This window comes from Labrys sp. E2SS-1L, assembly GCF_057073705.1.
This window is the reverse complement of sequence record NZ_CP172712.1, coordinates 2713575-2770471: the sequence shown is the minus strand read 5'-3', so window position 1 is coordinate 2770471 and position 56897 is coordinate 2713575. Positions and strand designations below refer to the sequence as shown.

General features: G+C 63.8%; 52 protein-coding genes and 1 tRNA gene (1 of these 53 only partly in view). 14 read left to right on the top strand and 39 right to left on the bottom strand.

What is annotated here, in order from left to right; genetic code table 11:
- Nucleotides 1–118: the 3' end of a LysR substrate-binding domain-containing protein gene (locus ACIGJE_RS12760; RefSeq protein WP_483677597.1), read on the top strand. 842 nt of this gene lie to the left of the window's left edge; 118 of the gene's 960 nt are visible here — the last part of the coding sequence; its start codon lies off the left edge, out of view; the stop codon is at nt 116–118.
- On the opposite strand, the gene ACIGJE_RS12755 is transcribed toward ACIGJE_RS12760, so the two are convergent.
- The 20 genes from ACIGJE_RS12755 to ACIGJE_RS12660 form a co-directional block, all read right to left on the bottom strand.
- Nucleotides 73–1809: an NAD+ synthase gene (locus tag ACIGJE_RS12755; RefSeq protein ID WP_415083779.1), complete on the bottom strand. Its 1737-nt coding sequence runs from the start codon at nt 1807–1809 to the stop codon at nt 73–75. The two genes, ACIGJE_RS12760 and ACIGJE_RS12755, sit on opposite strands and share 46 nt — an antisense overlap.
- 37 nt (nt 1810–1846) lie before the next feature.
- Entirely contained in the window at nt 1847–2194 is a 348-nt protein-coding gene (locus tag ACIGJE_RS12750; protein WP_394309913.1) for a diacylglycerol kinase, read from the bottom strand.
- A 134-nt stretch (nt 2195–2328) separates the two neighbouring features.
- A complete protein-coding gene (gene mmsB, locus ACIGJE_RS12745) occupies nt 2329–3531 on the bottom strand; it encodes a multiple monosaccharide ABC transporter permease (protein WP_311933206.1) in 1203 nt (400 codons plus the stop codon).
- Nucleotides 3532–3533: 2 nt separating this feature from the next.
- Nucleotides 3534–5063, bottom strand: a complete 1530-nt coding sequence (mmsA, locus tag ACIGJE_RS12740) for a multiple monosaccharide ABC transporter ATP-binding protein (protein ID WP_311933207.1) — start codon at nt 5061–5063, stop codon at nt 3534–3536.
- 80 nt (nt 5064–5143) lie between these two features.
- Nucleotides 5144–6208, bottom strand: a complete 1065-nt coding sequence (gene chvE, locus ACIGJE_RS12735; RefSeq protein WP_367623936.1) for a multiple monosaccharide ABC transporter substrate-binding protein — start codon at nt 6206–6208, stop codon at nt 5144–5146.
- 344 nt (nt 6209–6552) lie between these two features.
- The gene (gene chvE, locus ACIGJE_RS12730) at nt 6553–7617 is read right to left on the bottom strand and encodes a multiple monosaccharide ABC transporter substrate-binding protein (RefSeq protein ID WP_394309914.1); all 1065 of its coding nucleotides are present in this window, start codon (nt 7615–7617) and stop codon (nt 6553–6555) included.
- A gap of 172 nt (nt 7618–7789) precedes the next feature.
- Entirely contained in the window at nt 7790–8821 is a 1032-nt protein-coding gene (gene tdh, locus ACIGJE_RS12725) for an L-threonine 3-dehydrogenase (RefSeq protein ID WP_311933210.1), read from the bottom strand.
- Nucleotides 8822–8846: 25 nt separating this feature from the next.
- Nucleotides 8847–9260 (bottom strand): PIN domain-containing protein, encoded by a 414-nt coding sequence (locus ACIGJE_RS12720; RefSeq protein WP_483680185.1) that lies wholly within the window; start codon nt 9258–9260, stop codon nt 8847–8849.
- Nucleotides 9260–9514, bottom strand: coding sequence for a type II toxin-antitoxin system Phd/YefM family antitoxin (locus ACIGJE_RS12715; RefSeq protein ID WP_068287089.1), 255 nt, complete (start codon nt 9512–9514; stop codon nt 9260–9262). The genes ACIGJE_RS12720 and ACIGJE_RS12715 overlap by 1 nt, the downstream gene beginning before the upstream one ends.
- Nucleotides 9515–9578: 64 nt before the next feature.
- Complete coding sequence (locus tag ACIGJE_RS12710; RefSeq protein ID WP_367623939.1) at nt 9579–10775, bottom strand: glycine C-acetyltransferase; 1197 nt, start codon at nt 10773–10775, stop codon at nt 9579–9581.
- Between the two features lie 183 nt (nt 10776–10958).
- The gene (gene ppk2, locus ACIGJE_RS12705; RefSeq protein ID WP_311933213.1) at nt 10959–11879 is read right to left on the bottom strand and encodes a polyphosphate kinase 2; all 921 of its coding nucleotides are present in this window, start codon (nt 11877–11879) and stop codon (nt 10959–10961) included.
- 135 nt (nt 11880–12014) lie between these two features.
- Nucleotides 12015–13619 (bottom strand): GMC family oxidoreductase, encoded by a 1605-nt coding sequence (locus tag ACIGJE_RS12700; protein ID WP_483680183.1) that lies wholly within the window; start codon nt 13617–13619, stop codon nt 12015–12017.
- A gap of 66 nt (nt 13620–13685) precedes the next feature.
- The gene (locus tag ACIGJE_RS12695; RefSeq protein ID WP_311933215.1) at nt 13686–14546 is read right to left on the bottom strand and encodes a metallophosphoesterase; all 861 of its coding nucleotides are present in this window, start codon (nt 14544–14546) and stop codon (nt 13686–13688) included.
- A 131-nt stretch (nt 14547–14677) separates the two neighbouring features.
- Complete coding sequence (locus ACIGJE_RS12690) at nt 14678–15574, bottom strand: metallophosphoesterase (protein ID WP_367623941.1); 897 nt, start codon at nt 15572–15574, stop codon at nt 14678–14680.
- Nucleotides 15575–15792: 218 nt separating this feature from the next.
- A complete protein-coding gene (locus ACIGJE_RS12685) occupies nt 15793–17178 on the bottom strand; it encodes a class II 3-deoxy-7-phosphoheptulonate synthase (protein WP_311933218.1) in 1386 nt (461 codons plus the stop codon).
- A gap of 257 nt (nt 17179–17435) precedes the next feature.
- Nucleotides 17436–18638: a tetratricopeptide repeat protein gene (locus tag ACIGJE_RS12680; RefSeq protein WP_311933219.1), complete on the bottom strand. Its 1203-nt coding sequence runs from the start codon at nt 18636–18638 to the stop codon at nt 17436–17438.
- Nucleotides 18639–18755: 117 nt separating this feature from the next.
- The gene (gor, locus tag ACIGJE_RS12675) at nt 18756–20117 is read right to left on the bottom strand and encodes a glutathione-disulfide reductase (RefSeq protein WP_415082825.1); all 1362 of its coding nucleotides are present in this window, start codon (nt 20115–20117) and stop codon (nt 18756–18758) included.
- 273 nt (nt 20118–20390) lie between these two features.
- Nucleotides 20391–21023: a DUF2059 domain-containing protein gene (locus ACIGJE_RS12670; RefSeq protein ID WP_440724373.1), complete on the bottom strand. Its 633-nt coding sequence runs from the start codon at nt 21021–21023 to the stop codon at nt 20391–20393.
- Between the two features lie 17 nt (nt 21024–21040).
- Nucleotides 21041–21739 carry a ribose-5-phosphate isomerase RpiA gene (gene rpiA / locus ACIGJE_RS12665; RefSeq protein ID WP_483680180.1) on the bottom strand — a complete coding sequence of 233 codons (699 nt, stop codon included), beginning with the start codon at nt 21737–21739 and terminating at the stop codon, nt 21041–21043.
- A 245-nt stretch (nt 21740–21984) separates the two neighbouring features.
- A complete protein-coding gene (locus tag ACIGJE_RS12660; RefSeq protein WP_311933223.1) occupies nt 21985–22338 on the bottom strand; it encodes a hypothetical protein in 354 nt (117 codons plus the stop codon).
- A gap of 192 nt (nt 22339–22530) precedes the next feature.
- Between ACIGJE_RS12660 and gph the strand changes: the two genes are divergently transcribed.
- From gph to ACIGJE_RS12645, 3 genes are all read left to right on the top strand, one after another.
- The gene (gene gph, locus ACIGJE_RS12655) at nt 22531–23229 is read left to right on the top strand and encodes a phosphoglycolate phosphatase (protein WP_483680177.1); all 699 of its coding nucleotides are present in this window, start codon (nt 22531–22533) and stop codon (nt 23227–23229) included.
- A 14-nt stretch (nt 23230–23243) separates the two neighbouring features.
- A tRNA-Val gene (locus ACIGJE_RS12650) sits at nt 23244–23318 on the top strand.
- 193 nt (nt 23319–23511) lie between these two features.
- Entirely contained in the window at nt 23512–23787 is a 276-nt protein-coding gene (locus tag ACIGJE_RS12645; RefSeq protein WP_311933225.1) for a hypothetical protein, read from the top strand.
- A 112-nt stretch (nt 23788–23899) separates the two neighbouring features.
- Here the strand turns inward: ACIGJE_RS12645 and ACIGJE_RS12640 are convergent, their stop codons facing one another.
- The gene (locus ACIGJE_RS12640; RefSeq protein ID WP_415082818.1) at nt 23900–24832 is read right to left on the bottom strand and encodes a DMT family transporter; all 933 of its coding nucleotides are present in this window, start codon (nt 24830–24832) and stop codon (nt 23900–23902) included.
- Between the two features lie 96 nt (nt 24833–24928).
- Between ACIGJE_RS12640 and ACIGJE_RS12635 the strand changes: the two genes are divergently transcribed.
- The 3 genes from ACIGJE_RS12635 (at nt 24929) to ACIGJE_RS12625 (ending at nt 29044) form a co-directional block, all read left to right on the top strand.
- The gene (locus ACIGJE_RS12635) at nt 24929–25552 is read left to right on the top strand and encodes a CGNR zinc finger domain-containing protein (protein WP_367623946.1); all 624 of its coding nucleotides are present in this window, start codon (nt 24929–24931) and stop codon (nt 25550–25552) included.
- 186 nt (nt 25553–25738) lie between these two features.
- Nucleotides 25739–27028 carry a glycerate kinase type-2 family protein gene (locus tag ACIGJE_RS12630; protein ID WP_415082815.1) on the top strand — a complete coding sequence of 430 codons (1290 nt, stop codon included), beginning with the start codon at nt 25739–25741 and terminating at the stop codon, nt 27026–27028.
- Nucleotides 27029–27184: 156 nt separating this feature from the next.
- The gene (locus tag ACIGJE_RS12625) at nt 27185–29044 is read left to right on the top strand and encodes an ABC transporter ATP-binding protein (protein WP_311933230.1); all 1860 of its coding nucleotides are present in this window, start codon (nt 27185–27187) and stop codon (nt 29042–29044) included.
- A 234-nt stretch (nt 29045–29278) separates the two neighbouring features.
- On the opposite strand, the gene ACIGJE_RS12620 is transcribed toward ACIGJE_RS12625, so the two are convergent.
- The 14 genes from ACIGJE_RS12620 to ACIGJE_RS12555 form a co-directional block, all read right to left on the bottom strand.
- Nucleotides 29279–31528 (bottom strand): MGH1-like glycoside hydrolase domain-containing protein, encoded by a 2250-nt coding sequence (locus ACIGJE_RS12620; protein WP_415082811.1) that lies wholly within the window; start codon nt 31526–31528, stop codon nt 29279–29281.
- 2 nt (nt 31529–31530) lie between these two features.
- The gene (locus ACIGJE_RS12615) at nt 31531–32586 is read right to left on the bottom strand and encodes an ABC transporter ATP-binding protein (RefSeq protein WP_415082809.1); all 1056 of its coding nucleotides are present in this window, start codon (nt 32584–32586) and stop codon (nt 31531–31533) included.
- On the bottom strand, nt 32573–33352 hold the full coding sequence (locus ACIGJE_RS12610; RefSeq protein WP_415082807.1) for an ABC transporter permease: 780 nt from the start codon (nt 33350–33352) through the stop codon (nt 32573–32575). Before ACIGJE_RS12610 ends, ACIGJE_RS12615 begins: the two co-directional genes overlap by 14 nt.
- 9 nt (nt 33353–33361) lie before the next feature.
- The gene (locus ACIGJE_RS12605; protein ID WP_415082848.1) at nt 33362–34129 is read right to left on the bottom strand and encodes an ABC transporter permease; all 768 of its coding nucleotides are present in this window, start codon (nt 34127–34129) and stop codon (nt 33362–33364) included.
- Between the two features lie 349 nt (nt 34130–34478).
- On the bottom strand, nt 34479–35543 hold the full coding sequence (locus ACIGJE_RS12600) for an ABC transporter substrate-binding protein (RefSeq protein WP_311933233.1): 1065 nt from the start codon (nt 35541–35543) through the stop codon (nt 34479–34481).
- 87 nt (nt 35544–35630) lie between these two features.
- The gene (locus tag ACIGJE_RS12595) at nt 35631–36602 is read right to left on the bottom strand and encodes a PfkB family carbohydrate kinase (RefSeq protein WP_415082805.1); all 972 of its coding nucleotides are present in this window, start codon (nt 36600–36602) and stop codon (nt 35631–35633) included.
- Nucleotides 36599–37645: an ADP-ribosylglycohydrolase family protein gene (locus ACIGJE_RS12590; RefSeq protein WP_367623952.1), complete on the bottom strand. Its 1047-nt coding sequence runs from the start codon at nt 37643–37645 to the stop codon at nt 36599–36601. Before ACIGJE_RS12590 ends, ACIGJE_RS12595 begins: the two co-directional genes overlap by 4 nt.
- Nucleotides 37646–38048: 403 nt before the next feature.
- The gene (locus ACIGJE_RS12585) at nt 38049–39152 is read right to left on the bottom strand and encodes an autoinducer 2 ABC transporter substrate-binding protein (protein ID WP_311933236.1); all 1104 of its coding nucleotides are present in this window, start codon (nt 39150–39152) and stop codon (nt 38049–38051) included.
- A 160-nt stretch (nt 39153–39312) separates the two neighbouring features.
- Entirely contained in the window at nt 39313–40284 is a 972-nt protein-coding gene (locus tag ACIGJE_RS12580; protein WP_415082802.1) for an ABC transporter permease, read from the bottom strand.
- A gap of 9 nt (nt 40285–40293) precedes the next feature.
- Complete coding sequence (locus ACIGJE_RS12575; RefSeq protein ID WP_415082800.1) at nt 40294–41289, bottom strand: ABC transporter permease; 996 nt, start codon at nt 41287–41289, stop codon at nt 40294–40296.
- Nucleotides 41289–42797, bottom strand: a complete 1509-nt coding sequence (locus ACIGJE_RS12570; protein ID WP_415082798.1) for a sugar ABC transporter ATP-binding protein — start codon at nt 42795–42797, stop codon at nt 41289–41291. The genes ACIGJE_RS12575 and ACIGJE_RS12570 overlap by 1 nt, the downstream gene beginning before the upstream one ends.
- 388 nt (nt 42798–43185) lie before the next feature.
- Nucleotides 43186–43968, bottom strand: a complete 783-nt coding sequence (locus tag ACIGJE_RS12565; protein ID WP_311933240.1) for a DeoR/GlpR family DNA-binding transcription regulator — start codon at nt 43966–43968, stop codon at nt 43186–43188.
- A 54-nt stretch (nt 43969–44022) separates the two neighbouring features.
- On the bottom strand, nt 44023–44595 hold the full coding sequence (locus ACIGJE_RS12560) for a class GN sortase (RefSeq protein ID WP_415082846.1): 573 nt from the start codon (nt 44593–44595) through the stop codon (nt 44023–44025).
- A 65-nt stretch (nt 44596–44660) separates the two neighbouring features.
- Complete coding sequence (locus ACIGJE_RS12555) at nt 44661–46916, bottom strand: marine proteobacterial sortase target protein (RefSeq protein WP_415082796.1); 2256 nt, start codon at nt 46914–46916, stop codon at nt 44661–44663.
- Nucleotides 46917–47231: 315 nt separating this feature from the next.
- Here ACIGJE_RS12555 and ACIGJE_RS12550 point away from each other — a divergent pair, with 315 nt between their 5' ends.
- Nucleotides 47232–48005 (top strand): helix-turn-helix domain-containing protein, encoded by a 774-nt coding sequence (locus tag ACIGJE_RS12550; RefSeq protein ID WP_415082844.1) that lies wholly within the window; start codon nt 47232–47234, stop codon nt 48003–48005.
- Between the two features lie 150 nt (nt 48006–48155).
- Here the strand turns inward: ACIGJE_RS12550 and ACIGJE_RS12545 are convergent, their stop codons facing one another.
- Both ACIGJE_RS12545 and ACIGJE_RS12540 read right to left on the bottom strand, forming a co-directional pair.
- A complete protein-coding gene (locus ACIGJE_RS12545) occupies nt 48156–48557 on the bottom strand; it encodes a rhodanese-like domain-containing protein (protein ID WP_415082794.1) in 402 nt (133 codons plus the stop codon).
- A 101-nt stretch (nt 48558–48658) separates the two neighbouring features.
- A complete protein-coding gene (locus ACIGJE_RS12540; RefSeq protein WP_149254476.1) occupies nt 48659–48991 on the bottom strand; it encodes an ArsR/SmtB family transcription factor in 333 nt (110 codons plus the stop codon).
- Nucleotides 48992–49072: 81 nt separating this feature from the next.
- On the opposite strand from ACIGJE_RS12540, the gene ACIGJE_RS12535 reads away from it, so the two are divergent.
- Nucleotides 49073–49816 carry an SDR family oxidoreductase gene (locus ACIGJE_RS12535; protein WP_415082792.1) on the top strand — a complete coding sequence of 248 codons (744 nt, stop codon included), beginning with the start codon at nt 49073–49075 and terminating at the stop codon, nt 49814–49816.
- 182 nt (nt 49817–49998) lie between these two features.
- Nucleotides 49999–50583 (top strand): L,D-transpeptidase, encoded by a 585-nt coding sequence (locus ACIGJE_RS12530; RefSeq protein ID WP_415082790.1) that lies wholly within the window; start codon nt 49999–50001, stop codon nt 50581–50583.
- Nucleotides 50584–50729: 146 nt separating this feature from the next.
- Here the strand turns inward: ACIGJE_RS12530 and ACIGJE_RS12525 are convergent, their stop codons facing one another.
- A complete protein-coding gene (locus ACIGJE_RS12525; RefSeq protein ID WP_415082788.1) occupies nt 50730–51518 on the bottom strand; it encodes a 3-hydroxybutyrate dehydrogenase in 789 nt (262 codons plus the stop codon).
- A 279-nt stretch (nt 51519–51797) separates the two neighbouring features.
- Here ACIGJE_RS12525 and ACIGJE_RS12520 point away from each other — a divergent pair, with 279 nt between their 5' ends.
- A complete protein-coding gene (locus tag ACIGJE_RS12520; RefSeq protein WP_415082786.1) occupies nt 51798–52541 on the top strand; it encodes an acetoacetate decarboxylase in 744 nt (247 codons plus the stop codon).
- A 129-nt stretch (nt 52542–52670) separates the two neighbouring features.
- Complete coding sequence (locus ACIGJE_RS12515; protein ID WP_311933248.1) at nt 52671–53834, top strand: patatin-like phospholipase family protein; 1164 nt, start codon at nt 52671–52673, stop codon at nt 53832–53834.
- 15 nt (nt 53835–53849) lie between these two features.
- Here the strand turns inward: ACIGJE_RS12515 and ACIGJE_RS12510 are convergent, their stop codons facing one another.
- Entirely contained in the window at nt 53850–54233 is a 384-nt protein-coding gene (locus ACIGJE_RS12510; RefSeq protein ID WP_415082784.1) for a gamma-butyrobetaine hydroxylase family protein, read from the bottom strand.
- 316 nt (nt 54234–54549) lie between these two features.
- On the opposite strand from ACIGJE_RS12510, the gene moaA reads away from it, so the two are divergent.
- Both moaA and solA read left to right on the top strand, forming a co-directional pair.
- Nucleotides 54550–55557 (top strand): GTP 3',8-cyclase MoaA, encoded by a 1008-nt coding sequence (gene moaA, locus ACIGJE_RS12505; protein ID WP_415082842.1) that lies wholly within the window; start codon nt 54550–54552, stop codon nt 55555–55557.
- Between the two features lie 148 nt (nt 55558–55705).
- Nucleotides 55706–56836: an N-methyl-L-tryptophan oxidase gene (gene solA, locus ACIGJE_RS12500; RefSeq protein ID WP_415082782.1), complete on the top strand. Its 1131-nt coding sequence runs from the start codon at nt 55706–55708 to the stop codon at nt 56834–56836.
- Nucleotides 56837–56897: the final 61 nt, after the last annotated feature.

Genomic DNA, 56897 nt, shown 5'->3' with positions numbered 1-56897 from the left:
ACCCACGGACGCGGTCCGGCGCTGGCTCATCGAGACGGCCCAGGCGGAGGCGCGAGTAGACAACCCGGCGGCTCAGAAATCGACGGCGTCCGCGCTCGCAGTGGTGGAGACGCGATAGAGCGCAGCATCCGGCACGAAGGCAGCCTTGTTGCCGTCCCGGAACCGGTTGGTGATCGGATAACGGCGATCACGGCCGAAATTCTTCTCCGTCACCTTCACGCCGGGGGCGGCCTGGCGGCGCTTGTATTCGGCCAGATAGAGCAGGCGCTCGACCTTGCGCACGGTCTCCTCGTCATGGCCGCGCGCCACGATCTCGCTGACCCGCATCTCGCTTTCGACCAGGCAGCGCAGGATGTCGTCGAGCACGTCATAGGGTGGCAGCGAATCCTGGTCCTTCTGGTTCTCGCGCAATTCGGCAGATGGAGCCTTGGTCAGGATGTTTCGCGGAATCACCACACCCGCCGGCCCCTTGGCATCCACCGGTTTCCAGCGATTGCGCAGCTCGCACAGGCGATAGACCTCGGTCTTGTAGAGATCCTTGATCGGGTTGAAGCCGCCATTCATGTCGCCATAGAGCGTGCAATAGCCGACCGACATCTCCGACTTGTTGCCGGTGGTCACCACCATGGCGCCGAACTTGTTGGAGATCGACATCAGGATGGTGCCACGGGTGCGGCTTTGCATGTTCTCCTCGGCGATGCCGCGGGGTTGGCCGGCGAACAGCGGCTCGAGCACGCTCTCCAGCCCGCTCACCGGGGCCTCGATCGGTACGACGTCATAGCGCACACCCAGCGCCGTAGCGCATTCCAAGGCATCCTTCAGGGATTCCTTGGAGGTGTAGCGATAGGGCAGCATCACGCAATGCACCCGCTCCGGTCCGAGCGCATCCACCGCCATGGCCGCCACCAGGGCCGAATCGACACCGCCGGACAGGCCGAGCACCACGCCGGGAAAGCCATTCTTGTCGACATAGTCGCGCAGGCCCAGGACGCAGGCCTGGTAATCGGCTTCCTCGCCCTCCTCCACCGGCTCGACCACGCCCGGTTCGCAGGCCCAGCCCTGCGCCCCGCGCCGCCAGGTCGTTGTGACGATCGCCTCCCGGAAGGCCGGCAGTTGCACCGCCAGGCGATGATCGGCATTGAGGGCGAAGGAGGCGCCGTCAAAGATCACCTCGTCCTGGCCGCCAACCTCATTGGCGTAGAGCATGGGCAGGCCGGATTCGGTAACGCGTGCCACCGCGACATTGAGCCGGATGTCGGACTTGTCGCGATGATAGGGCGAACCATTGGGCACAAGCAGGATTTCGGCGCCCGTTTCGGCCAGGCACTCGACCACGTCATGGCCCCAGATATCCTCGCAGATCGGCACGCCCAGGCGCACACCGCGAAAGGCGATCGGCCCCGGCAAGGGCCCCGGCTGGAACACGCGCTTTTCGTCGAACACGCCGTAATTGGGCAGATCGTTCTTGAAGCGGACGGCAGCGACGATTCCCTTGTCCACCAGCGCTACCGCGTTGTGCAGCTTGTCCTTCTCGCGCCAGGGCAGGCCGACCAGCGCCGCCGGTCCGCCATCGGCCGTATCGCGGGCGAAGTCCTCCAGCGCGGCGCGGCAGGCATCCTGGAAAGCGGGCTTGAGTACCAGATCCTCGGGCAGATAGCCGCAGAGGAAAAGTTCGGTGAACAGCACGAGATCGGCGCCCTGCTCCCGCGCGCTGGCCCGCGCCGCGCGCGCCTTGGCGAGATTGCCGGCGATGTCGCCGAGCGTTGGTTTGAGCTGGGCAACGGCAATGCGCAGAATATCGGTGCTCATGGTCTCTTCAAAGGCGGACAAGAATGATCCGCCATCCTTACACCAGCCTTTCGGCCAGCGCGAGAAGCCAGGTCAGCCCCGCCAAGGTGAGCGCCGTGAACACCGCTGCCGAACCGAGATCCTTGACGATGCGGATATGGGGATGACGGTCGGGCGTGACATGGTCCGACAGCGCTTCGATGGCCGTGTTGAGCAGTTCCACCATCAGTACCAGCAGGATGACGCCGATCAGGGCAAGGCGCTTCCACCAGCTCTCGGTAACCAAGAAGCTCGCCGGCACCGCGACGAGCAGGACGATGACCTCCTGGCGCACCGCCAATTCATAGCGGACGGCATGGGCAAGACCCGCTGCCGAATTGAAGAATGCCTTGACGATTCGCTCCATGACCGCTCCCGAGAGTGGCAGGCGTTTTAAGGCCAGGCAGCGGCAATCGCCAAGTATAATCGGGGCATGCAATCGAGACGCCACAACGCAAATGCCGGCCCGAAGGCCGGCATGCGTGATCGACGTCCCGTCTGTCAGCGCTTCTTCTTGTAGTAGACGTCGAGGCAGACGGCGAAGAGCAGCACCAGGCCCTTGATCCATTTCTGGTCGTCGATGCCGAGACCGAGGATCGACATGCCGACATTCATCACGCCCATCAGCAGGGCGCCGATCACCGCGCCAGTGATCTTGCCGACGCCCCCCGAAGCCGAAGCGCCGCCGATGAAGCAGGCTGCGATGACGTCGAGCTCATAGCCGTCGCCGGCCTTGGGTGTCGCCATGCCGCCGAAGCGCGAGGTGACGATGAGCCCGGCCAGCGCCGCCAGCGCGCCCATATTGACGAAGGTCAACAGGATGAGGCGATCGGTGTTGATGCCCGAGAGCTTGGCTGCCTTCTCGTTGCCGCCGAGGGCATAGATGCGCCGGCCGACCACGGTGCGGGTGGTGACGAAGACATAGAGCAGCGTCAGCGCCAGCAGGATGATCAGCACCATCGGCAGGCCACGATACATGGCGAGGAGATAGCCGACATAGACGGTAGCGACCGCCATCAGGATGTTGCGGCCGATGAAGATCGCCATCGGCTCTTCCTCCACGCCGTGCTTGAGCCGCGTCATCCGGCCCTTGATGTTCACCAGGATGAACAGCGCAGCGGCGATCAGGCCAAGGGCGAAGGTGGTGGTAAAGAAGCCCGGGGATGCGAACGGATCGGGAATCCAGCCGGCACTGAGCTGGTTGAACTCGGCCGGTAGCGGACCGACATTGGTATTGCCAAGCAGGCGATAGGTCAGCCCTCGAAACACCAGCATGCCCGCCAGGGTGACGATGAAGGAGGGAATGCGCAGATAGGCGATGAAATAGCCCTGGATGCCGCCGATGAGCGCCCCGACCACCAGGGTGGCGACCGCCGCCGGTGCCCAATGCCAGCCCAGCTTCACCATCAGGGTCGCGGCGACGGCGCCGGTGAAGGCGCAGACCGAGCCGACCGACAGGTCGATATGGCCGGCCACGATCACCAGCAGCATGCCGAGCGCCATGACGATGACATAGCCGTTCTGGTTGGGAATGTTGTTGATGTTGGAGGGCGCCAGCATCCGCCCTTCCGTCATATATTGGAAGAAGCCGACGATGACGATCAGCGAGATCAGCAGGCCATAGTCGCGGATGTTGCCGCTGATATATTCAAGGATGGATTTCTTGGGCGATGAGCCTTGAGCTTCCACAGTGTTTGTCGTCATCGTCAATGCCCTTCCGCACGCATGATGGCGCGCATGATCTTTTCTTGGGTGGCCTCGGCCCCGGGGAATTCGCCTACGAAGCGACCTGCATTCATCACATAGATGCGATCGCACATGCCGAGCAGTTCCGGCATCTCGGAGGAAATCATCAGCACGGCTTTACCTTCATTCACCATCTCGTTGATGATGCTGTAGATTTCGTATTTCGCACCGACATCGATCCCGCGCGTCGGCTCGTCGAGCATCAGCAGTTCAGGATTGGAGAACAGCCATTTGGAGAGCACCACCTTCTGCTGATTGCCGCCCGACAGGTTCACCGTCTTCTGGAAGACGTTGGGAGAGCGGATGTTCAGCTTGCGCCGGTAGTCGTTGGCCACCCGCAATTCCTTGATGTCGTCGATGATGGAATTCTTCGACACCCCCTCGAGGTTGCTGAGCGTGATGTTCTTGATGATGTCCTCTTCGAGGACGAGGCCGAGCTGCTTACGGTCCTCCGTGACATAGGCCAGGCCGTTGGCCAGCGCCTTGTGGATGGTGGACAGATCCACCGGCTTGCCGTGCATCAGGGCCTGGCCGCTGATGCGCTGGCCGTAGGACTGGCCGAAGATGCTCATGGCGAGCTCCGTCCGCCCGGCGCCCATCAGGCCGGAGATGCCGACGACCTCGCCCTTGCGCACGGTGAAGTTCACGCCCTTGACCACCTGGCGATCGGAATGCTCGTGGTGGTGCACCACCCAGTCCTTGATCTCCAGCACCGGCTCGCCGATCTTGGGCTCGCGGCTGGGATAGCGGTCCGCCATTTCGCGCCCGACCATGCCCTTGATGATGCGGTCTTCGCTGATCGCCTCGTTGCGGCAGTCGAGGGTCTCGATCGAGGCACCGTCGCGGATCACCGTGATCTCGTCGCAGACCTTGGAGATCTCGTTGAGCTTGTGCGAGATCAGGATCGAGGAAATGCCCTGGCGCTTGAACTCCAGCAGGAGGTCAAGCAGGGCATCGCTGTCGCTTTCGTTAAGACTGGCCGTCGGCTCGTCGAGGATCAGCAGCTTGACGTCCTTCGACAAGGCCTTGGCGATCTCGACGAGCTGCTGCTTGCCCACGCCGATATTGGTGATGAGCGTGTCCGGCGATTCCCTCAGCCCGACCTTATCCAGCACCTTGCGGGTCTTGCCATAGGTCAGGGGCCAATCGATCAGTCCACCGGTGGCCTGCTCGTTGCCGAGGAAGATGTTCTCGGCGATGGAGAGCAGCGGCACCAGGGCAAGTTCCTGATGGATGATGATGATGCCGAGCTCTTCAGACTGGCGGATATCCTTGAAGTGGCATTCCTTGCCGCGGAAGCGAATCTCCCCTTCGTAGGAGCCGTGGGGATAGACCCCACTCAGCACCTTCATCAGGGTTGATTTGCCGGCGCCATTCTCGCCGACCACGCCGTGAATTTCGCCCTCGTTGACCGTGAGGTTGACGTTGCTGAGCGCCTTGACCCCCGGAAAGGTCTTGGTGATGCCCCGCATTTCCAGGATGGCTGTCATAGTGGATGACCTGTGAAAAGGGCGGCCGGCACCGTGGTGCCAGCCGCCCGATACCCTAACATGGTTTTAAGGACGACCACTTATTTCAGCTGGTCTTCCTTGTAGTAGCCACCATCGACCAGCACCTGCTTCCAGTTGTCCTTGGTGACCAGGACGGGCTTGAGCAGATAGGTCGGCACCACCTTCTTGCCGTTGTCGTAGCTCTTGGTGTCGTTGATCTCGGGCTTGCCGCCGGAGAGCACGGCATCGACCATGTCGACCGAGACCTTGGCGAGCTGGCGCGTATCCTTGTAGATCGTCGAGTACTGGTCGCCGGCGATGATCGCCTTGACGGATGCGACTTCGGCATCCTGGCCCGAGATGAAGGGCATGGGCTTGTCGCCCGAGCCGTAGCCGGCGGCCTTCAGCGAAGCGATGATGCCGCGCGACAGGCCATCATAGGGAGACAATACCGCGTCGACCTTCTTGTCGGTGTAGAAAGCGGAGAGAAGGTTATCCATGCGCGACTGGGCGAGCGAACCGTCCCAGCGCAGCGTACCGACCTTGTCCATGCCTGCCTGCTTGGACTGCACGACCAGCTTGCCGCTGTCGATGTAAGGCTGCAGCACCGACATCGCGCCGTTGTAGAAGAAGAAGGCGTTGTTGTCGTCGGGCGAGCCGCCGAACAGCTCGATGTTGAAGGGGCCCTTGCCGTCCTTGAGGCCGAGGCCGCTCTCCAGCGACTGGGCCTGCAGCACGCCGACCTGGAAATTGTCGAAGGTGGCGTAGTAGTCGACATTCTCCGAATTGCGGATCAGGCGGTCATAGGCGATGACCTTGACGCCCTTGGCCGCAGCCTCCTTGAGCACGTCGGCGAGCGTGGTGCCGTCGATCGAGGCGATCACCAGGACCTTGTCGCCCTTGGTCAGCATGTTCTCGATCTGGGCGAGCTGGTTGGGGATATCGTCGTCGGCATATTGCAGGTCGGTGGCATAGCCCTTGGCCTGGAGCTGCTTGACGACATTGTTGCCGTCGTCGATCCAGCGCTCCGAAGTCTTGGTCGGCATGGCGATGCCAACAGGCCCCTTATCCTGGGCAAGGGCCGGCGATGCGAGGGTGATCGCACCGAAGGCAGCAGCCAAAAGCAAGGATTTGAATAGTTTCACGTCTCTCTCCCAAGTTGACGTTTTCCCGGTCCGGGACGAACCGGGTCTAGAAATAGCCCCTCAGCCGACGACAGGAATCGAAGCGGCTCCAATGGAGCCTCTTCTCACCCCCGGGGCACAGCCGAATGCGTCCAGAACCGTGCCGCCAAGGGGTGTTTCTTCCCGCGAGGCTCAGAATTCATAAGAGCTTTCCGATGCTTGTCAATTGGTAATACAATTAGCAAACAGATGATGCGCCACCGGCCCATAAGAGCGACGGTGACGCCTCTCGTCATCGCATGTCAATCCGGTCAGGGGAACGGCCGGCGTTGCGGTCGCGGGTTACCGCTCGACGTCCCGAGCCCCTACTTCAACTGATCTTCCTTATAGTAGCCGCTGTCGACCAGCACCTGCTTCCAGTTGTCCTTGGTGACCAGGACGGGCTTGAGCAGATAGGTCGGCACCACCTTCTTGCCGTTGTCGTAGCTCTTGGTATCGTTGATCTCGGGCTTGCCGCCGGAGAGCACGGCATCGACCATACCGACCGACACCTTAGCCAGGTCGCGGGTATCCTTGAAGACGGTGGAATATTGGTCACCGGCGATGATCGCCTTGACGGATGCGACTTCCGCATCCTGGCCGGAGATGAAGGGGATGGGCTTGTCGCCCGAGCCATAGCCGGCCGCCTTCAGCGAGGCGACGATGCCGTGGGCCAGGGTGTCGTTCGGCGAGAGCACCGCGTCGACCTTCTTGTCGGTGTAGAAGGCGGAGAGAAGGTTATCCATGCGCGACTGGGCGAGCGAGCCGTCCCAGTTCAGCGTACCGACCTTGTCCATGCCCATCTGCTTGGACTGCACCACCAGCTTGCCGCTGTCGAGATAAGGCTGAAGAACGGACAGGGCGCCGTTGTAGAAGAAGAAGGCGTTGTTGTCGTCCGGCGAGCCGCCGAACAGCTCGATGTTGAAGGGTCCCTTGCCGTCCTTGAGGCCGAGGGCGGTCTCGAGCGACTGGGCCTGTAGCACGCCGACCTGGAAATTGTCGAAGGTGGCGTAATAGTCGACATTCTCCGAATTGCGGATCAGGCGGTCATAGGCGATGACCTTGACGCCCTTGGCGGCGGCGGCCTTGAGAGCATCGGCCAGCGTGGTGCCGTCGATCGCCGCGATCACCAGCACCTTGTCGCCCTTGGTGAGCATGTTCTCGATCTGGGCGAGCTGGCCGGGAATATCGCCATTGGCATATTGCAAGTCGGCGCCATACCCCTTGGCTTCCAACTGCTTGACGACATTCTTGCCGTCGTCGATCCAGCGCTCGACCGTCTTGTCCGGCATGGCGATGCCGACGGTGCCCTTGTCCTGTGCCAAGGCCGGTGTCACCAGAACGCCCGCGACCAAGGCGCTCGCCAGACACAGTTTTTGAAACAATCCCATAGTGCCTCCCGATTTAATGAGTTACGTACCTCAATTTTCGTCACTGCAGCGGCCGATCTTTCGCTGCAATGGTACGACGAATGATAGATTAGTGCCTCAACCTGTCAACGACCCATGATGCACGGACCTCATGGATCGTCCTCGCCGAGACGCAATCGGCCACCCCTGCCCTTCAGGCATTCCAGTCAAGCACGATCTTGCCGCACTCGCCGCGCGCCATCGTCTCGAAGCCCTCGAGATAGTCGGCGACGGCCAGGCGGTGGGTGATCACCGGGCGGATATTGAGCCCGCTCTGCAGCATGGCCAGCATCTTGTGCCAGGTTTCGAACATCTCGCGGCCATAGATGCCCTTGATGGTCAGCATCTTGAAGACGATCTTGTTCCAGTCGACGGCGAAGGGCGTGGCGGGAATGCCAAGCATGGCGATCTTGGAGCCCATCAGCATGACGTCGAGCATCTGCTGGAAAGCCGCCGGTGCGCCGCTCATCTCCAGGCCGACATCGAAGCCTTCCTTCATCCTCAGGCGGGTCATCACGTCGCGCAGATCTTCCTTGGCGACGTTGACCGGCACGACATCGGCCACCTTGGCAGCAAGGTCGAGGCGGACAGGATTGATGTCGGTGATCACGACATGGCGCGCGCCGGCATGGCGGGCGACGGCCCCGGCCATGATACCGATTGGGCCGGCGCCGGTGATCAGCACGTCCTCGCCGACGAGGTCGAAGGACAGCGCCGTATGCACCGCGTTGCCGAGCGGATCGAGGATGGCGCCGAGTTCGTCGTCGACCTCATCGGGCAGCGGCACGATGTTGAAGGCCGGTACCTTCACATATTCGGCGAAGGCGCCGGGCATGTTGACGCCGATGCCGCGGGTGTCGGGATCGAGGTGGAAGCGCCCTGCCCGCGTCGCCCGGCTCTTCATGCCGATGACATGGCCTTCGCCGGACACCCGCTCGCCGATCTTGAGGCTGTGCACGGCCGAGCCGATCTCGACGATCTCGCCGGCATATTCATGACCGACGATCATCGGTACCGGCACCGTCTTCTGGGCCCAGGCGTCCCATTTGTAGATGTGGATGTCGGTGCCGCAGATGCCGGTTTTCCGCACCTTCACTAGGACATCGTTGGGACCGAGTTCAGGCATCGGCTCATTGTCCGAAAACCAAAGGCCGGGTTCGGGCTTGGATTTGACGAGGGCTTTCATCTGTCAGGGCTTTCTTGGGAGGCCTTCAGGCTTGCCAGGGGTTGAAGACAGGAACGCCGAGGGGGCTAAAATCGGCGACATTTCGGGTGACCATGGTCAGGCCATGCTCCAAGGCCGTAGCCGCAATCATCGCATCCCGTTCGGGACGCCGGTCCGGGACATGCAGGCGCGCACATATCTGCGCGGTCCGAGATCCAAACTGTAAAATCCGGCCATCATAACTGGGCTCGACTTTGCCAACCAACCAGTTACGAAGAATTCCGCCTTGCGCGGGATCACGCCGCTCGATCGACAACACGCCAATTTCGAGTTCCATCAAAGTGACTGCAGAGATGAATTGTCTCGATCTGGCGGTGGCGTAAGCCCATTCGAGAAGCTTTGGCGCGGCAAGACGAGGACGACGCAACTCGGAGAGGACATGGGTATCCAGCAGGAACATCAGTCGAATACCGTCTCCCTGCGCACGATCTCACGCAAGCGCGGCGGCTCGAAATCGAAATCCGCTTCCGGTTCGTCCTGGCGGAGCAAATCCACGATGCTTGGCTCTTCCCCGACAAGGCGCTGATATTCCTCATGCTTAAGCAACACGAAGGCCGGCTTGCCGCGATCGGTGATCACGAGCGGGCCTTCCTCCGCGGCGCGCTTGGCTTTGCCGATGTCGTGATTGAACTCCCGGCTGCTCATGTGCTTCATCGGAGACCTCCGCAGGATATGTAGTTACAATACTACATCCTGCAAAGCCAATCACGCAAAAAGATCAGATCACGCCCAAAGCCTTGCCGGCATCGGTGAAGGCGTCGATGGCAAAATCAATGTCAGCTTCCGTCAGCCCGGCCGACATCTGGGTGCGGATGCGCGCCCTGCCCTTCGGCACCACCGGGAAGAAGAACCCGGCGACATAGACGCCGCGCTCGTCGAGCGCCCGAGCCATCTCCTGGGCGCGCCGCGCATCATGCAGCATCACCGGAATGATCGGCGTCTCACCCTGCAGAAGTTCGAAGCCTGCTTTTTCCAATCCGGCCCGGAAACGCCTGGTGTTGGCGAACAGTTTTTCGCGCAAGTCATCGCCCGCCTGAGCCAACTCGATCGCCTTCATCGAGCCGGCCGCGACCGGCGGGGCCAAAGAATTGGAGAAAAGATAGGGACGTGCACGCTGACGCAGGAGATCGATGATCGGCTGGCTGGCGGCGACATAGCCACCCATCGCGCCACCCAAGGCCTTGCCCAGCGTGCCGGTGAGGATATCGACCTTGTCCTCCACCCCGGCGCGAGCGGGCGTGCCGCGTCCCTCGGGACCGATGAAGCCGGTGGCGTGGCAATCATCCACCATCACATTCGCCCCGTAGCGCCCGGCAAGATCCGTGAGCGTCTTCAGGTCGGCGAGATAGCCGTCCATGGAAAACACGCCGTCGGTGGCGATGATGATGTGGCGGGCATTGTCCACCTTGGCCGCCTGCAACTGCACCTCGAGATCGTTCATGTCGCCATTGGCGAAGCGATAGCGCTTGGCCTTGCACAGGCGCACGCCGTCGATGATCGAGGCATGGTTCAGGCTGTCGGAGATGATGGCGTCCTCGGCGCCGAGCAGGGGCTCGAACACCCCGCCATTGGCGTCGAAACAGGCGGCGAAGAGTATAGCATCATCCTTGTTGAGATAGCGGGCGATGGTGCGCTCGAGTTCGCGGTGCAGGGTCTGCGTTCCGCAGATGAATCGCACCGAGGCCATGCCGAAACCATGGCCGTCCATGGCCTGTTTGGCGGTGGCGATGATCTCGGGATTGTCGGCCAGGCCCAGATAATTGTTGGCGCACAGATTGAGCATCGGCCGCCGGCCGGCCTCGGCGGCCACTTCGATGCGGGCGCGTTGCGGGCCCGCAATCTCGCGCTCGCTCTTCCACAAACCGTCCTTGGCGATTTCCGTCAGGGTGGATTTGACATGATCGACGAGCGACATCGGGCGGCTCCCTTGTACCTGTTTGGGTTCACAGGCCTAAGCCAAAACCAGCCGCGCTTCAAATGATGAGATCATGCCGAAAAGAGATGAGAACAGACGAGCGCGCCGATCTTCGAACCGGTCGGGCAAGCAGGCATCCTCGGCCGCAGGAAAAGGCGGGTCCGAAGACCCGCCCCCAACCTCTCAGTACGTCTTCGGCACGTACATTTCCGACGGCACGGGATGGCGCACATAGTCTTCATGGCGCTCGCGGTCGGGCAGGATCACCGGCGGATGCTCGACTTGGCCATAGGGGATCTGATTGAGCAGATGGCTGATGCAGTTGAGGCGTGCGCGCTTCTTGTCGACCGCCTCGACCACCCACCAGGGCGCTTCGGGAATATGGGTACGCTCCAGCATCACTTCCTTGGCCCGGGTATAGTCTTCCCAGCGCCGACGGGATTCCACGTCCATCGGGCTCAGCTTCCACTGCTTGAGCGGATCCTGGATGCGCATGTTGAAGCGGAATTCCTGTTCCTCGTCAGTGATCGAGAACCAGTATTTCAACAGGATGATACCCGAGCGCACCAGCATGCGCTCGAATTCCGGCGCGGAGCGGAAGAACTCCTCATATTCGGCATCGGTGCAGAAGCCCATGACATGTTCGACACCCGCCCGGTTGTACCAGCTGCGGTCGAACAGCACCATTTCGCCGCCGGCCGGCAGATGAGCGACATAGCGCTGGAAGTACCATTGCGTGCGCTCGCGCTCGCTGGGTGCCGGCAGGGCTGCCACGCGGCAGATGCGCGGATTGAGGCGCTGGGTAATGCGCTTGATCACGCCGCCCTTGCCGGCGGAATCGCGCCCCTCGAACAGCACGACCACCCGCAGCTTGTTGTGCTGGATCCAGTCCTGCAGTTCGACCAGTTCGTGCTGCAGGCGGAAGAGCTCGCGGAAATAGATCTTGCGGTCGAGCGTATCGCGCTCTTCCAGCTCGGGCGCATCCCCCAGGATACGGTCGAGGCGGGCCTCCTCCAGCTCCAGTTCCAGCTCCTCGTCATAGCCGTCGGCAATCTCCTGCCGGATGCGGTCGAGATTGGGTCTGCTATCCGCTGGCGTGGTCATGCGAATACTCCTTGCGAGAAGGCCGCTTCGATCGGCCGGGCATGTCTCGGGCGCCATAGGCCCATGCTTTGATGAAGCCCGTAGTGCAGGAATATTTCAGTTATGTGACAGAACCGGCAAGCACCCCTCCAAGGCTCAGCTCGTCTTCAGCCATTCCACGGCGCGGTGTGCGATGGCCATGACTGGGGCATTGGTATTGGCGCTGACGATCTCGGGCATCACCGAGCAATCGAACACACGCAGTCCCTCGACGCCGCGGACGCGCAGTTGGGAATCGAGCACCGCCATCGGATCATCGTCCCGGCCCATGCGCGCCGTCCCGACCGGATGGTAATTGGTCTTGACCATGCGCTTGCAATGGGCGTGCAGATCGGCATCGGAAACCTTGTCGGCACCGGGCAGCATCTCATGGGAAATCTTCTCCTTGATGGGCGAGGCGGTCAGAAAGGAGCGGGCAAAACGCAGGCCCGCGATCATCAGGCGGATATCCTCGGCATGCTTGAGGAAGCCGCCATCGACGACCGGCGGCTCGAGTGGATCCGACGAGCGCAACTTCACCGTCCCCCGCGATTTCGGCCTGAGCAGGCAGGTGGTGAAAGTGACGCCGTCGCAGGCAGTGACGTCGGTGATGTCGCGGTCGAGATAGACGGTCGGCACGCAATAGATCTTCAGCGAGGCATCGGCCTGCGCGTCGTCGGGATTGGTGAAGACGCAGGCTTCCACGCCCGTGGTGGTCACCGGCCCCTGCTTGCGCAACAGGTAGTCGAGGCCGTTGCGGATCATGTTCCAGCCTTTGTCCTGGCCGAAATAGCCGTAACGGCCGTTGGAGGCGGCGATCAGCGGCACCTCGCAATGATCCTGCAGGTTCTCGCCCACGCCCGGCAGATCCACCTTGGGCTTGATGCCGTGGCGCAGGAGGTGGTCGGCCGGGCCGATGCCGGACAGCATCAGGAGCTTGGGCGTGACATAAGTCCCGGCGGCCAGGATCACCGTTGCGGCGGAGGCCCTGTGAGTCCGCCCGCCTTCCACATATTCGACCCCCGTGCAGCTGATACCTTCGATGACGAGGCGCGTCACGATTGCTTCGGTGGTGATGGTCAAGCGTTCGTCGTCGCGCACCAGCGGCAGAAAGGCATCCACGGCCGAGCAGCGACGCTTCGTCACCGGATCCATGGTACCCTGCATCAGACCGACGCCGCGCTGGCGTCCGGAATTGAAGTCGGGATTGAGCGGCTCACCCAGGGACGGCAGCGCCTGAAGGAAGGCCCTCGTCATCTCGCAGGTATGGAGCGGCCTCGTGACCTTGAGCGGGCCGGCGGTGCCATGCACCGGCGTGTTCAGGTCGGCATTGCCTTCCATCGCAATGAAATGGGGGAGGATATCGGCATAGCGCCAGCCCTCCGCCCCGTAATTCTCGGCCCAATTGTCATAGTCGTCAGGCTGGCCGCGCATATAGACCATGGCGTTGACCGAGGAACCGCCGCCGAGCACCCGGCCCTGAGGCACGATGGTGGCGCGCCCGTCGAGCTGGGGCTGGCGCTCCATCTTGTGCATGGTGAGATAGGTGTCCTTGGCCAGATATTTCATGTAGCCGGCCGGCATGTGCATGATCGGGTTCATGCGGGCGGGGCCGGCTTCCAGCATCAGGACGCGCTGGCCAAGATCGCGCACGAGCCGCATGGCGGTGACGCAGCCCGACGAGCCGCCGCCGACGATGATGGTGTCGTAAGTCATGGCCATTCGAACCCGCCCCATTTGTCTGACGAGTTCGTTGTGTTTCACAACTTTAGCTGAGTTGCAAACGGATTAGACCGTCGGAGGCGCCCCTGCCCCCAGGGTGATCAGCACGATCTCGGGCGGCACGCCGAAGCGCACCGGCAGACCCGTCATGCCAAGGCCACCCGAGACGACGAGGTGGCGATCCCCCTCGACGATATGGCCATAGGCAAAGCGGTTGCCATAGCGCGAGGGCACATGAATGACCCCGACGCCAGGCAGGACCACCTGCCCGCCATGCGTATGGCCGCAGACCGTCAGGGCGACATGATCGGGCACGTCGACGAAGATGTCCGGTTCATGGGCCAGCAGGATCGCCGGGGCGGTGTCGCCCACCTTGGCAAGCGTACCCGGCAGATCGTCCAGGCCGTAATTGCCATCGCCGAGGCCGAGCAGCCAGAAGGGCCGTCCGTCCTTCTCGAGCCGCAGCGCCGCATTCTCCATGACATGGATGCCATGAGCCTTGAAGGCACGGCGGACATTGTCGCCATCATGCCAGCCGATATCGTGATTGCCGAGCACGGCATGCACGCCGAGCGGCGCGCGCAGGATGGAAAGCGCCCTGGCGCATTCGGACATCGGCACGAAGGAACCGACGCCGAAGCGCCCCATGCCGGCCTCGTAGTCACCCGCCAGCAGCACGATGTCGGGTTTGAGGGCATTGGTGGTGTGGGCGATCTGCTCGATGTGGGCCGGGGTCATCCAGGGATTGATGGCATGGATGTCGGCAAGCACGGCAATGCGCAGCGTCGGTCCGCTTCTCCATTGGCGCGGTGCGACTTGGTACTGCGTCGCCAGCAACCGTCGTGGCTCGACCCCGAAGGCGTAGCCGCCGAACAGAAGAGGCGTGGCAAGGCCGGCCTTGAGGAGGAAATTGCGTCTGGAGAGCATGCGGAACCGTGGGGTATTGCAACGAAGGAAACGATCTTCGCGCATCTTTGTGGCGCTGCAGCAGCAACGATATGCAGGAGCGATGGAAAGAAAGCGCATTCGTCGTGCGCGAACCGGGCATCGGTGACGTGTTAGGTCGCCAGTGAGCTGCCGCCCCCGAGCGTGACCATCACGATCTCGGGCGGCACGCCGAAGCGCACAGGCAGGCCGGTCATGCCCAAGCCGCCGGAAACCACCAGATGACGATCGTCCTCGACGATATGGCCATAGGCAAAACGCCTGCCGAAGCGGGAGGGCACGCCTCTCGGACCATAGAAGGGGAAACTGACTTGTCCGCCATGGGTGTGTCCGCAGACCGTCAGGGCAATGCGGCGTTCGTGATCGAGTTGCGGCAGCTCGGCAAAGATGTCGGGTTCATGGGCCAGCAGGATTGCCGGCGAGCCATCGCTCATCTGGGCCAGGGTGCCCGGCAGGTCGTCGAGCCTTCTGCGATGGATACCTCCCCACTGGTCTCCCAGGCCGAGCAGCCAGAATCCCCTCCCTTTCTTCTCCAGCCGGACCGCCTTGTTCTCCATGACGGGAATACCGAAAGCGGCGAAAGCGCGCCGGACATTGTCGCCGCCCCTGCCACGGCGTCCCAGATCGTGATTGCCGAGCACGGCATGCACGCCCAAAGGCGCCCGAAGCAGCGATAGCGCCTCGGCGCAATCCTCCATCGAGACATAGGAGCCGACACCATAGAGCGGCATGCTGGCCTCGTAGTCGCCGGCCAGCAGCACGATGTCGGGGTCGAGGGCGTTGGTGGCGCGCGCAATCCGCTCGATGTGGGCAGGGCTCATCCAGGGATTGATGGCGTGGATGTCGGCGAGCACGGCGATCCTGAGGACCAGTGCGGCAGGCCAATTGCCGGGCGAGATTCGGTAGCGTGTCGTCACGAGACGCTGCGGCTCGACGCCGAAGGCGTAGCCGCCGGACAGGAAAGGCGTGGCGAGGCCGGCTTTGAGCAGGAAACGGCGTCTGGACAGCATCGGGATCCACGGGGTTGCGTTGCTTGGCAAGGCAACCCTGCCCCATGGCTATGATGGGACAATCGCCGACAGATGCAGGATTGAAGGAAAGTCGGCGCAATCCCCGCTTGGGCCGGGAATGTCCTCTCGGTCAAAGCCTGAAAAGCCAAGAGGCGGGCCAACGGACCCGCCTCTCGACATATCGATTGTCCGATCGAGGGGAATGACGGCGCGCGCCGTCACTCTGCCGCGATGATGCTCGGCTTCACCTGGCCGGAACGCTCCTTCTTGACCAGGTCCGCCACCATGAAGGCGACCTCGATGGCCTGCTCGGCATTGAGGCGCGGATCGCAATGGGTGTGGTAGCGATCGGCGAGATCGGCTTCGCTCACGGCACGGGCGCCGCCGGTGCATTCGGTGACGTTCTTGCCGGTCATCTCCAGATGCAGGCCGCCGGCATAGGTGCCTTCGGCCTGGTGCACGGCAAAGAAGCTCTTGATCTCGCCGGTGATCTGGTCGAACGGCCGGGTCTTGTAGCCGTTCATCGCCTTCACCGTGTTGCCATGCATCGGATCGCAGGACCACACCACCGAACGGCCCTCGCGCTTCACGGCGCGGATGAGTTCGGGCAGATGCTGCTCGACCTTGTCATGGCCAAAGCGGGCGATCAGGGTCAGGCGACCCGGCTCGTTTTCCGGGTTGAGGATGTCGATCAGCTTGATCAGTTCGTCGGGCTTGAGCGAGGGGCCGCATTTCAGGCCGATCGGGTTCTTGACGCCCCGGAAGAACTCGACATGGGCGTGGTCGAGCTGGCGCGTGCGGTCGCCGATCCAGACGAAATGGCCCGAGGTCGCATAGGGATCGCCCGAGGTGGAATCGATGCGGGTCATCGCCTGCTCATAGCCGAGCAGCAGGGCCTCGTGGCTGGTGTAGAAATCGGTGATGCGCATCTCCGGATGCAACTCCGGATCGATGCCGCAGGCGCGCATGAAGTCGAGCGTCTCGGTGATGCGCTCGGCCAGAGCCTGATATTTCGAGCTCTGCGGCGAGTCCTTGACGAAGCCGAGCATCCACTGATGCACATGGGCGAGATTGGCATAGCCGCCGCTGGCGAAGGCGCGCAGCAGGTTGAGCGTCGCCGCCGACTGGCGATAGGCTTCGAGCTGGCGCCGCGGATCGGGAATGCGGGCCTCGGCGGTGAATTCGGTGCCGTTGACGATGTCGCCGCGATAGACGGGCAGCTCGATCTCGCCGACTTTCTCGGTGGGCGCCGAGCGTGGCTTGGCGAACTGGCCGGCGATGCGGCCGACCTTCACCACCGGCGAGGAGCCGGCGAAGGTGAGCACCACGGCCATCTGCAGGAAGACGCGGAAGAAGTCGCGGATATTGTCGGCGCCATGCTCGGCGAAGCTCTCGGCGCAATCGCCCCCTTGCAGCAGGAAGGCCTCTCCGGCGGCAACCTTGGCGAGCTGGCGCTTGAGCTTGCGTGCTTCACCGGCAAAAACGAGCGGCGGGAAGGTCGCGAGCGTCGCCTCGACGTCGTTGAGAGCCTTTTCGTCGGGATAGACGGGCGACTGCTGGATCGGTCTGGAACGCCAGCTCTGCGGTGTCCAACGCTCGGACATGAGTATACTTCCTGTTCTCAGGGCGAACCGGCTATAGCCGCCCTGCACGACTATGATACTTTCACGAGGCCGGCGTTTTCCGGCGAAGGCCGGTTCTATACGCGTCCGGCCAATAGAAAACCAGCGTAAAGCCGTGGTTTTCAGTCTCGTTTACGAAATCTTCGAGCAGGTTGGGACCGTTTTGGCCGGATCGCTGGCCTTCAGCCGGCTCCTGGAAACGCGCCGTCGAATGAAGGGGGCGGCTGAATGCCGGATCTTCAATTCTCCCGCCCCGCCAGGATCTTGAGCGCCTTCAAGGTCTCGCGATTGAGCGTACCCTTGGTCTTGCCGCTGTAGAGGCCGCGGTCGACCAGGATCGACTGTACTTCCATGCGGGTATCCAGGCCCCAGGCCCCCCAGTGGTCGGTGAGCTGCTTGAAGCTGTAGTCGTTGCCGGCCGCGAGCGCCCGCATCAACCACAGGGCCGCCGCTTTGCCATCGGCCGGAATGCCGGTGCCATTGGCATAGGCAAAGGCAAGCCCCGCCATGCCGTCGGTGTTGCCGCGATCGGCAGCCAGGCGATAATAGGTGACCGATCTGGCTTCATCCTTGGGCACACCGTCGCCGCTGAGATAGGCATAGGCGATCTTCACCAGCGCATCGTCGTCGCCCTGGTCGGCGGCAGCCTGGAACAGGGCGATCGCTTTGGCGCCATCCTTCGGCACACCCTGCCCGCTCTGATAGGCCAGAGCGAGATTGCGGGCTCCCGCCGGATCGCCCTTGTCGGCCGCCTCCTGGAACTGCCGGGCCGCTTCCGCGAAATCCTGGGTGACGCCCTCGCCATCCCGATAGAGAAAGCCGAGATTGACATTGGCGGCGGCCAGCCCTGCCTCCGCCGCCTTCTTGTAGAGCGCCAGTGCCTCAACCGGATCGACCTTTACGCCGCGCCCGACCTGATATTGATAGGCCAGAGAATTGAGGCAGTCGGCATCGCCCTTGTCGGCGCACAGCTTGAACAGGCGGTTCGCCTCGGCGTCATTGCTCGGAATACCGACACCGTCACGTTCGCGCACCCCGGCCGAAAAGGCCGCGATCAGGCTGCCGAGATCGGCTGCCTTGCGATAGGCTTCGAGAGCGGCCCGATCATTGCCGAGCTTTTCCTGGGCACGCCCGAGCTGGAACTGAAAGCGCGCGACGGCGGGATAGCGGCCGGCGGCCTCCTCGCAGCGTGCCAGGGCCAGCGTACCGTCGAGCGCCTCCATGGCAACGCCATCCACGACTTTCTGGCTGTCCTCGGGACTTGCCGCGAGGCGATCACAGTCCGTAACGGCTTCTTCCGTCTGCGGCTGGACTGGCGCGGCGCGCAAGGGTGGGACATGCCGCCCATGAGGCGGGGTGAGATTGAGCGCCCAAGCCGCGTTCGCCAGCATGACCATGCCAGCGGCGACCGCGCCGAAAATCACCACAGGAGCCCGCATCATGCCCTCCCCGAACCGCCTGCCCTGCCGCCTTCTGATGCGTAGCGGCCGGATATCCAAGCGGGGGAATCGCCGCTATCGCACGGCGCGCACTCTGCAACCGGGTTGGTAAAGGCCGGCTTAGCGGACGGGCGTGCGCATCGTCACCAATTCCTCGGCCGCGCTTGGATGCAACGGCATCGTGGCATCGAAATCGGCCTTTGTCGCGCCCATCTTGACGCTGATCGCCAACAATTGCGCCATTTCGGCCGCCCCTTCGCCGACGATGTGCACACCAAGTATCTTATCCGTCACCTTGTCGACGACCAGCTTCATGAAGACACGGTCGCCGCTACCCGACAGGGTGGCCTTCATGGCCCGGAACGAGGTCTGGAAAATGGTGACGCCGCCACCGCATTCGGCGCGCGCTTCTTCCTCGCTCAAGCCAACGGTACCGATTTCCGGGGTCGAGAACACGGCCGTCGGCACCAGGCGATGGTCGGCGAGCCAGGGCTTGTTGCCGAAGACGGTATCGGCAAAGGCGTGCCCCTCGCGGATGGCGACGGGGGTGAGATTGATGCGATTGGTGACGTCGCCCACCGCCCAGATCCCGGGCGCCGTGGTGCGCGACTGGTCGTCGACCGCGATGGCGCCGGCAGTGTTGATTTCCACCCCGACCGTTTCGAGACCGAGACCCGCAGTATTGGGCTTGCGCCCCGTCGCCACCATGATCTCGCCGACATGGCGCGTCTGGCCGTTGGTGAGGGTGACCCGCCGCCCGCCGGCCTTGTCCTCCTCGATGTGCTTGAGGTCCGTACGGATCAGGATCTCGATGCCGGCTGCACTCATCGCCTCGGTCAACACCCGGCGGACGTCGTCGTCGAAACCGCGCAGGATCGCCTCCCCGCGATAGACCAGGGTCACCTTCACGCCGAGCCTCTGCAGGAGGCAGGCGAACTCGACTGCGATGTAGCCGCCGCCGACGATGATCATCGTCTCCGGCAGGGCCGGCAGGTCGAAGACTTCGTTGGAGGTGATGGCGAACTCGACGCCCGGCACGTTCGGCTTGACCGGCGCCCCGCCGGTGGCGATCAGGATCCGGCCGGCGGTGAAGCTGCGTCCCCCATCGAGCTGCACGGTGTGCGGGGCGGTGATCACGGCACGACTCGGGAAAGTCGCTACCGACGATTTTTCCAGATTGGCCGAATAAGCCCGTTCCAGCCGGCTAATCTCGGCTTCTTTCGCGGCCACGAGCTTGGGCCAGGAAAATTCGGCCTCGGGCACCGTCCAGCCGAAGCCTGCCGCCTCACGGAACTCATCGGCGAAACGGCTGGCCAGCACATAGAGCTTCTTGGGCACGCAGCCACGAATGACACAGGTGCCGCCGACCCGGAACTCCTCGGCGATGGCTACCCGCGCGCCATGCGAAGCTGCGATACGGGCGGCGCGCACCCCACCGGATCCTGCGCCGATCACGAACAGATCATAGTCGAATTGCGACATGGTACAGCCTGATTCCCGGTGCCTCGAGGGCAAAAAAGAAGCCTAGGATTCGCCCGTCAACAAACAAATTGGTTTGGCTCAAGCTTTGTCATTGCCGGGCTTGACCCGGCAATCCAGTTCTTCCCCTCCAGGCTCGAGGAGGGCGTCCCTGGATGCCCGGGTCAAGCCCGGGCATGACAAAGGTCGCGTCAGTTATGTGCGCACAACGCCCTGAACGTAAGAAGCGGGATTGATGCGATCAATCCCGCTTCTTAACAAGTCCGGTATGCGGATTTATTGGGCGGGTTTGGCCGGAGCCTGTGCCTCGGCGGGAGCATCGGCCGGCGACGGGCCGAGCTTGCCGCCCTTCTTCTCCACCTCTTCGCGTACCCGCTTCATCACGCCGTCCTGCAGGTCCCTCGTCCAGCCCTGCACCACCGGCATCGAATCGCGCAGGATGATCTGCTGCTGGGTGGCGAGCTTCTTGCCGACCGGGCTCTCGTAGAACGTGATCAGCTGCTTGAGTTCGTCCTCGCTGAAACGCGTGGTGTAGAACTTGGCGAGGCTGTTATCGAGCTCGACCCGCTTCTTCATGAATTCGGGTACCAGCGAGATCGCGGCCTCGTTGATCAGCTGGCTGAGCTCGGGACGCTGGCCCGTATAGATGGTGGTGGCCTGCTGCAGATATTGCGGAATGATGTCGTCGAAACCGACGGTAAGGCCGGAAGCCTTGAGAAACTGCACGGCCGTCGCCAGCTGCTCGGGCGTGGGCTGGGCGGCGTTGCCAGTCGGCACCTCGGCCGTGGGCGCCGGCGTGGCATTCTGCGCCGAAGCCGGCAGCGCTGCGGCGCTTGCGAGCAGTCCGGCGACCATGGCGGCGGCCAAGACGCGAACCTGCCCACAAACATGGCGTTGACGAAGCATCATGGAACTCCCATCACAAATCAGGCTGGCCCGATGAAGCGGACTCCCGAAGAGCCGGCGACATAAGCGCCTTTGGCATATCCGAGAAACAGTCCGTGTTCGACGACACCGGGAATGGTGGACAGGCCCGCCGCCAGGGCAGCGGGATCGGGGATCTGTTGAAAGTGGCAATCAAGGATGTGGTGCCCGCCATCCGTGACGAAAACAAGGCCGTCAGGCTGATGACGCAGGCGCAATTCACCGGAAAGTCCGAGTTTCGCGGCAATACGTTCCACCGCTGTCCGGGTCGCACCGAAGCCGAAGGGAATGACCTCCACCGGCAGCGGGAAGCGCCCGAGCACGGGCACGACCTTGGATTCGTCGGCGATCACCAGCATCGAGGCCGCCGCCGCTGCGACGATCTTCTCGCGCAGCAACGCGCCGCCACCGCCCTTGATCAACCCGAGAGCCGGACCGATCTCGTCGGCGCCGTCGACGGCCAGATCGAGTTCGGGCGTCTCGTCGAGTGTGGTCAAGGGAATACCCAGGCCCTTGGCCTGGTCATGGGTGAATTCGGAGGCCGGCACGCAAATGACATCGAGCCCGTCGCGCACCTTCTCGCCCAAAAGGTCGACGAAGTGCTTGGCCGTCGAGCCATGGCCCAGGCCCAGCCTCATGCCGCTTTCGACATGGGCGAGCGCGGCTCGGGCTGCTTCGCGCTTCATGTCGTCAGGGGTCATGGCAACCTTGTGCTGTTCGGGTTATCGGACGATGCGTCCCAAGCGGAGTTCGGTCTTTTACAGATTCCTCCTGATCGCGTCATGGGCGCGATCAGGAGGAATCTGCCTGGGATCAGGCGGCGGTTATAACGGCTTTGCCGCCGATTGCATCAGTTAAGTTTGAGAAGCAAGGGGCTAGACACAAGGAAAATCGGCCTCCCCCCTTAGCCCGGCGAGCCCACCCATGCGCCCATTGCGGCTTCTGCTTATTTCCCCGGCGGCGTGCAGATGACCTGATCCTTCCAGACATAGCACACGCTCATCGTCCCGGTACGCTGTTCCACCCGGAACACCGAACTCTCGCGCTCGTGGCTGGAGGCGATCAGCGTGTAGTCCCCGGGCTCCTGCTTGCCGGCCCCTTCACCGGCCGGGAAACAAAGGGTGACGCCGGTATTGTCCTCCTTGACCCCATATTGGCAGGCCCCCACCTCGCCGGTCAGCCGGTCGACCCGATAGATCCGGTTGAGGTCCTTTTGCGGGGCCGCCACGAAGACATAGTCGGCGGCAAGCGCCGGACCGGCGGTAAGAAGGAGGGCTGCAAGGCCTAGCGAACGCTTCATGATGACTGGCTCGTCGTTTCCTCGGCGGAGCGCATTGTCCCGAATGCCTGGGGCGTCGTGTCACACGCCCTGGCGTGATCGAACCCGGTTACATTCGCATGGACGATACGATCCTAGCTCGAATCGTGAATTTTCGAATCTCCGCTTGCCACCCAGACATGGCATTTTCCAGACCAAGCCGGAAAGAACAGCATGATGCAGCCGCGGACGGCGATCTTCGACCTTGATGGAACGCTGGTGGACAGCGCCCCAGACCTGATGGGCACGCTGAACTTCATCCTGGCTCGCGAAGGGCTGCCTGCCTTGCCGCTCGAGAAGGCGCATAGTCTGGTGGGTGCCGGTGCCCGCGCCTTGCTGGAACGCGGCTTTGCCGTGTGTGGCTTGGCGGTCGAGCCGGCCCGCATGGATGTGCTCTTTGGTGATTTCCTCGATCATTATGGCAAACACCTGGCCGACAAGACGGTTGCCTTCGACGGCGTCGAGAAGGCCTTGAAGACATTGAAAGCGCGGGGCTGGATATTGGGCGTATGTACCAACAAGCCGACGGATCTTTCGGTCCGGCTACTGGAAGCCCTGAGGCTGGCCCCCTATTTCAGTGCGATCTGCGGACGCGACGCCTTCGCCTGGTTCAAGCCGGACCCCCGTCACCTCACCCTTTCCATCGAGGCCGCCGGTGGCAATCCCGCCCACGCTATCATGGTGGGTGACAGCAAGACCGACATCGACACGGCCTTGCGCGCCGGGTTGCCGTCGGTCTGCGTGGATTTCGGCTACACCGACATTCCCGCCACGCAGTTGGGGGCAACGCGCGTCATTTCGCATTTCGATCAACTGATTTCTGCGATCGATGCGATTACCAGCTTGACAGCGCAGCCGGCTTTATCCAAATAGGCGCTTCCCTTCGGGGGCGCGTAGCTCAGCGGGAGAGCACTCCCTTCACACGGGAGGGGTCACAGGTTCAATCCCTGTCGCGCCCACCATCCAAACTCCGCAAATTTATCCTCTGATGACCGTATTCGCCGTTCAGTGTTGAGACGCGGTGCGATGGATCAATTTGCGGGTCTGGGGCGATATACATCGTCATCCCATACGGAACTTTCTCCCTGCCCATGCGTTTGATCGAGCGTTTTCGATCAAATGCGTGTTTTCGTTTCATTTCGACAGGAGAGGCCCATGAGATTTCTTATTGCCGCCGCTATCGCCCTGGGCGCCACCTTCGCCCTCGCCACCCCATCCTCGGCCATGCCGGTGTCCCAGCCTGACAATCCTTCGCTGGTGCAGACCGTCAGGGACCGGACCTGCAACGCGCCGTCCCGCACAGCCCGCTGCAAATGGTATGGGATGCCCGGCGTGCATCGCGGGCCGCGCTGGCTGCGTCAACACGGCGGTGAAGGCTACCGGCATCGCCACCATCACCGCCGGCACTATCGCCACCATCGGCGCGCCTGATTTTTCCTGAGAACGCCGGCGAACCATCGCTGGGTGCAAGGCGCGCTTACCGGAATCGCGCCCTGCGCCAACTTTTGGTTCCAGGGCGCTTTTTCCTTCGCCACCACTGCCCTCAGTTCGTGACCGGCTTCAGCCGCGGCTTGGGTTCTGCCATGGCAAGGCCGGCTCCGGCCAACATCACCGCCATGCCGAGAAGGTCGAGCAGGCGCACCTGTTCGCCGAAGCAGATCATGCCGAGCAGTACGGCGATGATGGGAGACACGAACGCATAGGTCCCGGCGCGGGTGGCACCGATCTCCCTGAGAAGCGTCATGTAGATGGTGTAGCCGATCAGCGAGCCGAAGAGCACAAGGAACAGCCACCCCGCCCAGGCTGCCGAACCCCATTGGCCCGCCAAGGCGGGAATTGCTCCGGGCTCGCCGGCAAGCGACAGGGCCAGCAGCAGCAGGCCACCGAAGAGGGTGGTGGTACCGGCCACGAAAGTCGAGGAATAGAGCCGCAGCAAGGGACGCGCGACCACCGAGCCCCAGCCATAGGCCACGGCCGCCCACGACACCGCTGCCGCCCCAGCCAGGCGCAATGCCGCGCTCTCGTCCGCCGCAGCAGACCAGTTTCGAACCGCCGTCGGCCCGAACAGAATGGCCAGCCCTGCCATGCCGAGAAGCAGGGCACCGAAACGCCGCCGGTCGAAACTCTCTTCCCGCAGCCAGAGCGCAAAAGCCATCAGCGCTATCGGCGTCAATGACATTTCGAGCACGGCAGCCGTGCCCGAATCGACATGCGCCACGCCCCAGAACAGTGCCGCGTAACATAGCGTGATCATCAGCAGACTGGTGGCCGCAAGACGCGGCAGGTCCCGCCATGCCATCTGTGGCTGCCCTTCTCGCCAGGCGGCGAACCCCAGCAGCAGCACGCCGGCTGCGATGAAACGCGTTCCGGCGAACAGCAAAGGCGGCACCGCCTCCACGCCGGCCTTGATACCGATCCAGGTGGTTCCCCAGATCACGCAAAGAGCCAGGAACAGCAGTGTGGTGCGGCTAGGCATGCGGAACCTCTGTCGACTTGTTGTAACGGTTATATATCATTATAAGCGTTACAATGCACGCTTGAGTTTGGAGCCCGGGCGCTGGAAAGTGCGAGGATGAGCCAGACCAGGACCATTGCTACCGCCCGCCTCGTCGGCGGACATCCGGCCTTGGATTTCGTCAACACGGTCGACGCCTGGCGCGACCGCTGGGGGCCGGACCTGCTCGTCGCTTATGGCGACCTCGTCACCTGGGCCGAACGGGTCGACCTGATCGATTCGGCCCTTTCGGCCCGCCTGCGGCACCAGGCCGATACCAAGTCTGCCGAGGCGGACGCAGCCCTGACGCGGGCCCGGGCCCTGCGCACGACGTTGAGAAATCTCTTCCTCGCCGAAACCATGGACGAAGCGGGATGCGAGGAGGACGGTGTTCGCCTCAATGCCATGCTGCAGAACGCCAACCATCAGCGCGAACTGCGCCTGGTCGCCGGCTCCTTCGAATGGGGGTGGCGCGAGAGCGATAGTCTCGACGCCATCCTTCATCGCATCGCCTTCGCCGCGGCGGACCTGCTCACCAGTCGCAGTGACCGCCGCAATGTGCGGGAATGCCATGGCATCAATTGCGGCTGGCTCTTCCTCGACACCTCGCGTGGCGGACGCCGCCAATGGTGTTCGGAAGAGGCTTGCGGCACTCATATGCGCGTGCGCCGCTTCCGCGAGAAAGGCGGCTCGGACACCTGACCGCCTGTGGTTTTCAAAATTGCCGCCAATGGGCTGGCCTCGCTGCGCCTCCATGGGTTAAGGGACATGGCAAGCTATTGCCTGCTGCCGCCTGGCACCTCACCAGGCGGCGGGAGGGCAGATGCAAAGAACAAGCATGGAGCGTTTCCTCGAACGCGCCTTGCCTCGAGGGAGCCCGAAGACGCAATGCCTGACCGTGCCGATGCCCGCCGCCAGACTCTCGACGCCATTTTCACGGGGGCGGTCGCCGCGTCCCATCCGGCTACCTTCCTGCCACAGCATCTGCCCGCGCCACCCAGCACAGGGCGTCTGATCCTGCTCGCCGCTGGCAAGGCGGCCGGCAGCATGGCGGAGATCGCCGAAGCCCATTACACCGCCCTCGGCATCCCGGCCGATCGCATCGACGGCGTCGCCGTGGCCCGGCATGGCTATGGCCGCCCGCTCAAGACCCTGCCCATGATCGAGGCCGGCCACCCTGTGCCGGACCAAGGCAGCATCGACGGCGCCGAGCGCGCGCTGGCGCTTGCAACTGCAGCCGGCGAGGATGATCTGGTGCTGGTTCTGCTCTCCGGCGGCGCCTCCGCCAATTGGGTGGCACCCGCCGGTGCACTGACCCTGGACGACAAGCGCGCCATCACCCGCCATCTCCTGCGCTCGGGTGCCGCGATCGGCGAGATCAATGTGCTGCGCAAGCGCCTGTCGCGCATCAAGGGTGGGCGCCTCGCCCAGGCCGCCTATCCCGCGCGCCTGCTCACCCTGGCCGTCTCGGACGTGCCGGGCGATGATCCTGCCGTGATCGGCTCCGGCCCCACCGTGCCCGACCCCGTCAGCAATGCCCAGGCCCTTGCCATTGCCGAGCGCTTCAACACGCCTCTCGGTGCGGCCAGGGCCCTCTTCGAGGATGCCGGCAACGAGACACCCAAGCCGGGCGATGCCGTCTTTGCCAACAGCGAGTTTCGCATCGTCGTCACGCCCGGCGACATGATCGCGGCCGCGACCCGCCTTGCCGAGCAGCATGGCTACGAGCCCGTCGTGCTCGGCGCCAATGTCGAGGGCGAAGCCCGACAGGTCGCCGCCGACCAGGCGCGGCAGGCCCGCGCGCTGAAGGCTGCCGGCCGCCGCGCCGCGCTGATCTCCGGCGGAGAGCTGACGGTGACCATCACCGGCAAGGGACGCGGTGGCCCCAACCAGGAATTCAGCCTGGCCCTGGCCCTCGCCCTCGACGGCGAGACCGGCATCAGCGCGCTCGCCGCCGATACGGATGGCACCGATGGCGGCGGCGGCCTCGCCACCGACCCGGCCGGCGCCATCGTCGACGAGACCACGCTCGCCCGTGCTCGCGCGGCGGGAATCGATCCGGCTGCCTATCTCGCCGACAACGACTCGACCGGTTTCTTCGAAGCCATCGGCGATCTCGTGGCGCCCGGCCCGACCTTCACCAATGTCAACGACCTCCGGGTCATCCTGGTGGACTGAGGCGTTTACGGGAAAGGAAGATGCGGACGGGACGTCCGCATTTTTGAAACATCCGTCCGCCGCCAAGAAGGCTGGCGCGACTCGTAATTTGACCTGAAACTCCTGCTTTGGTGTCGCCGCTAGCGATTCCAGCATTGTTTCAAGGTCATATTTTCGATGTTTGCGCGCTTATTCCGATTTCTCGAAAGCCGCATAGACATATTCGCCGCTTTCGACGAACACGACACGCCGCCCACCGGAGTGTGGCGTTTCATGTGGCATCACCTCAAGCCCGTGAAGGGCTGGCTCGCCGCCATCATGGCGATCGAGCTGGCCTTCAGCGGCGTGGAGGCCGGCATCTATCTGATGGTCGGCTGGTTCGTGGACCTGCTCAACAAGGGCTCGCCGCAGACCCTGCTGCACGACCACGGACTGCTTCTGGCCGGTGCCCTGTTCGTGATTCTGTTCCTGAGGCCGATTCTGTTTTTCGTGACCCAGGCCGTCACCAATCTGATCGTCGTGCCGCCGCTGACCAACCAGATCCGTTGGCGCAACCACATCTACACGCTTGGCCATTCCCTCACCTATTTCCAGAACGACTTTGCCGGGCGCCTGTCGGCACGCGTGATCCAGGCCGGGCAGTCGATCCGCTCGGCGATCATCGCGGTGATCGGCGACCTCTGGTATGCGCTGGTCTTCGCCGGGGTCACCATCGGCTTCTTCGGCTCGGTCGATGCCTGGCTGGTGCTGCCCGTCGTCCTCTGGCTGGCGGCCTATGCTGCACTGCTCTCCTTTTTCGTGCCGCGGGCCCTCAAGCGCTCGGAAGCCAATTCCCTCGGCCGTTCGACCACCACCGGGCGCATCGTCGATTCCTACACCAACATCCTCACCGTGAAGCTGTTCGCCCGCTCCGACCTCGAACGCTCGGCGGTGAAGGAGGCGCTCAAGCGTTGGAACCAAAGCTTCCTGGACCTGATGCGCCTGATCCTCGGCGCCAGTTTCGCGCTGCAGGTGCTCAACAGCCTGCTGCTGGTGGTGATCGCCGGCATGATCCTCCTGCTGTGGAGCCAGGGCAACATGACGGCCGGCGCCGGTGCGGCAGCCCTCACTCTAGTGCTTCGACTGATCCAGCTCTCGGGCTGGCTGATGTATCTGATCCGCGACGTCTTCGAGAATATCGGCGCGGTGCAAGAAAGCATGCTCACCATCGCCAAGCCGCATGACCTGGTCGACGCTCCTGATGCGGCCACGCTTTCGGTGCCGCGCGGGGAAATCGTGTTCGAGCATGTCCGCTTCGGCTATGGCGGAACGCAGCCGGTGTTCACGGATCTTTCGCTTACCATCCACCCCGGCGAGAAGGTCGGCATCGTCGGCCCGTCCGGCGCCGGCAAGTCGACGCTCGTCAACCTGCTGCTGCGTCTCTATGCGATCCAGTCGGGCCGAATCCTGATCGACGGGCAGGACATTGCCGGCGTCAGCCAGGACAGCCTGCGCCGGCAGATCGGTGTGGTGACACAGGACAATTCCCTGCTGCACCGTTCCATCCACGACAACATCGCCTATGGCCGCATGGAAGCGAATCGGGACGCCATCGAGGACGCCGCCCGGCAGGCCGCCGCGCATGACTTCATCGTCACGCTGGGGGATCAGGACGGCCGCGCCGGCTACGAATCGCGCGTGGGCGAGCGCGGCGTGAAGCTCTCGGGCGGACAGCGCCAGCGCATCACCATCGCCCGCGTACTGCTCAAGAATGCCCCGATCCTGGTGCTCGACGAGGCAACCTCCGCCCTCGATTCCGAGGTGGAGGCAACAATCCAGAGCCAGCTTCGCCGCCTGATGCATGACAAGACGGTGCTCGCGATCGCCCATCGCCTCTCGACCATCGCCGAACTCGATCGCCTGATCGTGCTCGATGGCGGCCGTATCGTCGAGCAGGGACGGCATGAGGACCTGATCGAACGCGATGGCCTCTATGCCAGGCTGTGGCGGCGCCAGTCCGGCGGCTTCCTGGCCTTGGAGGATAGTTCGGCCGCTTGAGTAAGCATACAATTTAGTACCTGGGGGTAGGCTCGTGGGTCGAGCGAGATGATAGGGGACCGTAAAGGCTCGACATTTGTGCCCCCTCGCCCCGCTTGCGGGGAGAGGATTGAGGTGAGGGGCTACACAGAACTCACATTGCTCGCGCAGCGCTGCCCCTCATCCTCACCTTCTCCCCGTAAGAACGGGGCGAAGGGGTGGCCAGCGTCGCATTTCTTGGCCAGAATTAGCAGTCTATGAGCGAGATGCCTTGTGCTTCACTCCCGCACGCCACCGCAGCTCAAAATCAGCCGCCTTAGCGCTCGCGGGAAGGTGAACCAGGATGCCGCCCTCCTCCGTGGTTGCGACCGCCTCGCCGTCGAGGCTCGCCCGGGGCTTCATGCCGGCATGGAGATGCGGGAAGCGCAGGAAGCATGCCCGCTCGAGCGGCGGCAGCCGCAATGACAGCATGCCGTCCATCATCGAAAGCTGGGAGATCCGGCCGGCGACATCGGTGTCCAGCACAGTGCGCTCGCCCTGGATCAGACTCAGGCGGCCCTGTGAAATGGCGAGGCGGACTGGCCCCAGTGGGCTTGCGAAGGGTCCCAACTCGCCCTCCCCGCCCGGATTGGCGATTTCCCAGCCATGCCAGGGCGTGACATCGGTCGCGGCGGCAATACCGAGCTTCGCCATCAACGCCCCCCAGCTGTAGAAGCGCTCGGTGTCGGGCTGGTCGAGCGGTTCGCCCGTCTCGGCATTGTAGTTTTCCGGGCAGATGCGGCGGCTTTCCCAGGCGGAACGAAACAGCGCAAAGCTATGCTGGGCCAAGACCGAAGCCCTCTCGTCCAGCCCGTAGCGGTGCAGCCCCTGATAGACGAGGTAGTTGAAGGGCGGCCAGATCCGGCCGCGCCAATAGGAATTGTCGCCGAAGGCGGGATCCGCACGGCTGACGCCGGGAATGACCGGATCGCCGCCGAAGGTCGAGGGATCGTCGAGATGCTCGCAGAGCCGGTCGGCCTGCCCAAGCGTCGCGGCACCAGCCAGCAGCGGATAGAAACTCGTCGGTGCCAGGCTCTTCACGAAGCCGCCGCCGCGCCGGCGATTGGCGAAGATGCCGCGATCGCCGTCCCATAAAGTCTCGCGAATGAGGTCTTTCGTGGCCTCGGAACGAACGGCATGGGCGGCCGCCTCCTCCTCGAGCCCCAGCTCCGCTGCCATCAAGGCGAGCATCTCGGCATCAAGGGCCAGCAGGCTGTTGAGGCCGACATCCCAGAGATCGAGCGTGCGCGTCGCCTTGTCGTAGCGGGCCTCGTCGTGGACCGGCGAATTGTCCATCGCCGATTCATTGCGCGCCCCGAAATGAGTGCCCTTGTAGAGCCCCTCGCCCACATCCGAGGTGCCGAAGGAGGCAAGCCCCGTCCCGCCCGGATCGCGTTCGCGCCACCACCAGGCATGGTTGCGCGCCAGCGTGGCATAGGCGCCCTCGATGAGGTCGCGGGCGCGATGGCGCAGATAGAGCTGCCAGACCACGAAGCCACCGATGGGGCTCTGGCTGCGATCGACCCAGGCATCGCTGGCCGTCAGCAGGCAGGGCAGGTTGCCCTGCGGCGTCGCGCCCGAAAACACGGCGGCGAGATTGTCGCGCGCGAGGCCGGCATCGAGCTCGCCGGCCATCAGGGCGGCATAGAACTGGTCATTCAGCCAGACGCCGAAGCCGCCGAACTTCCCGAGGTCCCAATTGCGGCTGATGGCGGTGTAGGGGCGCTGGTTGATGGCGTCCCATACCGTGTTCCAGGCGACGACGTCGCGCAGCGCCGCCAAAGCGGCGGCGGGCTCGCCAACCGGTTGAGGCGGCACTATTTCGGGCTGCGCCAGCAGGGCCCGTGCCTGGGCGATCGCGAGATCCTGCCTGTCGGCCATCGCGAGCGTGAAGCGATTGTCGCGCATCATTTCCAGGTTGAAGCGCAGCACGAGGACGGGCGCTGCCCCGGCCCGGGAGCGGGTATGGAAATAGCCGTGCGTTTCGTAGTCCTGCACCGCATCGGCGAGACTAGCATGTCCAGTCACCTGGACAGGCGGCTCCTCGCTGACGAGCGCCGCGAAGCGATGCCCGACACGGATGACGGCAGCGCCCTGCGTTTCGTCGAAACGAACTTCCTCACCGCTGTCCGACGACAGGCAGAGATTGATCCAGAAGCGCAAACCCCATTCGCCGGCCTTGGCCGTCTGCCAGCTGCCGGTGAGGCTGAATGGATCGGGCTTGGCGTAACGCCAGTCGAGAGTCGTTCCGGCGTGGGAGAGTTGGAGCTCCACCAGCGAGGCATCGAGGGCGTGCCGCCCCAGCGTGACGGCATCGCCCGGTTCGAACAGGCAGGCCTTGCCCGTGCTGGCTGCGAAGGCAAGCGGCGTGAGCCGAAGGCCGAGCGGCAGGAACACCATCTCCGCCGGCCGCGACGACCAGCTGTTCCAGGCGCGTTCGAGCGGAATATTGACGCTAACCGGCATTATCAGGCCTGCAACAGAACGGTGTTGGCCGGCGACCAGGCCAGCGTGATGGCCTGCCCGGGCGATACCGCCGAGACCTCCCGGTTCTGCGACAGGACCTTGATGTCACTGCCATCAGGCCCTTCGGCGATGAAGGTCGAGACCGCACCGGCATAGATGATCTCGCGTATCCGCGTGGCGAAGACATTATCGCTGCCGGGGCTTTCTCCCGGCGCCAGAAGCCGCATCTTCTCGGGCCGCACCGCCGCCGTGACCTTGCTGCCGGAGCCCGGCAGCCCATCGCTCGTATGGATGACGCCGCCGTCGATCGCGATGCCGTCGCCGGCAACCGTGCCCTCGAAGAAATTGGCGTCTCCCAGGAAGGAGGCAGCAAAACGGGTGCGCGGGCGCTCATAGATATCGAGCGGCGCGCCCTCCTGCACGATGCGCCCGCCATCGAGGATGGCCACCGTGTCGGACAGGGTCAGCGCCTCCTCCTGGTCATGGGTGACGAAAATGGTGGTGAGCCCGCTCTCGCGCTGGATGCGGCGCAGTTCGATCTGCATGTCCTGGCGCAGGCGCCGGTCGAGTGCAGACAGGGGTTCGTCCAGGAGCAGAACCCTCGGCTTGGTCACGATGGCACGCGCCAATGCCACGCGCTGCTGCTGCCCGCCGGAAAGCTGCTTGGGCTTGCGCTGCTCGAAGCCGGTGAGATGCACCATCTCCAGCACCCGGGCCACCTCCTTGCGCGCGGCCTCGCCCCGGATGCCCTGGCGATTGAGCCCGAAGATGACATTGTCGAAAACGCTCATATGCGGGAACAGCGCATAGGATTGGAACACCATGCCGACCTTGCGCTGCCACAGGGCCACCCCCGTGACGTCGTCGCCGCCGAACAGGATGCGCCCCTCATCCGGATCGACGAAGCCGCCGATGATGCGCAGCAGCGTGGTCTTGCCGGAGCCCGAGGGGCCGAGCAGGCTGGTGAACTCGCCCGCCTTGAAGGCGGTGCTCACCTTGTCGAGCACCCGCAAGGATCCGTAGCCCTTGCTGATCGAAGCGACTTCAACGCCGATCACGACTGCCTCCCAGATTAGACAATTGGGCGAAGATCAGCACGAGAACGGCCGAGACGCCGAGGAAGATGGCGGAGATCGCATTGATCTCCGGCGTGAAGCCCTTGCGGATCGAGGTGTAGATCTCGACCGGCAGGGTGGAGACGCCCGGCGTCGCCAGAAAGTAGGAGACCACGAACTGGTCGAGCGAAACCGCGAAGGCGAACAGCAGGGCTGCGATGATGCTCGGTGCCAGCAAGGGCAGCGTCACCGCAAAGAAGGCATGGATTGGCGTCGAGCCCAGGCTCATCGCCGCCTCCTCGAGATCGGCCCGCAATGTCTGCATGCCGGTGCCGACGATCAGCACGACATAGGGGATGCCCAAAGCGACATGGCCGATCAGCATGGCATGCAGGCCGCGCCCGATGCCCGTCCAGAAGAAGAACACCAGCATGGCGGTGCCGGTGATCAGCCAGGGAATGGCGATCGGCGGCAGCAGCAGCACCTTGAGCAGCGACTGCCCCCGGAAGGTGCGGCGGTTGAGGGCAAGCGAGGCCAGGGTACCGACAGCCGTCGCGATGACCGAAGTCGCCAACGCGATCATCAGGCTGTTGTAGGTGGCCGAGAGCAGCGGCCCGTTCTCGGCGAGGACGCCGAACCAGTGGAAGGTCGGCTCGATCGGCAGGGTGTAGAGGGGTGAGGCGTTGAAGGCCATCGCCACCATCACCGCGATGGGCAGATAGAGGAAGACCAGGGTGGCGGCGAGGAAGGTGCGCCCGAGTGCAATCATGGCGCCCTCCTACGGCGTCGCGGCGCGGCCGGACAGCACGCGCGAGGAGACGGCGAAGATCGCGAGCACCACCGCCAGCATGGTGAAGGACAGGGCCGCGCCCAGCGGCCAGTTGAAAGCCGCGGTGAACTGGTCCTCGATCACGGTGCCCATGGTGACGCCGATGCGTCCGCCCAGGATACGGGGCTCCATGAAGCTGCCGATCACCGGCACGAAGATCAGGATCGATCCGGAAATCAGGCCGGGCATGCAGAGCGGCAGCAGGATCTTCCAGAACACCACCGGCGTGCGGGCACCGAGACTGCGGGCCGCCTCGATGGTCGAATCCTCGATCGCCGTGGCGGAGAGGTAGCAGGTCAGGATCATATAGGGCAGGTAGGCATGGACCAGGCCGATGATGATGGCCGGGAAGCTGTAGAGCAGCGACACCGACGGCGCGGCCGGCACGAGCCAGTGCAGGGCATAATCGAGAATGCCGCCTTCCCTCAGCACCATGGTCCAGGAGAACACGCGCACGAGGCCGTTGGTCCAGAAGGGCAGGATGATCAGGAGGAACAGGATGTGCCTGGAGCGCCCGGCGGTCGCACGCGCCAGGGCGATCGCGGCGGGAAGGCCGATCAGCGCGCACAGGCCCGTGGTCCACAGCCCGATCTGGATCGAGGTCCAGGCGACGTTGAACAGATAGGGCCGCTTGATGAAGGCGAGGTAGTTGTCGACGGTGTAGACCAGTGCCCGCCCCGGAACCGGCGAGCTCTTCAGGAAGCTGAAGAACAGCATGGCGCAAAGCGGCAGGAAGACGGCCAGCAGCAGCCAGCCATAGGCCGGCGTCAACAGGGCCGCCGTGGTCCAGCCCTGCCCCAGGCGCCTGCGGGGGCCTGCCTTGCCGCCATCGGCTTTCGACACGATCTCCACCTGTGCTTCCCCTTTCGGTCATCCCCGGCCCGGCGCAGCACGCAGTGCCGCGCCACAGATTCGGGATCGCAAGCAGAACGATGTTTGTTTCAGCACGACCTTTGTCATTGCCGGGCTTGACCCGGCAATCCAGTCTACCCTCCCACGCCGGAAGGGCCGGAGATCTGGATGCCCGGGTCAAGCCCGGGCATGACAACGGTCAGCGCCATCGGCCCTATTTGGCGTAGAAGGCCTTCACTTCTTCCCACAGGTCGTTGAAGGCCTGGCGGCGATCATCCGGCAGGGCCGCCATGAAGGTGAGCTTCGGCAGGTAGTCAGCTTTGTGGATCTGCCGGTTGAGATCATCGGCCGGCAGCTTGTTCATGGCTCCCTCATTGGCGGAAGCCGGTGCGCCCGCTTCCTTCGCCCAGGTCAGGTAGAAGGTGGGATCGATCATGTAGTTGAGGAATTTGAGCGCATCCTCTTTCTTGGTGCTCGACGTCGGCACCGCCAGGCTGTCGAGCCAGCCGATCGCACCTTCCTTGGGCACGATGAATTCCACCGGCAATTTGTGCTGGCGGATGGAGCGCACCGCCGCGCCGGACCAGTAGACGGAGATGTCGAAGGAATTGGCGGCGAAGGCCTTGTTCCATTCGTCCTCGCTGGACCACATCAGCTTGACGTTCGGCTTCATCGCCTTGAGCACCTCAGTGATCTTGGCGAGGTCCTTGGGATCGTTGGCATCCTGGCCGGTCAGCAGGGCGCCGATGCCGACCGAGGTGACCGCATCGTCGAACAAGGCCAGCTTGCCGGCATATTTGGGGTCGGAGAAGATCGTCCAGCTGTCGGCGCTGATGCCCTGGCGCACAGCGAGGGAATTCATGCCCCAGAGCCAGGCCAGACCATAGGTCTTGCCGTCGGCCTTGAGATTGGCGTGATCCTTCAGCGCCGGCGCCAGGTCCTTGGCATTGGCGATGGTGGCGAGATCGACCGGGTCGATCAGGCCCTCGGCCTGGGCCTGCTGGGTGCGGGCGCTGTTGATCAGCACCACGTCATAGGCACCCGGATTGGTGCGCAGCTTGGTCAGCATCTCCGGTTCGGAGTTGAAATAGTCATGCTTGACCGTGATGCCGGTCTGCTCGGCGAAAGCCTTGAGCGCGAAGGCCTCGTCGGTGCCGTAGCCCTTCCAGTTGAGCACGGTGATTTCCTTGGCCTGGGCGGAACCCGGGCGCGCCCACAAGCCGGCGACGGCCGCGGCTCCCAGGGCGGTAAAATGGCGGCGCGTGATCCGATATGTCATCTTTCCAATTCCCTTCGTCGATGGCGACATGCTGCTCTCGATTTTCTTATCATTGGTTGGGCGTTCGTGCCTGCGGGGGCATCCACCCTATCTTGTTGTTGTCCTCTCGGTCTCCTGTTCGGCCAGGAAGGCGTTCAGTTCGTCCGTATGGGGCGCGGTTGCCGGCCCCTTGCGGGTGACGGCAAGGGCAGCGGCGGCATTGGCGCGCTTCGCGGCCTCGGCTGCGGGATAGCCGGCCGCGAGCGCGGCGAGGAACACGCCGGTATGGGCGTCTCCCGCTCCGGTGGCGTCGACCATGCGTACGGACGGTGCCGGAACCTGCAGGCCGGTCTCCCCGATGTCGCCGCCGAGCAGGAAACACCCGGCGGGGCCATCCCTCAGGATCACCAACGCGCCCGGCGACAGGCGATCGCGCACCCGCCTCGCCGCCTCCGTCCTATCGTCGCTTCCGGTGAGCAGACCGGCCTCGCGCCGGTTCAGGGTCAAGATATCGGCCCGTGCCAGCACCGCGGCGATGATGTCGGCTGGAATATCGGCGACCAGGGGACCGGGATCGATCATCACGGTGACGCTCACCGGCAAGCCGCCGATCCAATCGGCGATCACGGGGCCGAGCTGCGGGTAGCAGAGATCATAGCCCGAAGCGAACAGGGCGTCGGCTGGACCCAGTTGCAGGGCGGAGAGCGGTTCTTGCCCCGGCCTCGCCTCGACGCCGGGGCTGGTGACGAAGGTGCGCTCGCCGTCAGGCTCGACCATCACGATGCAAAAGCCGCTGTCGCCGTCCATGCTTGCCGGCATCAGCGCTTCGATGCCTTCGGCCGTCAGTTCGGCACGGATACGCTCGCCATAGGGCCCCTTGCCGTGCTGGCCGGCAAAGGCGGCCTTGAGGCCGTTGCGGGCAGCCGCCGTGAGGATGTTGAAGCCGCCTCCCGCACTGATCGTCGCCTCGGACCCCAGCACGTCACCACCGCGTTGCGGCAAGCGGGGCACGTCGAGGCGGACATCGGCCAGGATGCTGCCCACGGACAGGAGACGAGTGAGAGGCGGCCTGGTGCTCATGCCGTCGCGGGCCCTTTCCCAGTGGGCGGCAGGATCGATGCCCTGCCTCGCAGCGCCAGCAGGCGATCCGCCAGGCCGACAAGATCGAGATCCGGATTGGCGGCTTCCAGGGCAGAGATCACCGGGGCCGGAAAGCCTTCGACGCCGTGGCAGGCGCCGGCGACTGCGCCGGCGATGGCGGCGACGGTATCGCAATCGCCACCCAGGCTCGCCGAAAGGCGGCAGATGCGCCAAGGATCTTCGGGCGCCAGCGAGATGATGGCCATCGCCGCGGGCACGGCCTCCTGCGTGGCGACGCCGGTTCCGACGATGTCATAGATGAGTTCGAGGGCCTCGGCTTCGCCTTTGCCCCGCACCAGCTCGATCGCCCAGCGGATCCGCGCGGCGATATCGCCGCCGGCGAAATAGAAGCCGCGTTTCGCCCCATGCCGTGCACCTTCCACGGCGGCCTGCAGCGCCTCGTCGATGCTTGCGCCGTCGACAGCCGCGCTGACGGCGGCGGCAACGGCCGAGGCGCCGGCAAGGCCGATCGTGGTGTTGTGGGTGACATGGCCGGATTGGAAGACCGCATCGACCAGCGCCTCGACGGGACGCGCGGGGAAGACGATGCCGACCGGGGCAACGCGCATGGCCGCACCATTGGTCGCGCCGGTGCGCCCGGTCTCATCCGTCGGCATGCCTTCGGCGATCAGTGTCAGCGCCTTGCGGGTGGAGGGGCCGAGGAGATCGGCAGAGCCCGCCGCGATCATGCGGGTTTCCCAGGCCAGAAGTTCGTCGGCGAAACGCCTGGGATCGACATAGCCTTTACCCTCGACCAGGAGTTCGCCGAGGATGACGGCCTGGTCGGTATCGTCGGTCACCCGACCCGCCGGCATGCCGCGGCTGATCGGGTTGTCGTCGGGCGCCGGTTCGAAGCGCTCGAGGATGCCGTAGCGTGCCGAGACGACGGAGCGCGGCATATATTGCGTGGGCATACCCAGGGCATCGCCGATCGCCAGGCCGACCAGCGCCCCCCGAGCACGGCTTTGAGCGGAAACAGCCATGGTTGCCCTTTCGAGAAAGCGCCGAAAATTCATTTGTGTACAAACGATCTTCCCGTGCAATTCGCCCCCTGTCAAGAGGCATCCCGCCGGGTAGTCGGATACTGCTTTCTCGACACCGATTCCGGATCGGCGTCAAAGGAAAAGCCGGGATTTCTCCCGGCCTTCTGCTTGTTTGAACACTGGGCGACAATCCGATTCGGGAAAGACGCCTACAGCGTTGATGCGGTTCACATAAGTGCCTTCGAGATTGCACAACCTTTGTCATTGCCGGGCTTGACCCGGCAATCCAGCTTCCTGGTCGGCAACACGCGGCTCCTGGATAGCCGGGTCAAGCCCGGCTATGACAAAATAGGGCGTTTTCTCCCCCACGTGAACTGCTTTGGCTTACAGCCTTGATCCTTCGTCAGAAATCGAACTTGTCGATGTTCTCTTTCGTGAAGACGAAGGGCGAGCCAAGCAGCACTTCCGAGCCGTTGATCACATTGAGCTCGCCGAGCTTGCCGGCCTTGACTTTGGTGTCGCCGGGCTTGAGCGAACCATCGGCCGTGGCGCGCAGGACCTGCATGGCGGCATAGCCGAGATCGACGGGGTTCCACAGCACCACGGATTTCACGCAATCCTTGGCGACATAGGGCTTCATGGCATTGGGCGTGGCCAGCCCGATCACCGCCACTTTGCCGCACTGGCCGGCCTGGGTCACCGCCTCGGCCGAAGCGGGCGTGGCGACGCTGGTCATGCCGAAGATGCCCTTGAGATCGGAGCCATATTTGTTGATCAGCGTGGTCGCCTGCGAGAAGGACAGCGCATTGTCTTCCTGCGCTTCCACCGTCTCCAGGAGCTTCAGCTTGGGATGGCACTTGGCGGCATAGGCTGCCATCTCGGCGATCCAGCGGGCCTGGTTGGGCGTGGTGAAGGTCGAGGTGACGATGGCAACGCCCGCGTCCTCGCCGCTCTCCTTGACCATGTTGTCGACCATGGCCTTGGCGATGCCGTTGAACTCGGCCTGGTTGACGAACCACTGCCGGGAATCCGGGGTGGAATTGGCGTCATAGCCGACGACGTTGATGCCCTTGGACAGCGCCTTCTTCAGCACGGGCGCGATCGCGACCGGGTCGTTGGCGGCATAGAGAATGCCGTCGACGCCGGAGGTGATGTAGTTGTCGATGAAGGTGATCTGCTCGTCGATATTGGCCTTGGTCGGGCCGTCGGTCTTGGCATCGACATTGCCGAGTTCCTTGGCCGCATCGGCGATGCCCTTGGAGGTGGCGTTGAAATAGCCGATGCCGATGAGCTTGGGCACGTCGACCACCTTGATCGGCTTGCCCTTGCGGTCGGGTGCGCCGGTGACGGCACCGCCGTCATAGGGCTTGCTCGTCGCGCTGGCCGGCGTGGCATCGCAGGCGAGCGGATTGGTGGGCAGGTCGTCGCCGCCGGTCCAGGCCGAGGCGGCATGCGCCAGGCCCACCAGGGACACGCTCAAAGCGAGAGCCAGGGATATACGGATCATGGTCTTCCTCCACAGTTCGCCGGTCTTGTACCGGCTGCCATTGCCGTCCTCGCCGCCGGAGAAACCGATTCCGGAACGAGAGCCAGATCGTTGAAATTGAACGCCTTACGCTAAAACATCCTCTTCGAGCGGGAGCACTGCCCCCGCCGAAAGATCTTCGTCATGCCGGCCGCTTGCGACCGGCGATGCGGCTCAGCAGGGGAACCAGGTTGCTGAGCAGCACGGTGAGGATCAGGGCCGTACCGATCAGGATGATGGTGCTGTCACCCTTGTAGCCCTGCAGCAGCAGGCCGTTCTTCAGCGCCTGCATCAGAGCAAGGCCGAGCACCGTGCCGATGATGGTGCCGCGCCCGCCGAAGATGCTGGTGCCCCCCAGCACCACCGCCGTGATGGCATCAAGCTCCCAGCCCGACCCCATGTCCGAGCGCGTGGTGGTGACGCGGGAGACGAAAATCACGCCGGCCAGCGAAGCACACAGGCCCGAGGCGCCGTAGATCAGGATCTTGGTGCGGTCGACCGCAAGGCCGGAAAAGCGCGCGGCAATCTCGTTGGAGCCGATCGCATAGGTAGCACGGCCAAACACGGTCAGGCCAAGCACGCAGGCCGCCACGATCGCCGCCAGCACGAGCAGCCAGACCTGCACCGGCACGTCGAGCACCTGCCCCTGCCCCAGCACCAGGAACCAGTCGGGATAGCCGCGCACGGACCGGGCCTGGCTGATGCCCTCCGCCAGGCCGCGATAGAGGGCGAGCGTGGCCAGGGTGGCAATCAGGGGCGGCACCTTGAAGCGGGTGATGATCAGCCCATTGACGACGCCGCACAACGTGCCGAGCGCCAGAGCCAGCACGATGGCGACCGGCAGCGGCAGGCCGAGATTCTGCCAGAGCACGCCGAGCACGATGGCGACCACGCCGACGATCGAGCCGACGGAGAGGTCGATGCCGCCGGTGACGATGACGAAGGTCATCGCCAAGGCAATCAGGCCGATCTCCGTCATCAGCCGGGCCTGGTTGAGGAGGTTGTCGACGGTGAGGAACCTGTCGGACGATTGCGCCAGGAAGACGAGCACGACCACCAGCAGTAAAGCCAGGATGGCCTCGTGGCGGAGCAGAAGGGAGCGCCAGTTCATCATGCCCTCCCCTCAAACCATGCGATGGCGGCGGACCATGTCCGCCAGCACCGTGACGAGGATGAGTACGCCGACGATCGCCTGCTTCCAGAACACCAGCACGTTGGAATAGGGCATGAAGGTCAAAGCCGAGGTGATGGTGGCGAACAGCATCGCCGCCAGGGTCGAGCCGATCACCGTGCCGGTGCCGCCGAGGATGGAGACGCCGCCGATCACGGCGGCGGTGATGACGGTGAGCTCGAGACCGGGCGGCACGGTCGACTGGATCACCTGCAGCTGCGTGGCGAAGAGCAGTGCCGCCAGACCCGCGAAGAAGCCGTGAATGGCGAAGACGGCAACCGTCACGGGCTTGGCCGGAATGCCGGCTGCGCGGGCAGCCTCCGGATTGCCGCCGACCGCATAGATCGAACGCCCGAAGGCCGAATAGCGCATCCAGAAGGCGACGGCCGCCGTCAGCACCACCATGATGACGATGGGCGAGCGCACGCCGAACCAGCTCATCTGCGCGATCAGGAAGTCGGGCGGCAGATTGTTGATCCAGTTGCCGCTGGTCGCCAGGATCAGCCCGCCCTTGAGGATCGAGAGCATGCCGAGCGTGACCACGATGGAAGGGATGCTGGCATAGGCGACCAGCAGGCCGACAAAGGCATTGATGGCGATGCCCACCAGCACCGGCACCAGCCAGGCGATCCAGACGGGATAGCCCTTGGTCGCCAGCGTGCCGGCGATGGTGGCGAGCACGCCGATCAACGAGCCGATGGAAACGTCGATATGGCCGGATATGATCACCATCGCCATGCCGATGGCGGCCACGGCGATATAGGCATTGCCGGCGAAGATGGCGTTCAGGTTGCTGGCGCCAAGAAAGCGCGGATTGTAGAGGCCGATGGCTGCGATCAGCACGACGAGCGTGCCGAGCACCACCATCTCCTGTCCGAGCCCGCCAAAGAGGCGCGCCAGGGGGCTACGCGAGGGCACGAGGGCGGAAGAGGATGCAGTTTCGCCCATCAGGCGGCTCCCTGCAGGGGTTGGGCATTGGTCATGGCGGCGCCGACGGCATCGGGCGTCGCCCGGGCACGGTCGAATTCGGCAACGATGCGCCCGCCATTGATGACGAGGACGCGATCGCTCATGCCGAGCACCTCCGGCAGTTCGCTCGATATCATCAGGATGGCGACGCCCTGCTGCACCAGCCGCCCCATCAGCGCATAGATCTCGGCCTTGGCGCCGACATCGATGCCACGGGTCGGCTCGTCCATGATCAGGATACGCGGATTGGCCTCCAGCCACTTGGCCAGCACGACCTTCTGCTGGTTGCCGCCGGAGAGCTGGCCGACGACCTGCTCGGGGCCGCGGGTGCGGATGCCCAGGCGCTTGATCGCCTCCACCGAGCGGCGGATTTCATCGCCGAAGCGGATGGCGAAACCGTTCGACATCTTGTCGAGTACCGCCATCGAGACGTTCTCCCGGATGGTCATCGGCCGCACCAGGCCCTGGGAGCCGCGATCCTCGGGCACATAGGCGATACCAAGGTCGCGCGCCTTGCGCGGGCCGTCGATCACCACCTTGCTACCATCGACCAGAATCTCGCCGGTGCCGGCCGGTGTGATGCCGAAGATGGTCAGCGCCAGTTCCGTGCGCCCTGAGCCGATCAGGCCGGCGAGGCCCAGGATCTCGCCGGCCCTGAGGCTCAGCGAGACGTTCTTCACCTTGCGGCCGTAGCTGACGTCGCGCAGTTCGAGCGCGACCTCGCCGAGCGTTGCCTCCACCTTCGGGAAGAGCTGCTCGATCGAGCGGCCGACCATCATCGAGACGAGCGAGGCCTCGGTCACCTCGGAAATGTCGCGCGTGCCGATATAGCTGCCGTCGCGCAGCACCGTGACCCTATCCGCCAGCTCGAAGATCTCGGGCATGCGGTGGGAGACGTAGATGATGGCGACACCGCGCTCGCGCAGCTTCTTGACCACGCTCATCAGGCGGCGCACATCCGCCTCGACCAAAGCGGCCGTCGGCTCATCCATGATCAGCAGGCGGGCATCCTGCGACAGCGCCTTGGCGATCTCGACCCGCTGGCGATTGGCCACGGAGAGGGTGCCGACCTTGGCATCCACGTCGAGATCATGGCTGTCGAGGGAATCCAGGAGCTGCCGTGCCCTGAGGCGCATCGCGCTCCAATCGAGCCCGCCCCACTTTTGACGGGGGGCATTGCCCAGAAAAATGTTCTCCGCCACTGTCAGTTCCGGGAACAGCAGCAGTTCCTGATAGACGGTGGCGACACCATGGCGGCGCGCGTGGCGCGGAGAGGTGAAGCGGACAATCTCGCCGCCGACCGTCAGCGTGCCCGTATCCGGCTGGTGCACGCCGGCAATCACCTTGATCAGGGTCGACTTGCCGGCGCCGTTCTCGCCGAGCAGGGCATGGACCTCGCCCGGGCGCACGTCGAAATTGACGTCGCGCAGCACCTTCACCCCGGAAAAGGATTTGGAGATGTCGCGGAGGCTGACGACGGCTGTCATGGCGCCCTCCGAACGACGGCCGCCCTGGAGCGACCCAGGCGTGATCGAAAGGCTTGCCCGGTGGTGATCGCCATCCGGCCGACCCACGTCTCCCCCATGTCAGCGCCTTTCCTCACGCTTTTTTGTAAGACATATCGCCCAACTAGATCAAAAATCATCTTTCAGCAAGCGGGATACGGCATCATGTGCAATAATTAACTCATGCATGATCTAGAATCGTCACTCTCGCAATAGCCGGATTTCAGAGAGAGACTAGCATTATCCGTTATATTTCAATATTTAGAGGCACCTCGGCAACGGGGCGGCGCCGCCTGGCGTCGCCAACACATGCAAAGGCCTGAGCGCCAATTCGATTGATCTTAATCACAAAGACCAGGACGCGGTCACGTCAGACCGCATCGGGCGAGAGAGCAACGATCCGGATCGTGATGCCGGCATTCTCGAGCATCTTGGCATCCCTATCCGACAAGCCATCATCGGTGATAAGCACGCCCACCCGGGAAAGCGGCAAGGCGACGCTGCGCGCACGGATGGCAAATTTCCGGCTGTCCGCCAGCACGACGACCTGATCGGCATTGGCGCTGAGATCGATGATGGTGCGCACCAGCAGGGGGTGGGATTCCAATAGCCCATCCCGTCCGATGCCCTGGGCACCGAGAAAGAACTTCGATGCATAGAACGGCGGCGCCGGCGCTGTGGGATGGATGATGCCGGGCTCGCGGTGCAATTCGCCTCCCGCAACCGTCAGGCTGCAGCTGCCGCGGTCGCTGAGAAAGGCGATCAGGGGCATGGAATTGGTATAGAGGCGCACATTGCGATGCGCGAGCTTCGCGCCGAGATAGAAACAGGTGGAGCCACCATGGATGATGACGGAATCGCCATCGCGCACCAGCGTCGCCGCTTCCTCCGCGATCGCCTGCTTGGCTTCCACGGCGAGATCGCGATTTTCGTCATAGGGCTTGGCCGCATGACGACCGGGCGCGGCCGACCCGTCGAGCGCCGCGATGCCGCCATAGACCTTCTGGGCCTTGCCGGACTGGTCGAGCTTGTCGATATCCCGGCGGATGGTGGCAGCCGACACGCCCAATTGCCCCTGCAGGTCACGCACAGTGAGGAAGGGACGCTTGCCCAGAACCTCGATGATCCGGTTCTGACGGTTCAGTTCGCTCAAGGTTCGCTCCCATCGGACGTTTCGTGAGCAAACTAGATCATGGCGAGCGTCGCTTCAATCGATCTTCCTCATGCCTTCCTGCACCATCTCGGCGTGAACGAGGTAGCGCAGGGGGCCGCTGGTGACGGTGTTGAACGGCCAGCAGGTCGCCAGCACGAGATGGCGCCCGGGCGCGGCGGGGTCGATGCCGGAGTTGTCCCAGCGGCGTATGTCGTGGCCGGTGACACGATAGCGAGCCGTGATGCCTTCGCGGTTGGTGATCTTGATCTCGTCGCCAAGCCGCATTTCGCCGAGGAAGGCGAAATGGGTATCGCGATGGGCGGCATAGACGGCGGTGCCCTCCTCCCCGGCCGCCGGCGTACCGGCGACATGAGCCGGCCCGAACGCCAAGGCCTGTCCGCTTGCTCCCTCCAATGCCACCGCGCTCTTGCCGAGGCGAGGTACCTCGATGCGGGCGGCCGGATAGGTATCCAGCCAGGACCAGGGCTTGACGATGGTTCCGCTGGCCACCGACTGGTCGAAGGCCCTGTCGAGCAGGATCTGGGCCAGGAAGGCCTTGGCGTGGATCCACGCCCCCTGCCCGGCCAGGACCAAGCCGGCGCAGAACAACCCACCCACGACCAGCATCCGCAGCTTGGCTGGCAAGGAAGCTCCCGCCGCTGCGGGCGGGAGCCTTTCGAGTTTGAGCGCGATCATGCCACAGCCCTACGCCGGCGGGTGAGGAAGCCGAAGCCAAGGCCGCCGGCAAGCAGCAGGCCGCCGATGATCAGGCGCAGTTCGGCGTCGGTGGCGGTCTGCGGCAGGCTGATCGCGCGCGAGGCATCGATCGTCTGCACCTTCCTGCCATCGAGATCGAGCAGGGCCTGGCGCTGCTCGCGGTCTGCAACCGTCTCGCCCTTGATGCCGAACACCTTGTCGAAGTCCCAGCCGGCCGGCAGGTTGAGCGGCACGTCGGAACGGGACAGGCGCACGCCGCGGGGGCGGACCGGGGTCTTGTCCACCGCCACCAGGCTGGTGAGGCGGGTGACGAGATGATGATCGAGGGCGAGCGCCAGGATGCGCTTGTCGGCATCCTCGCGGCTGATCTGGCGCAGCGTCTGCGCCACTTCGGTGTCGTCGATCTTGCGGCGAGCCCACAGCTTGGAGATGCCGGCTCCCTCGGCGGCGCCGGCAACCGGCAGCGAGATGGACCAGCCCTTGCCGTCAATGAGGCCGCGCACCTCGACATTGCCCCCGAGTTGCTTGACCTTGGCCGCCAGCACCAGGGTCTCGCCATGATAGAGGTCGGGCAGGATGCGCGGCGTCACGTCAGCCGAACCGGCCGAGATGGCGACGTCGACATTGGTCATCGCCGGGCTTTCCAGTTTGTCGACCAGTTGCTTCATGCGCTCCTGCACCTGCTCGACCGAGCCGATCTGCATGAAGGCGCCGCCGCCGAGCTCAGCCGCGCGGGTCATCAGGTAGGAATTCGGCGCCGAGCCGATACCGACCATGAAGACCCGGGAGCGACCGCGATGCGAGGCGATGGCATCGAACAGTTCCTGCTCGTTGTCGATGCCGCCGTCGGTGATGAACACCACTTGGCGCAGGAAGCCCTTTTCGTCGGCATGGTCGTCCTTGAGGGCCTCCAGCATGGGGGCAACCATCATGGTGCCGCCATTGGCCTGGAGCCGCGAGACATAGTCCTGGGCCCGCGCAATGTTCTCGGGCGTGGCCTGCAGTGTGCCACCGAAGAGATTGGTGAAGGTGTCGTCGAAGCGGATGACGTTGAAGCGGTCCGATGGTGTCAGGCGGCCGAGAGCATAGGCAAGGCTTGCCCGGGCCTGCTCGATCGAGGTGCCGCCCATCGAGCCGGAATTGTCGATCACGAAGGTGACGTCACGCGGACGCTGGTCGGCTTGCGCGCTCCTGAGGCTGGGCGGCGTGACATAGGCAATCAGATAATCGTCACTGCCGACCTTTTCACGGAACAGGCCGACGCCCGGCGTCTGGCTGGGCTGGGCAGACCAGGTCAATTCGAAATCTCGGTCAGCCGGCACCGATCCCGAGGCCAGTTCGATATGGCGGGCCTGGGGGCCCTTGTCGGTGATCTTGATGGGATGAAAGGCACTCTTCACGTCGCCCAGCGCAAAGCCGGCGTCGAGATCGATGCGGATCTGCACGGGATTGACCGGCGCATTCTCGCGCGGATCGAGAACGGGCGCCTGCGGCACCTGGCTCGAGGCCGGAGCCGGCGTGACGGCGCCCCAGCCCGACTTGTCCTGGAAGGTCACGGTCTGAGCGGAGCCGGCGCCGATCTCGCTCGGCGAGAAGCGCGGCGCCACCACCAGCGGCACGCGGAGGGAGAAGGTGTTGTCGGCCTGACGCACCGGTTCCTGATATTCGATCTGGATCACCACCGTGTCCCCGGGGCCGATATTGGCGATCGAGTTCATGAACATGTTCGGCCGTTGCTGCTCGACCAGCGCCGCCTTCTTGCCTTCGGCCTTGGCGCGCTCATAGACGAGCTTGGCCTGCTGCTTTTCCTTGATGTCCGCCACGACGACGCGCTGGCCGATTACCATCTTCATGGTGTCGACTGCGGCACCGTCGGGCAGCGGGAAGACATAGATGCCCTCGACCCAGGATTTGCTCGGATTGTGGAACATCTGGGTCAGCGTGGCGCGGATTGTGGGGCCGCTGACGTTGAGCTGGACATCGGTGGCCGTCCTGACGGCCTCGACATAGCTGCCGGGATCGTCCGTGCGCATGAGCAGGGATCCCGCCTTGACATCGTCGACGGTGATGCGCGGAGCGGCATAGGCGCCCACCACGAAGATGAGGAAGGTTGCAAGGACCAGCACCACCATGAGGAAACGTTCGGCCAACGCAATCAGCGCGGCGCGAGCGATGCCGGAATGAGGGTGCCGTCGTCTGCCGGTTTGGCGGCCGGCAACCGCTTGGTTCATGTGCATGTCGTCCTCGGTTGAACGCTGTCTGGCCTCAGTTGGCCTGGTTCCGTTCTGCTCCCGCGAGGACCGTGCGTACGAGCTTCATTAACTGCGTTTGTTAGGCATAAACCGTCACAAATCGCCTTGCCGGCTGTGGACTCCTGCGGCAATGTCCGGTTTTGTACGTGATTGTGCGCAGAGCTATGTCGGCGCCTCCGAGCAAAACGCGCTCATGTCTGAACGCGCTCTGCTCTAAAGCTTTGTCTTAACGAATTTTCCTCATCGAAAAGTCGATCGACTCTTCGATGAGAAAAATGCTTTTGCAGGACCGGTATCTTGACGTCGGACAGCGAGTTTTCCAGCGAACAAGCCCACCAGATCACGCTCGCGGTGCGCGAGGCTCTGGCGCGTCGGCGCATTTCGCGCCAGACCCTCGCCGAAAAGGCCAAGATCAGCCTGTCGACCCTGGAGAAGGCCCTTTCCGGGCGGCGCCCCTTCACGCTCGCCACCGTCATTCGCCTGGAGGAAGCCCTCGGCACCGACCTGCGCCATGCCGATTACGCTCCCGCCCCGGCTGCCATCCAGGGTGGCGGCACGGCGCCGGAACATCTGGGTTCCTACACCAAGGCGGCCGTGTCCTGGCTCACCGGCAATTACCTCACTCTGCGCCCCTCCTTCGGCGAGGCCGGCGCGGTATTTGCCTATCGCACCGAGATTACCTGGAGCGACAGCGCCTCCCGCCTGATCTTCCGCGAAGCCGAGCGCCTCGATACCGGCTTCAACCAGCAGGGCGAGGTCTCTGTGCCGAACCAGTCCGGCCATGTCTATCTGGTGACGTCGATCAGCGGGCAGTACCGGGTAGCAGTGGTCGGCCGTCCCATGAATACCGGTGAGATGTACGGCATCCTCACTTCGCTGCGTGCCGGGCGTGGCACGCAGCTCACGCCCGTATCAGCCGCCATCGCCCTGGTACCGATTCTGCCCGGCCAGGAGGGTGATCTCGCGTTCGGGCGGATCGGCCCCTCCCATCGCCATTATCAAGCTTATCGAGACCATCTCGACCGCGTGACGGCAGAGGAGTTCGCGCTGTTCAAGGCGGGGCCGTAGAGCCGAAATCGACGCCCAACGAAGTAATACCGGCTTGCATGATATTTGACCGCCTCTTCCCGGGACCGCCAGCATCTTGCTGGCTCTTTGTTTCGAGCAAGCGCCGCGTTTCCAAGAGCCAGCAAGATGCTGGCGGTCCCGGGAATGGCCTCACCCCTCCCCGTCCGCGAAGGCCAAGCCCTCGTCGGCCCAACCGGTGAGGCCTCCGATCATGATCTTCACCGGGCGGCCGAGCCGGGCGAGCTTGAGGGCCGCCTGGTCGGCGCCGTTGCAATGCGGCCCGGCGCAATAGGCTACGAACAAGGTGTCATCAGGCCAATGCGCCATGCGTTCCGCATCGATTTCGCGATGTGGCAGATGAAGGGCCCCCGGAACGTGCCGGCGACGAAAGGTCTGCGGCGAACCGACGACATGCAGGAGAACGAAATCCCGTTCGCCGGTGGCCAGCGCCTGGGCCACGTCGGAACAATCGGTTTCGACCGAAAGGCGGCGCTCGAAATGGGCAATGGCATGATGGGGTGGTGCGGCGGGGATGGCGCTGACCAGGCTCATGATCGTCTCCTGTTGTGTAACTGCCATCCTCATAGGCGATGTGCACCGTGGCAGCAGCTGGCGCGATTGCCAGATAGCGTCAAGATCTGGCCAGAATGGCTTCAGGCGCGCCGTGGCACGTCTTCGATATCCGCCGCAACTAGGCTCAACAGTCCGGGAAAACGCATCTCGACATCCTGCCGGCGCAGGCTGGCGGTGCGACTATTGCCACGATCGACCTGCCGGATGAGGCCAGCTTCGCGCAACACCCGAAAGTGATGCGTCAGCGTCGCCTTGCTGACCTCGAAACCGAAGGAGGCGCAGCTACGCGCCGTGCCGTCCGGCGCCAACGTCAATTCGGCAATGACGCGCCGGCGCAACGGGTCGGCCAGAGCGGCCATGAGGCGGCCGAGCTGCATCTCCTCCGGTTCCGGATGGCCCTCATGATCCGCCATGGAAAACGCTCCAAAGGTAAGCCTTGCATCGTACCTATACCATCTGCTAGGTAAGGCGAATATCTTACCAAGGAGGCGACCATGATCAAGACCCTGTCGGGCAAGGCAGCCATCGTGACCGGAGGAAGCCGCGGGATTGGCGCTGCCATCGCTGTGCGCTTGGCGGAATTGGGCGCCGATGTCGCGATCACCTATGCCAGTCGCGCCGACAGTGCCGAGGTCGTTGCTGGTCGAATCCGGGCGAGCGGCCAGCGCGCCCTGGTGCTCCAGGCCGACAGCGCCGACGCCGGAGCCGTGCGGGGCGCCGTGGACCAGGCCGCCGCCACTTTCGGCCGGCTCGACATCCTCGTCAACAATGCCGGCATCTTCATCGGCGGCACGGTGGAACAGGTCACCCTCGAAGATTTCGACCGCATCATCGCCGCCAATCTGCGCGGCGCCTTCGTCGCCTCCCAGGCGGCCGCCGCCCATATGGGGGAAGGCGGACGCATCGTCTCCATCGGCTCCAATCTGGTCGGCCGGGTCGGGCGCGCCGGCATCGGCCTCTACGTCATGAGCAAGGCGGCCCTGACCGGTCTCAGCCAGGCCATGGCCCGGGATCTCGGCCCGCGCGGCATCACCGTCAACATCGTCCATCCCGGCCCGACCGATACCGACATGAACCCTGCCACCACCGAACGCGCCGATCAGGCCCGGGCAGCGATGGCGATCCCCAAATATGGCGAGCCCGGGCAGATCGCCGGCCTGGTCGCCTGGCTGGCAAGTCCGGAAGCGCAATACGCCACGGGCGGCACCTATACCATCGATGGCGGCACCAATGCTTGAGATGCCTGGTGTCAATACGCACAGCGTGCTTCAGCCAAGTGTTGTTGAGAGGACACAGGCTTTGATTTTCGCGTGAAGACTAGCGACTGACAGTCGTCTACCAGTTGAAGAATCCGAAGATCGAGGCTTTGTTCATTCAAGGGGGATCGAAGAATTTCGATCAAACCATTCGGGGCTTCAACATGCGTCGTCTTTTGACCGGCCTGGTCTTGGTGTCGAGCTTGGGCATTGCCTCAAGCTCGGCCAACGCCGCCAGTATTTTCGAGAAATTGTTCGGCACCTCGCGCCAGCCAGCCAATGCCGGCGCGGTTGCCGCCGTCTCGCCGATTCCGCGCGAGGTCGTGACCTATAGCGGCCGCGAGAGGCCCGGCACCATCGTGATCAATTCGCAGGAACGCCGACTTTATCTCGTGCTCGACGACGGCACCGCCCTGCGCTACGGCGTCGGTGTCGGCCGCCGGGGCTTCGAATGGGGTGGCGTGCATCGCATCTCGCGCAAGGCCGAGTGGCCGGGCTGGACCCCGCCGCCGCAGATGCGCAAGCGCCGGCCGGACCTGCCCGCCTATATGGAGGGCGGCATCCAGAATCCGCTCGGAGCGCGTGCGATGTATCTGGGCTCGACCCTTTACCGCATCCACGGCTCCAATGAGCCGCAGACCATCGGCCAAGCGGTCTCGTCGGGCTGCATCCGCATGACCAACGACGACGTCACCGACCTCTATGACCGCGTGAAGGTCGGCACCCGGGTCGTGGTCGTCCGCGGCTGAGGCACGTCTCATCCCGGACGCGCTGCATCACGCAGTGATGCGGCACAGATCCGGGACCGCGCTTCGAATAGAGCGCCTTTCTTGTCCTGCGGTCCCCCGTCTGCGAAGTGTCACTGCGGGCCGCATTCGCACGGGATGATCTCGCATCATTGCGCCGTCCAGCCCCCGTCGACCGGCAGGGTGGTGCCGGTGATCTGCCTGGCGGCATCACTGCACAGGAAAACCGCGACGGCCGCGATTTCGTCGACCGTGACGAACTCCTTGGTCGGCTGCGCCGCCAGCAGCACATCGTGCTTGACCTGTTCCTCGGTCAGTCCGCGCGCTTTCATCGTATCGGGAATCTGCTTTTCCACCAGCGGCGTCCAGACATAGCCGGGCGCGATGGCATTGGCCGTGATGCCGTGCTCGGCAACCTCGAGGGCCACCGTCTTGATCAGGCCGGTAACGCCGTGCTTGGCGGCGACATAGGCAGACTTGAACGGCGAGGCCACGAGCGCATGCGCCGAAGACGTATTGAGGATGCGGCCCCATCTGCGCTGCTTCATGCCGGGAAGCGCTGCCTTGATGGCATAGAAGGAAGCGATCAGGTTGATGCGGGTGATGGCTTCCCACTTGTCGTCCGGAAACTCGTCGATCGGGGCGACGTGCTGGATGCCCGCATTGTTGACCAGGATGTCCAGAGTGCCGAAAGCCTCCTCGGCCTCGTGGATCATGGCGGTGATCTCGGCCCCAACCATCATGTTCGCGCCGCTGTAGCGGCACTTCACGCCAAAATCCTTTTCGATGCCGGCCCGTTCGCGCTCGATGGCATCGGCGTCGCCGAAACCGTTGATGGTGACGTTGGCCCCTTCGGCCGCCAGGGCTCGGGCAACAGCGAGGCCGATGCCGCTGGTCGAGCCGGTGACCAGGGCATTGCGGGAGGAGAGTTGGGCCATGTTCATCTCGTCAGGCAGGAGGTGGGAAGGTGCGGCGGACAGGACCGCCGGCCCGGAAGCTGGCATGGCCAGATGTCGCCCTTATTACACCGGCCTTCGGCTCCCAGAGCGCCTTGCAACGAGACGGGATCACCCAGAATCGCAAAGACGCTCGGGGACGATGAGTGGGGGCGAACAGGCGTTCAGGCATGAACGCGCTTTGCTCCAGCGGACATGGACCTGTCATGCTGCCATGCAACATAGGCCGAGATCCTCCCCGCTTTTCATGAAGGACATCCCGTGGATCAAGCCGAAGTCGTCAAGCGCGCCTATGCGATGCCGCTGACCAATCCCTCCTTCCCGCCTGGCCCCTACCGCTTCTTCGACCGCGAATACATCATCATCACCTACCGCACGACGCGCGAGGCGCTGGAAGCGGCGGTGCCCGCCCCGCTCGAGATCGACGAGCCGCTGGTGAAATACGAATTCATCCGCATGCCCGATTCGACCGGCTTCGGCGATTACACCGAGACCGGGCAGGTCATTCCGGTGCGATTCAAGGGCCAGCACGGCGCCTATGTCCATTCGATGTATCTGGACGACGATGCCCCCATCGCCGGTGGCCGCGAATTGTGGGGCTTTCCCAAGAAGCTGGCGACACCCAAGATCGTGCATGAGGGCGAAGTCATCGTCGGCACGCTTCATTACGGCAGCGTGCTCTGCGCCACCGGGACCATGGGCTACAAGCATCGCCTCGCCGACCGGCAGGCCGTGCTGGACTCGCTCGGCGCGCCCAACTTCCTCATCAAGATCATCCCGCATGTCGACGGGTCGCCGCGGATCTGCGAACTCGTGCGCTATCACCTCACCGACGTGACGCTCAAGGAAGCCTGGACGGCCCCGGCCGCGCTGGAACTGCACGCCCATGTCATGGCCGATGTCAGCCGCCTGCCGGTGCTGGAGGTCGTCTCGGCCGTGCATTTCGTCGCCGACCTCACGCTCGGGCTCGGCGAGGTGGTGCACGACTATCTCGCCGCCCGCTGACCCCGCCTAGAGCAAAGCGCGTTCAAGCGTGAACGCTTTTTTACTCTAAGTCTTTGGTTCAACGCGTCTTTGCGATTCTTGGTGATTCCACCAAATCGCAAAACGCCATGCCTGACCGGAGTTTCCACCGTGCTCGAACGCAATAGAGACAAGGCCGCGCGCGCCACCATCGAGGAGATCTCGGCACAATATGATCGCATCGCCCTGGTGTTCCAGGGCGGCGGCGCGCTTGGTGCCTACCAGGCCGGCGTCTACGAGGCGCTGGCCAATGCCGGCTGCGAACCGAATTGGCTTTCGGGTGTGTCCATCGGCGCTATCAACGCCTCCATCATCGCCGGCAACGAGCCACGCCACCGGCTGCAGCGGCTGGAGCAGTTCTGGCAGACGATCTCCGGCCGCAAGATCTGGGCCTATACGCCGGAAGGCGATCTGTTCCGCGACATCCGCAACCGCACCAGCTCCTGGATCACCATGTCACAGGGCCAGCCCGGCTTCTTCAAGCCACGCCTGCCCAATCCCTGGCTGGAGCTTCCGGGCGCTGAAGGGGCCACCAGCTTCTACGACACCTCGGACCTGAAGCGGACGCTGGAAGAGGTTGTCGACTTCGACATCCTCAACGATGGCCGCAAGCGCCTGAGCGTCGGCGCCGTCAATGTGCGCACCGGCAATTTCGTCTATTTCGACACGGACGAGGTCCGCATCGGCCCCGAGCACATCATGGCCTCGGGCGCCCTGCCGCCAGCCTTTCCCGCCATCCGCATCGAGGGTGAATATTATTGGGACGGCGGCATCGTCTCCAACACACCGCTGCAATATCTGCTCGATCAGGAGGAGGAGCGCAGCTCGCTGGTGTTCCAGGTCGATCTCTTCAGCGCCCGCGGCACCCTGCCCCGCAGCATGCCGGACGTACTGTCGCGCCACAAGGACATCATGTATTCGAGCCGGACGCGCCAGAACACCGACAATTTCCGGCGCATCCACGGCATCAAGACCCATCTGATCGATGCGCTGAAGCGCGTGCCCAAGGATTTGCTGACGCGGGACGAACAGGCGCTCATCGACAGCCACGCCAAGCTCGGCCTCGTCAACATCGTGCACCTGATCTACCAGCACAAGAACTACGAGGGCCACGCCAAGGACTATGAATTCTCCGGCACCTCGATGCGCGAGCATTGGGACATGGGGCTGGAGGACACCCAGCGCACGCTGCGCCATCGCCAATGGCTGCTGCCTCCCGTGGACGCCGAGGGCGGCATGGCCATTCACGACCTCCATCGCGAGGACCCAACCTGAGGGAAGCGGGGCTGCTCAGCGCTGCCCCGGCCTTTCGCGCGTCAGGCCCTTTTCCTTGAGGTCGGCAAGATAGGAGGCCCAGCGGCTCTCCTTCTCCCGGCCGAGTTCCGCCAGATAGGTCCATGTATAGAGCCCGGTATTGTGCATGTCGTCGAAGGAAATGCGTACGGCATAATTGCCGACCGGATCGAGGCTGAGGATCGCCACGTTGACCTTGCCGCCCACCGTCTTGCGCTCGGCGGCACTATGGCCCTGCACCTCGGCACTCGGCGACATCACGCGCAGCATCTCGGCACTGAACACATGGGACTGGCCGTCGTCGAAACTCACGGTCAGGGTCTTCTTGTCCTTGGACAGGCGCAATTCGGTCGGCCAGGCCTTCGCGACGTCTCCGCTCACGGCATCTTCCCTTTTCTGTTCTGATCGCCACATAAGGAGAAGGCGGATGCTGCGCAAGCCGCAAACCTAAACCGATGCTGTTTGAGCATTCGGCTCGGACTCTGCGACATAATGGCAATTTGCCTAGACTATCATTGGTGTTTGGGCCCTCGTCGGCTTAGAAGAATACCAAAGGGGACATGCCCCTAAAGCGTCTTTCGATGCGGCGGTTCGTTGATCTCGCCACAAAGACGCGTCGAAACAGCGAGCGGGGGTGGAGCGGCTTTGCTCAAGAGCGCCTTGCCCCGGGAGTGTGGACGTGCTGGATGATCATGCAATGGCGGACATGCCGCCGATGATCGACCCTTTCGGGCGCGCGATCAATTATCTGCGTGTTTCCGTAACGGACCGCTGCGATTTTCGCTGCGTCTATTGCATGTCCGAGGACATGACCTTCTTGCCCAAGAAGGACCTGCTCACCCTTGAGGAACTCGACAGGCTGTGCAGCGCCTTCATCGCCAAGGGCGTGCGCAAGCTGCGCTTCACTGGCGGCGAACCGCTGGTGCGTCGCGATATCATGACGCTGTTCCGCTCGATCTCGCGCCATCTCGACAGCGGTCGGCTCGACGAGCTCACCGTGACCACCAACGGCTCGCAGCTCGCCCGCTATGCTGCTGAACTCAAGGCTTGTGGCGTCAAGCGCATCAATGTCTCCCTCGATACGCTCGATCCGGCTGCCTTCAAGGCGATCACCCGCTGGGGCGATTTCGCCAAGGTCATGGATGGTATCGACAAGGCTCAGGAAGCGGGCCTTGCGGTGAAGATCAACGCCGTCGCGATCAAGGGCATGACGGAAAACGAAGCGGTCGGGCTGATCGAATGGGCCCATGGCCGCGGCATGGACCTCACCTTCATCGAAGTGATGCCGATGGGCGACGTCACCGGGCACCGGGTCGACCAGTATCTGCCGCTTTCGGTGCTGCGCGCCCAGCTCCTCGACAGCTACACACTGGACGACATTCCCTATAATACGGGCGGCCCCGCCCGGTATGTGCGGGTGCGCGAGACCGGCGGGCGCCTCGGCTTCATCACGCCGATGACCCATAATTTCTGCGAGAGCTGCAACCGGGTGCGCGTCACCTGCACCGGCACGCTCTACATGTGCCTGGGCCAGGAAGACGCCGCCGACCTGCGGGCTCCCCTGCGCGCCTCCGAGGCCAACGATCTGCTCAACGCCGCCATCGACCGTGCCATCACCCGCAAGCCCAAGGGACATGACTTCGTCATCGACCGGCGCACCAGGCAGCCCGCGGTTAGCCGGCATATGAGCGTGACGGGGGGATGATGGAGCGCGGACATCTCAGCGACATGAAGACATGTCGCGATGTCCGCTCTTGGAAACGCTATGCCCGCAGGCGAGGAAGGGCGGACAGGATGTCCGCGCTCCCAGGGGTTGAAGACTCGGTCGGTTTGCCTTCCACTTGCCTCCCATAATGTCCAAGACCTTTGATGTAATCGTCGCCGGTGTCGGCGGCATGGGATCGGCCGCCTGCTATCAGCTCGCCAAGCGGGGCGTGCGTGTACTCGGCCTCGAGAAATTCGAAATCGGCCATGCGATGGGTTCCTCGCATGGCCTGACGCGCATCCTGCGCCTCGCTTATTTCGAGGGCGAAGCCTATGTGCCCCTGGTGCAGCGGGCCCGGGAGTTGTGGATCGAGACCGGCAAGCTCACCGGCGAGCCGCTATTCTTCGAGGTCGGCGCGCTCGACATCGCCCATGAGGGCAGCGGCATCGTCGAGAAGGCACTCGAGGCCAGCCAGGCCCATGGCCTGGAGTACGAATTGCTCGATCGCGACGCCATCGAGGCACGCTATCCCTTCACGCTCGACCGCAATCATATCGGCCTCTACCAGCCCCAGTCGGGCTTCGTGGCTTCCGAGCGGGCCATCCTCGCCCATACGGCACTCGCCCTGCATCACGGCGCCGAGATTCACGGCTGCGAAGCCATGCTGGGCTGGGAGCCGACAGCGGATGGCGGGGTGCGCGTGACGACCGACCTGGGCAGCTACGAAGCCGGCAGGCTCATCCTGTCGCCCGGCGCCTGGATCGGGGAGCTCGTGCCCACGCTCAAGCCCTCGACCGAGGTGGTGCTGCAGACACTCGGCTGGTTTGCCCCTGCCCGGCCCTCCCTGTTCGACCTCTCCCATTTCCCGGTTTTCACGCTCGAAGCCGACGAGGGGCATTTCTACGGCTTTCCGCTGTGGCAGCATCCTGGATTCAAGCTCGGCTCGCCGCATTATGGCGGCGAAGCCTATGATCCCGATACGCCCAGCCGTGAACCCTCGCCCCGGCACCGCGAGCAATTGCGGGCCTGCCTCGCCAAGCACATTCCGGGCGCCAATGGCGACCTGCTCGGCCTCAAGGCCTGCATGTATACGATGACGCCCGACGAGCATTTCATCATCGATACCCTGCCCGGCCACGAACAGGTCATCGTCGCCTCCCCCTGCTCGGGCCATGGCTACAAATTCGCCAGCGCCATCGGCGAAGCTCTCGCCGAACTCGCTACCACGGGCAGCAGCCGCTTCGACCTCGGCATGTTCGGCCTCTCGCGCTTTTCTTGAGTTCTGCTCGGTTTGTCTTTGCCAAATCGTCAGGCAAAGTATAGGTAAGTATTATTCTCTT

Coding starts and splice junctions, on each gene's coding strand:
- ACIGJE_RS12585 (WP_311933236.1), bottom strand. CDS start 39,152: ATGATCCGTATATCCCTGGCTCTCGCTTTGAGCGTGTCCCTGGTGGGC.
- ACIGJE_RS12555 (WP_415082796.1), bottom strand. CDS start 46,916: ATGAACCAAGCGGTTGCCGGCCGCCAAACCGGCAGACGACGGCACCCT.
- ACIGJE_RS12635 (WP_367623946.1), top strand. CDS start 24,929: ATGAGCCAGACCAGGACCATTGCTACCGCCCGCCTCGTCGGCGGACAT.
- gph (WP_483680177.1), top strand. CDS start 22,531: ATGATGCAGCCGCGGACGGCGATCTTCGACCTTGATGGAACGCTGGTG.
- ACIGJE_RS12700 (WP_483680183.1), bottom strand. CDS start 13,619: ATGGCCATGACTTACGACACCATCATCGTCGGCGGCGGCTCGTCGGGC.
- ACIGJE_RS12590 (WP_367623952.1), bottom strand. CDS start 37,645: ATGGCTGTTTCCGCTCAAAGCCGTGCTCGGGGGGCGCTGGTCGGCCTG.
- ACIGJE_RS12535 (WP_415082792.1), top strand. CDS start 49,073: ATGATCAAGACCCTGTCGGGCAAGGCAGCCATCGTGACCGGAGGAAGC.
- ACIGJE_RS12645 (WP_311933225.1), top strand. CDS start 23,512: ATGAGATTTCTTATTGCCGCCGCTATCGCCCTGGGCGCCACCTTCGCC.
- ACIGJE_RS12750 (WP_394309913.1), bottom strand. CDS start 2,194: ATGGAGCGAATCGTCAAGGCATTCTTCAATTCGGCAGCGGGTCTTGCC.
- ACIGJE_RS12680 (WP_311933219.1), bottom strand. CDS start 18,638: ATGATGCGGGCTCCTGTGGTGATTTTCGGCGCGGTCGCCGCTGGCATG.
- ACIGJE_RS12570 (WP_415082798.1), bottom strand. CDS start 42,797: ATGACAGCCGTCGTCAGCCTCCGCGACATCTCCAAATCCTTTTCCGGG.
- mmsA (WP_311933207.1), bottom strand. CDS start 5,063: ATGACAGCCATCCTGGAAATGCGGGGCATCACCAAGACCTTTCCGGGG.
- ACIGJE_RS12575 (WP_415082800.1), bottom strand. CDS start 41,289: ATGGGCGAAACTGCATCCTCTTCCGCCCTCGTGCCCTCGCGTAGCCCC.
- ACIGJE_RS12625 (WP_311933230.1), top strand. CDS start 27,185: ATGTTTGCGCGCTTATTCCGATTTCTCGAAAGCCGCATAGACATATTC.
- ACIGJE_RS12630 (WP_415082815.1), top strand. CDS start 25,739: ATGCCTGACCGTGCCGATGCCCGCCGCCAGACTCTCGACGCCATTTTC.
- ACIGJE_RS12580 (WP_415082802.1), bottom strand. CDS start 40,284: ATGATGAACTGGCGCTCCCTTCTGCTCCGCCACGAGGCCATCCTGGCT.
- ACIGJE_RS12540 (WP_149254476.1), bottom strand. CDS start 48,991: ATGGCGGATCATGAGGGCCATCCGGAACCGGAGGAGATGCAGCTCGGC.
- ACIGJE_RS12715 (WP_068287089.1), bottom strand. CDS start 9,514: ATGAAGCACATGAGCAGCCGGGAGTTCAATCACGACATCGGCAAAGCC.
- ACIGJE_RS12720 (WP_483680185.1), bottom strand. CDS start 9,260: ATGTTCCTGCTGGATACCCATGTCCTCTCCGAGTTGCGTCGTCCTCGT.
- ppk2 (WP_311933213.1), bottom strand. CDS start 11,879: ATGACCACGCCAGCGGATAGCAGACCCAATCTCGACCGCATCCGGCAG.
- ACIGJE_RS12660 (WP_311933223.1), bottom strand. CDS start 22,338: ATGAAGCGTTCGCTAGGCCTTGCAGCCCTCCTTCTTACCGCCGGTCCG.
- chvE (WP_394309914.1), bottom strand. CDS start 7,617: ATGGGATTGTTTCAAAAACTGTGTCTGGCGAGCGCCTTGGTCGCGGGC.
- moaA (WP_415082842.1), top strand. CDS start 54,550: ATGGCGGACATGCCGCCGATGATCGACCCTTTCGGGCGCGCGATCAAT.
- ACIGJE_RS12560 (WP_415082846.1), bottom strand. CDS start 44,595: ATGCTGGTCGTGGGTGGGTTGTTCTGCGCCGGCTTGGTCCTGGCCGGG.
- ACIGJE_RS12695 (WP_311933215.1), bottom strand. CDS start 14,546: ATGCTCTCCAGACGCAATTTCCTCCTCAAGGCCGGCCTTGCCACGCCT.
- ACIGJE_RS12600 (WP_311933233.1), bottom strand. CDS start 35,543: ATGACATATCGGATCACGCGCCGCCATTTTACCGCCCTGGGAGCCGCG.
- ACIGJE_RS12755 (WP_415083779.1), bottom strand. CDS start 1,809: ATGAGCACCGATATTCTGCGCATTGCCGTTGCCCAGCTCAAACCAACG.
- gor (WP_415082825.1), bottom strand. CDS start 20,117: ATGTCGCAATTCGACTATGATCTGTTCGTGATCGGCGCAGGATCCGGT.
- rpiA (WP_483680180.1), bottom strand. CDS start 21,739: ATGACCCCTGACGACATGAAGCGCGAAGCAGCCCGAGCCGCGCTCGCC.
- ACIGJE_RS12545 (WP_415082794.1), bottom strand. CDS start 48,557: ATGAGCCTGGTCAGCGCCATCCCCGCCGCACCACCCCATCATGCCATT.
- ACIGJE_RS12620 (WP_415082811.1), bottom strand. CDS start 31,528: ATGCCGGTTAGCGTCAATATTCCGCTCGAACGCGCCTGGAACAGCTGG.
- solA (WP_415082782.1), top strand. CDS start 55,706: ATGTCCAAGACCTTTGATGTAATCGTCGCCGGTGTCGGCGGCATGGGA.
- ACIGJE_RS12710 (WP_367623939.1), bottom strand. CDS start 10,775: ATGTCGCTCGTCGATCATGTCAAATCCACCCTGACGGAAATCGCCAAG.
- ACIGJE_RS12605 (WP_415082848.1), bottom strand. CDS start 34,129: ATGCTGTTCTTCAGCTTCCTGAAGAGCTCGCCGGTTCCGGGGCGGGCA.
- ACIGJE_RS12595 (WP_415082805.1), bottom strand. CDS start 36,602: ATGAGCACCAGGCCGCCTCTCACTCGTCTCCTGTCCGTGGGCAGCATC.
- ACIGJE_RS12525 (WP_415082788.1), bottom strand. CDS start 51,518: ATGGCCCAACTCTCCTCCCGCAATGCCCTGGTCACCGGCTCGACCAGC.
- ACIGJE_RS12690 (WP_367623941.1), bottom strand. CDS start 15,574: ATGCTGTCCAGACGCCGTTTCCTGCTCAAAGCCGGCCTCGCCACGCCT.
- ACIGJE_RS12685 (WP_311933218.1), bottom strand. CDS start 17,178: ATGTCCGAGCGTTGGACACCGCAGAGCTGGCGTTCCAGACCGATCCAG.
- ACIGJE_RS12530 (WP_415082790.1), top strand. CDS start 49,999: ATGCGTCGTCTTTTGACCGGCCTGGTCTTGGTGTCGAGCTTGGGCATT.
- ACIGJE_RS12670 (WP_440724373.1), bottom strand. CDS start 21,023: ATGATGCTTCGTCAACGCCATGTTTGTGGGCAGGTTCGCGTCTTGGCC.
- ACIGJE_RS12640 (WP_415082818.1), bottom strand. CDS start 24,832: ATGCCTAGCCGCACCACACTGCTGTTCCTGGCTCTTTGCGTGATCTGG.
- ACIGJE_RS12610 (WP_415082807.1), bottom strand. CDS start 33,352: ATGATTGCACTCGGGCGCACCTTCCTCGCCGCCACCCTGGTCTTCCTC.
- mmsB (WP_311933206.1), bottom strand. CDS start 3,531: ATGACGACAAACACTGTGGAAGCTCAAGGCTCATCGCCCAAGAAATCC.
- tdh (WP_311933210.1), bottom strand. CDS start 8,821: ATGAAAGCCCTCGTCAAATCCAAGCCCGAACCCGGCCTTTGGTTTTCG.